The sequence below is a fragment of the Pandoraea sp. PE-S2T-3 genome (genome assembly GCF_002179965.1).
In the GTDB taxonomy this organism is placed as follows: Bacteria; Pseudomonadota; Gammaproteobacteria; order Burkholderiales; family Burkholderiaceae; genus Pandoraea.
Genome location: NZ_NGUQ01000018.1, coordinates 514,311 through 571,981, shown reverse-complemented (window position 1 = coordinate 571,981; position 57,671 = coordinate 514,311). Strand labels below are relative to the sequence as shown.

At 64.1% G+C, this 57,671-nt stretch carries 49 protein-coding genes (2 of these 49 cut by a window edge); 20 read left to right on the top strand and 29 right to left on the bottom strand.

Translation table 11 applies throughout. From position 1 onward, the window contains the following. On the bottom strand, positions 1-944 hold the 5' portion of the coding sequence (locus tag CDV46_RS17980) for a tetratricopeptide repeat protein (protein WP_087724019.1). The gene continues 1,015 nt to the left of window position 1, outside the view; only the first 944 of its 1,959 coding nucleotides appear in the window; it begins with the start codon at positions 942-944; the stop codon falls past the left edge of the window. A gap of 79 nt (positions 945-1,023) precedes the next feature. Here CDV46_RS17980 and mutM point away from each other — a divergent pair, with 79 nt between their 5' ends. Both mutM and mutY read left to right on the top strand, forming a co-directional pair. Beyond that, a complete protein-coding gene (mutM, locus tag CDV46_RS17975; RefSeq protein ID WP_087689888.1) occupies positions 1,024-1,854 on the top strand; it encodes a bifunctional DNA-formamidopyrimidine glycosylase/DNA-(apurinic or apyrimidinic site) lyase in 831 nt (276 codons plus the stop codon). Between the two features lie 26 nt (positions 1,855-1,880). Continuing rightward, the gene (mutY, locus tag CDV46_RS17970) at positions 1,881-3,008 is read left to right on the top strand and encodes an A/G-specific adenine glycosylase (protein ID WP_254916103.1); all 1,128 of its coding nucleotides are present in this window, start codon (positions 1,881-1,883) and stop codon (positions 3,006-3,008) included. Between the two features lie 21 nt (positions 3,009-3,029). Here mutY and rapZ read toward each other — a convergent pair whose 3' ends face one another. From rapZ to CDV46_RS17915, 11 genes are all read right to left on the bottom strand, one after another. After that, positions 3,030-3,902, bottom strand: a complete 873-nt coding sequence (gene rapZ, locus CDV46_RS17965) for an RNase adapter RapZ (protein ID WP_087689885.1) — start codon at positions 3,900-3,902, stop codon at positions 3,030-3,032. 181 nt (positions 3,903-4,083) lie between these two features. Then, positions 4,084-4,413 carry a PsiF family protein gene (locus tag CDV46_RS17960; protein WP_087689883.1) on the bottom strand — a complete coding sequence of 110 codons (330 nt, stop codon included), beginning with the start codon at positions 4,411-4,413 and terminating at the stop codon, positions 4,084-4,086. Positions 4,414-4,568: 155 nt separating this feature from the next. Beyond that, a complete protein-coding gene (hprK, locus tag CDV46_RS17955; protein WP_058377146.1) occupies positions 4,569-5,534 on the bottom strand; it encodes an HPr(Ser) kinase/phosphatase in 966 nt (321 codons plus the stop codon). 63 nt (positions 5,535-5,597) lie between these two features. Then, entirely contained in the window at positions 5,598-6,053 is a 456-nt protein-coding gene (gene ptsN / locus CDV46_RS17950) for a PTS IIA-like nitrogen regulatory protein PtsN (protein WP_058377147.1), read from the bottom strand. Between the two features lie 236 nt (positions 6,054-6,289). Then, entirely contained in the window at positions 6,290-6,643 is a 354-nt protein-coding gene (gene hpf / locus CDV46_RS17945) for a ribosome hibernation-promoting factor, HPF/YfiA family (RefSeq protein ID WP_087689881.1), read from the bottom strand. 140 nt (positions 6,644-6,783) lie between these two features. Next, positions 6,784-8,274: an RNA polymerase factor sigma-54 gene (locus CDV46_RS17940; RefSeq protein ID WP_058377149.1), complete on the bottom strand. Its 1,491-nt coding sequence runs from the start codon at positions 8,272-8,274 to the stop codon at positions 6,784-6,786. 94 nt (positions 8,275-8,368) lie between these two features. Next, complete coding sequence (gene lptB, locus CDV46_RS17935; protein ID WP_058380055.1) at positions 8,369-9,121, bottom strand: LPS export ABC transporter ATP-binding protein; 753 nt, start codon at positions 9,119-9,121, stop codon at positions 8,369-8,371. 43 nt (positions 9,122-9,164) lie between these two features. Then, entirely contained in the window at positions 9,165-9,881 is a 717-nt protein-coding gene (lptA, locus tag CDV46_RS17930) for a lipopolysaccharide transport periplasmic protein LptA (RefSeq protein ID WP_087689879.1), read from the bottom strand. After that, positions 9,878-10,564: an LPS export ABC transporter periplasmic protein LptC gene (gene lptC, locus CDV46_RS17925; RefSeq protein ID WP_087689877.1), complete on the bottom strand. Its 687-nt coding sequence runs from the start codon at positions 10,562-10,564 to the stop codon at positions 9,878-9,880. The genes lptA and lptC overlap by 4 nt, the downstream gene beginning before the upstream one ends. A 22-nt stretch (positions 10,565-10,586) precedes the next feature. Then, positions 10,587-11,072 (bottom strand): KdsC family phosphatase, encoded by a 486-nt coding sequence (locus tag CDV46_RS17920; protein ID WP_249277665.1) that lies wholly within the window; start codon positions 11,070-11,072, stop codon positions 10,587-10,589. Positions 11,073-11,188: 116 nt separating this feature from the next. After that, positions 11,189-12,169, bottom strand: coding sequence for a KpsF/GutQ family sugar-phosphate isomerase (locus tag CDV46_RS17915; RefSeq protein ID WP_058377151.1), 981 nt, complete (start codon positions 12,167-12,169; stop codon positions 11,189-11,191). A gap of 181 nt (positions 12,170-12,350) precedes the next feature. Between CDV46_RS17915 and CDV46_RS17910 the strand changes: the two genes are divergently transcribed. The 7 genes from CDV46_RS17910 (at position 12,351) to phnE (ending at position 19,990) form a co-directional block, all read left to right on the top strand. Beyond that, positions 12,351-14,333 (top strand): monovalent cation:proton antiporter family protein, encoded by a 1,983-nt coding sequence (locus CDV46_RS17910; RefSeq protein WP_058377152.1) that lies wholly within the window; start codon positions 12,351-12,353, stop codon positions 14,331-14,333. 160 nt (positions 14,334-14,493) lie between these two features. Further along, complete coding sequence (locus CDV46_RS17905; protein WP_087689873.1) at positions 14,494-15,045, top strand: adenine phosphoribosyltransferase; 552 nt, start codon at positions 14,494-14,496, stop codon at positions 15,043-15,045. A gap of 61 nt (positions 15,046-15,106) precedes the next feature. After that, positions 15,107-15,721, top strand: coding sequence for a LysE family translocator (locus CDV46_RS17900; protein ID WP_087689871.1), 615 nt, complete (start codon positions 15,107-15,109; stop codon positions 15,719-15,721). Positions 15,722-15,873: 152 nt separating this feature from the next. Beyond that, entirely contained in the window at positions 15,874-16,629 is a 756-nt protein-coding gene (locus CDV46_RS17895; protein ID WP_058377155.1) for a DeoR/GlpR family DNA-binding transcription regulator, read from the top strand. Positions 16,630-17,173: 544 nt separating this feature from the next. Beyond that, the gene (gene phnC / locus CDV46_RS17890; RefSeq protein WP_087724015.1) at positions 17,174-18,046 is read left to right on the top strand and encodes a phosphonate ABC transporter ATP-binding protein; all 873 of its coding nucleotides are present in this window, start codon (positions 17,174-17,176) and stop codon (positions 18,044-18,046) included. Positions 18,047-18,062: 16 nt separating this feature from the next. After that, positions 18,063-19,031: a phosphonate ABC transporter substrate-binding protein gene (gene phnD, locus CDV46_RS17885; protein ID WP_087689867.1), complete on the top strand. Its 969-nt coding sequence runs from the start codon at positions 18,063-18,065 to the stop codon at positions 19,029-19,031. Positions 19,032-19,168: 137 nt separating this feature from the next. Beyond that, the gene (phnE, locus tag CDV46_RS17880; protein ID WP_087724013.1) at positions 19,169-19,990 is read left to right on the top strand and encodes a phosphonate ABC transporter, permease protein PhnE; all 822 of its coding nucleotides are present in this window, start codon (positions 19,169-19,171) and stop codon (positions 19,988-19,990) included. A 131-nt stretch (positions 19,991-20,121) separates the two neighbouring features. Here the strand turns inward: phnE and CDV46_RS17875 are convergent, their stop codons facing one another. The 7 genes from CDV46_RS17875 to phnG all read right to left on the bottom strand — a co-directional run bounded on the left by CDV46_RS17875 (position 20,122) and on the right by phnG (position 26,197). Beyond that, a complete protein-coding gene (locus tag CDV46_RS17875; protein ID WP_087724011.1) occupies positions 20,122-21,258 on the bottom strand; it encodes an alpha-D-ribose 1-methylphosphonate 5-triphosphate diphosphatase in 1,137 nt (378 codons plus the stop codon). A 17-nt stretch (positions 21,259-21,275) separates the two neighbouring features. Continuing rightward, on the bottom strand, positions 21,276-21,989 hold the full coding sequence (phnL, locus tag CDV46_RS17870; RefSeq protein WP_254916118.1) for a phosphonate C-P lyase system protein PhnL: 714 nt from the start codon (positions 21,987-21,989) through the stop codon (positions 21,276-21,278). 95 nt (positions 21,990-22,084) lie between these two features. Further along, the gene (phnK, locus tag CDV46_RS17865; protein ID WP_087690753.1) at positions 22,085-22,870 is read right to left on the bottom strand and encodes a phosphonate C-P lyase system protein PhnK; all 786 of its coding nucleotides are present in this window, start codon (positions 22,868-22,870) and stop codon (positions 22,085-22,087) included. A gap of 26 nt (positions 22,871-22,896) precedes the next feature. Beyond that, entirely contained in the window at positions 22,897-23,853 is a 957-nt protein-coding gene (locus CDV46_RS17860) for an alpha-D-ribose 1-methylphosphonate 5-phosphate C-P-lyase PhnJ (RefSeq protein WP_087724007.1), read from the bottom strand. Then, on the bottom strand, positions 23,850-25,079 hold the full coding sequence (locus CDV46_RS17855) for a carbon-phosphorus lyase complex subunit PhnI (RefSeq protein WP_087689862.1): 1,230 nt from the start codon (positions 25,077-25,079) through the stop codon (positions 23,850-23,852). Before CDV46_RS17855 ends, CDV46_RS17860 begins: the two co-directional genes overlap by 4 nt. Next, the gene (gene phnH / locus CDV46_RS17850) at positions 25,079-25,714 is read right to left on the bottom strand and encodes a phosphonate C-P lyase system protein PhnH (RefSeq protein ID WP_249277629.1); all 636 of its coding nucleotides are present in this window, start codon (positions 25,712-25,714) and stop codon (positions 25,079-25,081) included. The genes CDV46_RS17855 and phnH overlap by 1 nt, the downstream gene beginning before the upstream one ends. Further along, positions 25,715-26,197 carry a phosphonate C-P lyase system protein PhnG gene (phnG, locus tag CDV46_RS17845; RefSeq protein WP_087724005.1) on the bottom strand — a complete coding sequence of 161 codons (483 nt, stop codon included), beginning with the start codon at positions 26,195-26,197 and terminating at the stop codon, positions 25,715-25,717. It lies immediately after the preceding gene. Between the two features lie 94 nt (positions 26,198-26,291). On the opposite strand from phnG, the gene phnF reads away from it, so the two are divergent. The 6 genes from phnF to purU all read left to right on the top strand — a co-directional run bounded on the left by phnF (position 26,292) and on the right by purU (position 33,129). Beyond that, the gene (gene phnF / locus CDV46_RS17840; RefSeq protein ID WP_087724003.1) at positions 26,292-27,053 is read left to right on the top strand and encodes a phosphonate metabolism transcriptional regulator PhnF; all 762 of its coding nucleotides are present in this window, start codon (positions 26,292-26,294) and stop codon (positions 27,051-27,053) included. Beyond that, the gene (locus CDV46_RS17835) at positions 27,050-27,928 is read left to right on the top strand and encodes a DUF1045 domain-containing protein (RefSeq protein WP_087724001.1); all 879 of its coding nucleotides are present in this window, start codon (positions 27,050-27,052) and stop codon (positions 27,926-27,928) included. The genes phnF and CDV46_RS17835 overlap by 4 nt, the downstream gene beginning before the upstream one ends. Beyond that, on the top strand, positions 27,925-28,512 hold the full coding sequence (phnN, locus tag CDV46_RS17830) for a phosphonate metabolism protein/1,5-bisphosphokinase (PRPP-forming) PhnN (protein WP_087723999.1): 588 nt from the start codon (positions 27,925-27,927) through the stop codon (positions 28,510-28,512). The genes CDV46_RS17835 and phnN overlap by 4 nt, the downstream gene beginning before the upstream one ends. A 184-nt stretch (positions 28,513-28,696) precedes the next feature. Next, complete coding sequence (locus CDV46_RS17825; protein WP_087723997.1) at positions 28,697-31,177, top strand: GcvT family protein; 2,481 nt, start codon at positions 28,697-28,699, stop codon at positions 31,175-31,177. Between the two features lie 156 nt (positions 31,178-31,333). After that, on the top strand, positions 31,334-32,185 hold the full coding sequence (locus tag CDV46_RS17820; RefSeq protein ID WP_087689850.1) for an NUDIX hydrolase: 852 nt from the start codon (positions 31,334-31,336) through the stop codon (positions 32,183-32,185). A gap of 71 nt (positions 32,186-32,256) precedes the next feature. Then, positions 32,257-33,129, top strand: coding sequence for a formyltetrahydrofolate deformylase (purU, locus tag CDV46_RS17815; protein WP_087689848.1), 873 nt, complete (start codon positions 32,257-32,259; stop codon positions 33,127-33,129). Here purU and CDV46_RS17810 read toward each other — a convergent pair. The 9 genes from CDV46_RS17810 to CDV46_RS17770 all read right to left on the bottom strand — a co-directional run bounded on the left by CDV46_RS17810 (position 33,126) and on the right by CDV46_RS17770 (position 50,873). Next, complete coding sequence (locus tag CDV46_RS17810) at positions 33,126-33,773, bottom strand: hypothetical protein (protein WP_087723995.1); 648 nt, start codon at positions 33,771-33,773, stop codon at positions 33,126-33,128. The genes purU and CDV46_RS17810 overlap by 4 nt on opposite strands. Positions 33,774-34,064: 291 nt before the next feature. Then, entirely contained in the window at positions 34,065-35,435 is a 1,371-nt protein-coding gene (locus tag CDV46_RS17805) for an MFS transporter (protein ID WP_087689844.1), read from the bottom strand. Positions 35,436-35,666: 231 nt separating this feature from the next. Continuing rightward, positions 35,667-36,122: a DUF488 domain-containing protein gene (locus tag CDV46_RS17800; RefSeq protein ID WP_087723993.1), complete on the bottom strand. Its 456-nt coding sequence runs from the start codon at positions 36,120-36,122 to the stop codon at positions 35,667-35,669. Between the two features lie 140 nt (positions 36,123-36,262). Next, entirely contained in the window at positions 36,263-38,230 is a 1,968-nt protein-coding gene (locus CDV46_RS17795; RefSeq protein ID WP_087723991.1) for an autotransporter outer membrane beta-barrel domain-containing protein, read from the bottom strand. Beyond that, a complete protein-coding gene (locus CDV46_RS17790; protein ID WP_087723989.1) occupies positions 38,227-45,024 on the bottom strand; it encodes an autotransporter-associated beta strand repeat-containing protein in 6,798 nt (2,265 codons plus the stop codon). Before CDV46_RS17790 ends, CDV46_RS17795 begins: the two co-directional genes overlap by 4 nt. Positions 45,025-45,478: 454 nt before the next feature. Continuing rightward, the gene (locus CDV46_RS17785; protein WP_087689836.1) at positions 45,479-46,612 is read right to left on the bottom strand and encodes a 2-aminoethylphosphonate--pyruvate transaminase; all 1,134 of its coding nucleotides are present in this window, start codon (positions 46,610-46,612) and stop codon (positions 45,479-45,481) included. A 123-nt stretch (positions 46,613-46,735) separates the two neighbouring features. Continuing rightward, on the bottom strand, positions 46,736-48,565 hold the full coding sequence (locus CDV46_RS17780) for a putative 2-aminoethylphosphonate ABC transporter permease subunit (RefSeq protein WP_087723987.1): 1,830 nt from the start codon (positions 48,563-48,565) through the stop codon (positions 46,736-46,738). Positions 48,566-48,572: 7 nt separating this feature from the next. Continuing rightward, positions 48,573-49,655 carry a putative 2-aminoethylphosphonate ABC transporter ATP-binding protein gene (locus CDV46_RS17775; protein ID WP_058377174.1) on the bottom strand — a complete coding sequence of 361 codons (1,083 nt, stop codon included), beginning with the start codon at positions 49,653-49,655 and terminating at the stop codon, positions 48,573-48,575. Positions 49,656-49,832: 177 nt separating this feature from the next. Beyond that, positions 49,833-50,873 carry a putative 2-aminoethylphosphonate ABC transporter substrate-binding protein gene (locus CDV46_RS17770; RefSeq protein WP_087689831.1) on the bottom strand — a complete coding sequence of 347 codons (1,041 nt, stop codon included), beginning with the start codon at positions 50,871-50,873 and terminating at the stop codon, positions 49,833-49,835. Between the two features lie 344 nt (positions 50,874-51,217). On the opposite strand from CDV46_RS17770, the gene CDV46_RS17765 reads away from it, so the two are divergent. The 5 genes from CDV46_RS17765 to CDV46_RS17745 all read left to right on the top strand — a co-directional run bounded on the left by CDV46_RS17765 (position 51,218) and on the right by CDV46_RS17745 (position 57,397). Beyond that, a complete protein-coding gene (locus CDV46_RS17765; RefSeq protein WP_087689829.1) occupies positions 51,218-51,937 on the top strand; it encodes a phosphonate utilization associated transcriptional regulator in 720 nt (239 codons plus the stop codon). Between the two features lie 45 nt (positions 51,938-51,982). Next, positions 51,983-53,236, top strand: coding sequence for a phosphonoacetate hydrolase (gene phnA / locus CDV46_RS17760; RefSeq protein ID WP_087689827.1), 1,254 nt, complete (start codon positions 51,983-51,985; stop codon positions 53,234-53,236). 69 nt (positions 53,237-53,305) lie between these two features. Continuing rightward, positions 53,306-54,760: a phosphonoacetaldehyde dehydrogenase gene (gene phnY / locus CDV46_RS17755; RefSeq protein ID WP_087689825.1), complete on the top strand. Its 1,455-nt coding sequence runs from the start codon at positions 53,306-53,308 to the stop codon at positions 54,758-54,760. Between the two features lie 326 nt (positions 54,761-55,086). After that, complete coding sequence (locus CDV46_RS17750; protein ID WP_084656001.1) at positions 55,087-56,889, top strand: Na/Pi cotransporter family protein; 1,803 nt, start codon at positions 55,087-55,089, stop codon at positions 56,887-56,889. Further along, positions 56,849-57,397 carry a phosphonate degradation HD-domain oxygenase gene (locus tag CDV46_RS17745; RefSeq protein ID WP_087689823.1) on the top strand — a complete coding sequence of 183 codons (549 nt, stop codon included), beginning with the start codon at positions 56,849-56,851 and terminating at the stop codon, positions 57,395-57,397. The genes CDV46_RS17750 and CDV46_RS17745 overlap by 41 nt, the downstream gene beginning before the upstream one ends. Positions 57,398-57,478: 81 nt before the next feature. On the opposite strand, the gene CDV46_RS17740 is transcribed toward CDV46_RS17745, so the two are convergent. Beyond that, positions 57,479-57,671, bottom strand: partial view of a hypothetical protein gene (locus CDV46_RS17740; RefSeq protein WP_140413409.1) — the final stretch only. 803 nt of this gene lie beyond the right edge of the window; 193 of the gene's 996 nt are visible here — the last part of the coding sequence; the start codon falls outside the window, past its right edge; it ends in the stop codon at positions 57,479-57,481.

Below are 57,671 nucleotides of genomic sequence, written 5' to 3'. Positions count from 1 at the left end.
GCAATGGCACTCGCGCGCTCCTCAGGGCCCATCTGGCCATAAAGCAGCGCGGCCGCTTCGTAATCCGGCTTCAACTTGAGTGCCGTTTCGAGCGAGGTGCGCGCGCCGGCGGTGTCGCCTGCGTCGAGTTGCGAGCGGGCCAGTGCCAGTTGTGCTTCGGGGCGTTGCAGATCGTTCGCCAGCAGGCGCTTGAGCGACTCGATGCCGGTGGCACGTTCCGGGCTGCGCGCAATCATCTGCTGCAACTCGAGAATGGCTTGTCCGCGGCGCGCTTCCGGCACCTTGTTCAACTCGTCGGTGAGCAACGGCTCGGCTTCCGCGAGATGGCCGGTGCCGACTTCGAGGCTGGCCAGCAATTGCGTCGCCGGACGCCACGTCGGGTCCAACTGATGCCACAAACGGGCCGCGACGAGGGCGTCGCCGAGCTGGCGTGCACCGAGTGCGATCTCGACGGCGCGGCGCGCCATGCGCGGATCCTTCGTGCGATTGGCGAGCGAGACATACGTGTTGAAGGCGGGCGCGAGGTTGCCTTGTTGCAGGCTTAGTTCGGCGGCCGTCACTTCAAACACGATTTCGCTCGTGAGCGCGACGTTCGGCAGCTTTTCTTTCGGAACGTCGGCGTTGGGCGGAACATCTTCGCTGTCCGCATCGGCGTCGGCGTTCGCGCCTGCCTTGCTCGCTGCGCCCGGCTTCGCCGCCTTCGACGGCGCAGCGGCGGGTGCGGCCGGTGTGGTCGGTTGTGCGGGCTGGGCGATGCCGGGTTGACCGGTCTGGGCGAACGCGTTCGAAGATGGCAGAAATGCCATGATCGCGCTGGCGCAGGTCACGCCGAGCGCTGTTGCACCGGCCAAAGCACCGCGCGCCAAGGCGCCGCGCAGACGGGAAGGCACGGCCACCGGGGGCTTCGAAGCGGTGAGAATGGACGGGAGACGAGTGTTCGGCATAGGGATCCACGGCAGGTTTCGAGCGATTGTAGCGCGCCCGATACAATAGAGTCTAAATCCTCAGCAAACGTTCGCAGGCATGCCTGAACTCCCCGAAGTCGAAGTCACCCGCCGCGGCATTGCGCCGCATGTGGCGGGCACGCGCGTCGCTCGCATCGACGTTCGCAATGCATCGTTGCGCTGGCCGGTGCCCGCTGGGCTCGACGCCTTGTTGCGTGGCGAGACGCTCATCGACGTGACCCGTCGCGGCAAATACCTGCTGCTCGAATATGCGCCGGGCTGGTTGCTGGTGCATCTGGGCATGACCGGGACGTTGCGCGTCTTGCCCGAGCCGGAAGCGTTGCCGGTCGCCGGCATTCACGATCACATCGATCTCGTGTTCGAGCGCTGCGCGTTGCGCTATCGCGATCCGCGCCGCTTCGGCGCCGTGCTGTTTCATCCGCGTTCGGCCGGCGATGTGCTCGGTCATGCGTTGCTCGCCAATCTCGGTGTCGAACCGTTTTCCGATGCGTTCGACGGCAACCTGCTTTACGCGGGCACACGCGGGCGCTCCGTGGCCATCAAGCAAGCGTTGCTGGCAGGCTCGATCGTCGTTGGCGTGGGCAATATCTACGCGTCGGAAAGCCTCTTTCGTGCGGGCATCAATCCGCGGCTCGCTGCCGGAAAGCTCTCGCGTCCGCGTTGCGAAAAGCTTGCCGTTGCGGTGCGAGAAACGCTCGCCGCAGCGATCGAGAAAGGCGGCAGCACGTTGCGCGATTTTGTCGGCAGCGATGGCAAAAGCGGCTATTTCCAACTCGAATACTTCGTCTACGACCGGACAGGGCAGCCGTGCAGAGTGTGCGGCACACCGATCCGTCAGATCGTGCAGCAGCAGCGCTCCACGTTCTTCTGCCCGCACTGCCAGAAATGAACGCGTCTGACCCCACAAGAATATCCATGCCCCAAACGTTGACCGATACCTTCGCCGAACGCCTGATCGCGTGGCAAGCCGAACACGGCCGCCACGATCTGCCGTGGCAAAACACACGAGACGCCTACCGCATCTGGCTCTCGGAAATCATGTTGCAGCAGACGCAGGTGGCGACGGTCATTCCGTATTACGCCCGCTTTCTCGAACGATTCCCCGATGTGGCGGCGCTCGCTGCCGCGCCGCAGGACGATGTCATGGCGCTCTGGGCCGGACTCGGCTACTACTCCCGCGCCCGCAATCTACATCGCTGCGCGCAGGTCGTGATGGCCGAGCACGGCGGACGCTTCCCGTCCGACCCCGAGACGCTCGCTACGCTGCCGGGTATTGGCCGCTCGACGGCGGCGGCCATTGCCGCCTTCGCCTACGACGCCCACGCGGCGATTCTCGATGGCAACGTCAAGCGGGTGTTGGCGCGCGTCTTCGGCATCGAAGGCTTTCCGGGAACGCCGAAGATCGAGCGCGAGATGTGGGCATTGGCGGAATCGCTGCTGCCCGAGCGCGATTTGCCGGCGTACACGCAGGGCATGATGGATTTGGGCGCGACGTTGTGCGGACGCGGCAAGCCGCGTTGCGAGGAATGTCCGTTCGACAGCGACTGTGCCGCACATGCGACGGGGCGCGAGCGCACGCTGCCGACGTCGAAACCCAAAAAGGCCCAGCCGGAGCGTTACGTGGACGTGCTGGTGATTCGCGCCGGTGAGCGGGTGCTGTTCGAACGGCGCCCTGATAGCGGCATCTGGGGCGGGCTATGGAGCCTGCCGGAACTCACGCCGCCGCTCGATGCTCGCGAGGACGACGACGCCGCACTGCGTGACCGCATCGGCGCGCGCGCGTCGACGTTGGGCGCCGCGCATGGCGTGGTGCGATCGATGGTGCCGCTGCTCGGGCTCACGCATGTATTTACGCACTTCAAACTGCATCTCCGCCCGTGGCTGGTGACGATGGCCCATTCGGCCGAATCGAGCGCGGCAACGGGCTCGCAGCAGGCGTGGATGAGTGCAGGGGAGGTGGCGGGAGCCGGTCTGCCCTCGCCGATCCGCAAGATTGCCGAAGCCCTTGCGCCCGGCGACGGGCAATTGTCACTGCCGGCCTGATTCAACCGGATTGGGTGTGGATCAGGCGCCTTCGCCGTCCGCAAGTTCGCGGTGGCGTACCAGAACGCTCGACTCGGCGCGAAAGCGCTCGCCGAGCGTTTCGGCGATGAACACCGAGCGGTGCTGTCCGCCGGTGCAGCCGATGGCCACGGTCAGGTAGCTGCGGTTATCGCGCATGAAGCTCGGCAACCACTTTTGCAGATACGCGCCGATGTCATTGATCATCTCGTCGACTTCCGGAATCGCAGAAAGGAAGTCGATGACGGGCTGGTCGCGGCCAGTGAGTGGCCGTAGTTGTGTGTCGTAGTACGGATTGGGCAGCGAGCGCACGTCGAAGACGAGATCGGCATCGAGCGGCACGCCGTGCTTGAACCCGAACGATTCGAACATCAGCGTCAGGCCCGTGTGATCGTGCTGCACGAATTCGCGAATCCAGCGCCGCAATGCACTTGCGCGCAGATTGCTCGTGTCGATCTGATGACCCAGCTCGGTCACGCTGTTGAGCATCTCGCGCTCTTTCTCGATGGCCTCCACGAGCGACCCGCTGGCATTCACGGGATCGGTCGAGGCGGCGGAGAGCGGATGGCGGCGGCGCGTTTCCGAAAAGCGTTGCACCAGCGTTTGCGTGGTGGCATTCAGGAACAGCACGCGCACATCGTGGCCGAAACGGCGCAAGCCGCCGACGATCGGCGGCAGATCGGCGAGCGAGCCGCCGCTGCGCGCATCGATGGCGACGGCCAGACGTGTGTAGTTCTGCGTTTCGAGGTATTCGGCGAGCTCAGGCAGAAAGCGCGACGGCAGATTGTCGACGCAGTAGTAGCCCGCATCCTCGAGGACGTTCAGGGCGAGCGATTTGCCCGAACCCGAAACGCCGGTAATCAATACGATCTTCATGGCATTTCCCGGATACAACCATGATGGTAAGCGATTGTGTCGTTCGGGTGTCGGGCTTGAAATTGCGTGAATGGTTCCACGCGGCTTTCAGGCTTTCGCTCATTTGGGGCGCGATCGGGGCATCAATGAAAACGGCGCCCGTGGGGGCGCCGTTCGCGAACACCGTTGGCAAGCCCGGGTATCAGGCCGCCGGTTGACTCGACAGGCACTGTTTCATGAACGCCTTGCGGTCGTCGCCCTTCTTGCCGGTGGCGGCCGTGTTGCAGGACTTCATCTTGTCTTGCTGGGTTTGCTTGGCGGCAGGTGCCGGGGTGCCGGCGGCCGACAGACATTGCTTCATGAACGCCTTGCGATCGTCGCCGGTTTTGCCGGTGGCCTGTTGATTGCAGGCGGTCATCTTGTTGTTTTGCGAGTTCGCCTTGGGTGCCGCCGGTGCCGAGGCCGTTTGGGCGAAAACGGGCGATGCGAGCAGCGGGGACAGCAGGAGCAGTGCAGCGAGTGCTTTCTTCATGGTCGTCTCTCCATAAGGGTCGGACACGCAAGGGGAAGGACTGCGTGGCGATTACAACATGAAAGAAAACGCGCCGCAATCGCGCGGCGTTGACAGAAAAAAGCAGAAATTGCGGTAAACCCGGGGGATTGGGCTGGCCGAGAGGGTGCTGAGGCTCAGAGCAGCTTGCCCTGCATGCCGTCCGGGTCCTGCATGGCCTGGCGCTGGCGCTCCATGAAGTCCTTGAGCGTATCGATACCGCGCAGTTGCAGTATCGTGTTGCGCACGGCGGCTTCGACCAGCACGGCGAGGTTTCGCCCGGCCGCCACTTGCAGGATCACCTTGTTGATGGGCAGTCCGAGCACGTCGACCGTTTGTGCTTCGAGCGGCAGGCGCTGGAATTCGCCATCGGGGCGGCGCACCAGTTGCACGATCAGCTTGAGCTTCATTTTCCGGCGCACGGCCGTCTCACCGAAGATCGTCTTGATGTCGAGCAGGCCGAGGCCGCGCACTTCCAGCAGGTTCTGCAACAGCGGCGGACAGCGGCCTTCGACGAAATCGGGTCCAAGACGCACGAAATCGACGGCGTCGTCGGCGACCAGTCCGTGTCCACGGCTGATCAGTTCCAGACCGAGCTCGCTCTTGCCAAGACCCGAATCGCCCGTCAGCAGCACGCCCATGCCCAGAATGTCGATAAAAACGCCGTGCATCGTGCAACGCGGTGCGAACACACGCGAAATGTACAGGCGCAGGCTATCGATGACCGAAGCGGTCGAGAGCGGGGTGGTGAACAGCGGGGTGGACGAGCGTGTGCAGCGCAATACGAGGTCGGGCGGGGCTTCGAGGCCGTCGGCGACCACGAGGAACGGCGGCTCCAGCGCAATCACCTCGCCCATATGACGCTTGCGGTTTTCTTCCGTCAGGCGCTGGTAGTAGCGCAGTTCGGCTTCGCCGAGCACCTGAATACGGTTCGGGTGGATGAGGTTCAAGTGACCGACAAGGTCGGCGCTCGATGTGGCGGTGGCCACGCTCTCCGGCGTGAAGCCGCGCTCCCACCCCTCATGGCCGGTCAGCCACGACAGCCGCAGCGTGGCGGCGTTGTCGTCGAAAATGCTTTGCGCGTTGATGCCGGTCAGTTCCACCGCGTCGCCTCGTTCGGTTGGGGGTGTGGGGTCTACGCTACGGGGCTTGTCTGGCGTGTGGGCTCAGGGCTGCCAGTTCGCGAGTGCCGTATGAATGTCTTCGGCGCTTGGTGCATTCGACAACGTCTCGCGCATCGATCGGTCCGAAAGCAATTGTGCGATTTCGGACAGGATTTCGAGATGTTGCTGGGTGGCTTGTTCGGGCACCAGAAGGAAAAACAGCAGGGACACCGGCTGGCCGTCAGGGGCTTCGAAGGGGATCGGCGCTTCCAGGCGCACGAACGCCGCCATTGGATGCTTCAGGCCCTTGATTCGACCATGCGGAATCGCCACGCCTTCACCGAGTCCGGTCGAGCCGAGTCGCTCGCGCGCGAAAAGATTGTCGGTGATGACAGCGCGAGTGAGCCCGGCATTGCTCTCGAATAGGAGCCCGGCTTGCTCGAAGACGCGCTTCTTGCTGGTGACGGAGAGTCCAAGCAGGATGTTGGACGCAGGTAAGAGTTTGACTAAACGGTTCATCTTGTAATGCGGGCGAACGCGTAGTCGCCCTCCAACCCCCGATTGACCTCGCATTATAGACCACCTGCCGCTGACCCCCGCGCCATTCCCCAGAAATGCGCCAAGCCATATAAAAGGGGCCGTTCAACGGCCCCGCGGTGGGTGATGCCAGACTATGACAGACGCAATTGCAGGCGCGAGGTTCCGCGCGGGCTTTCGTCAGTGTCAGTCGACGCGACTACCACGCCAGTCAGCACTCATTGCAGCGGTTCCTGCTCGGGCGGCTGCTGATGCTTGATGGCCTCGCGACCGTGGTCCTGAACCTTGTCCTTGAACTGGATTACCTTGCGGTCGAGCATATCGATCAGCTTGTCGATGGCGGCGTACATATCTTCGTCACACTTCTCGACGAAAATCTCCTTACCCTTGAGAAACACCGTAATGCTGGCTACCTGGCGTCCGGTTTTCTCCTTGGTCTTGTCGACAGAGAGGATCACCTCGGCGCCCATCACTTGATCGAAATGGCGCAACACGCGGTCAAGCTTGTTAGTCACAAATTCGCGCAGCGAAGGCGTGAGTTCGAGATGGTGTCCACTGATCTTCAGATTCATAGCTGCTCTCCTTGCTGAAATGCCGAAGTGCGGGCCACGTCACAAATGACGGGCTAGCGGGAGTGCGAGCCATTCATGTGACGCAATGTCGCACTGCGGCGTTATGCCCCAGCAGGCCAACACGGCTCACCAGGACTGTCCTACAAAGATTTGCGCAAGTTGACTGCGGGAATTCGCATGGCTTCGCGGTATTTCGCGACAGTGCGTCGCGCCACCACGAAACCCTGCTCTGCCAGCAGTTCCGCGATACGGCTGTCGGAAAGGGGGCTCTGCGGGTCTTCGGCTCCTATCAGTTGCTTGATGAGGGCACGGATGGCCGTGGATGACGCGGCCCCTCCGGCTTCCGTCGCGACGTGCGAACCAAAGAAGTACTTGAGCTCGAAAGTTCCGAATGGAGTGAGCATGTACTTACTGGTTGTCACCCGCGAAATCGTGGATTCGTGTAAACCCAGCGTATCAGCAATCTCGCGCAAAACCAAGGGGCGCATACCGATTTCGCCGTGGGAAAAGAAGTTCTTTTGACGCTCGACAATGGCCTGCGCCACTCGCAGGATCGTGTCGAAACGCTGCTGAATGTTCTTGATCAGCCAGCGCGCTTCCTGCAATTGCTGTTGGAGGTTCCCGGTGCCCGGATCGTTGCGATTATTTCGCAGAATTCGCGCATACATTTCGTTGATGCGCAGACGCGGCATCACTTCGGGATTGAGCTCCGCCGTCCAGCCGCTGCCCTGCCGGCGCACGAGGACGTCGGGAATGACGTAGTCGGCCTGCGGCGTGCCGTACGCGGCCCCCGGAAACGGGTCGAGCGAGCGAATGAGTTGATGCGCGGCGCGCAGGCTGTCTTCGCCCACGCCAAGCACGCGACGCAGCCGCGTGTAGTCACGTGCGGCGAGCAGTTCCAGGTGATCGGAGACGATACGCAGCGAAATCGTGCGCACCGGGCTCGCAGGCAGCCGCTGCAATTGCAGCCGCAGGCACTCGGACGGGGTGCGTGCACCGACGCCGGCCGGGTCGAAGCTTTGCAGCAGTGCCAGCGCGGCATTGATCTCTTCGGCCTCGAGCGACAGTTCTTCGGCCACTTCCGCCTGAATTTCATCGAGCGTGGTGCCCAGATAACCGTCTTCGTCGAGCGACTCGATTAAAAACTCCACCAGCGCGCGATCGCGCGGCGCGGCCTTGGTCACGCGCAACTGGGCCAGCAGGTGTTCACGCAGATTCGGATGATCGACGTGCAGTTGCGGGCGCGAGTTGTTGTCGTCGTCGTCGGTGGCATTGCCCGTGCGGGCGAAGTCGTTCAGGCTCCAGTCACTGCCGCTGTCCTGGCCGTTATCGTCGAAACGCGCTTCGCCATCGAGCTCGCGTGCCTCGTCGTGACCGTTACCCTCGGACGGCGCGTCGTTCGTGCTGCTGACCGATGTCGTGCGTTCATTGCGAAGCGAGCCGTCGGTGCCGACGCGCACGGACCCGGCGAGCCAATCGTCTTCGCGCTCGAGCATCGGGTTCTGGGTGAGGGCATGCTCGACTTCTTGTTGAAGTTCGAGCGTCGACAGTTGCAGCAACCGGATCGATTGTTGCAACTGGGGGGTGAGGGTCAGGTGCTGCGAGGTGCGGAGTTGGAGGGTCGGTTTCATAACGTTTCTCGCCTTCATTGTAGAGGCTTTGTCACGTCAGCGAAACCGGCCTGCCTCGCTATCGGAGGCAGGGTTTACATGCGAAAAATTAGCTTTACATCCGGAAATTTTCGCCCAGATAAACGCGCCGGACGCTTTCGTCGGCAACGATCTGGTCAGGCGTGCCGGCGGCGAGCACCGAGCCTTCGCTGATGATGTACGCGTGATCGCAGATACCGAGCGTTTCGCGCACGTTGTGGTCGGTAATCAGGACACCGATACCTCGGTCTTTCAGGAAGCGCACGATGCGCTGAATTTCCAGCACCGCAATCGGATCCACACCCGCGAACGGTTCATCAAGCAGGATGAAGCGCGGCTGGGTGGCCAGTGCGCGGGCAATTTCCACGCGACGGCGCTCGCCGCCCGAGAGCGACATGGCCGGGTTCTCGCGCAGATGCGCCACTTGCAACTCGTCGAGCAACGACTCGATGCGGCGCTCGATTTCATCGCGCTTGAGCGGTTTGCCCTGCGCATCGACCTGCAATTCGAGCACGGCGCGAATATTGTCTTCGACCGTGAGCTTGCGGAACACCGACGCTTCCTGCGGCAGATACGAAACACCCATGCGCGCGCGTTCGTGAATCGGCAGTTCGCTGATCAGGTTGCCATCCAGCTGAATCTCGCCGTCGTCGGCCGGCACCAGCCCCACGATCATGTAGAACGACGTGGTCTTGCCGGCGCCATTGGGCCCGAGCAGCCCCACGACTTCGCCGCTTTTCACGTCGAGCGAGACGTCCTTGACGACGGTGCGGGCACCGTATTGTTTCTTGAGCGAGCGCACGACGAGCGCGCTGGGCTTGCCGACCATGCCGGCGCCCTGATTGATGCTGGAAGCGTTGCTTTGGTCGGGATTACTCACGCGGATTCTCTAGGCGTTTGGAAGGAGCCAGTGCCGGCAGATCGCCCTTGGGCGCTGCGGCGGCGGGCTTGCTCGCGCCGCCGGGCTGCGCTTGGTTAGCGCCCGTGGCATTGCGAGGCGCGAGCGTCGCACGCACGCGGCCATTCGGATTGTTCGAATTGACCTGATCGGCGCCGCTATTGGCGGTGTACACCTCGTTGTACGTATCGTACGTGATCACGCTGCCGTGAATCTCGTCGAGCACCTTCGTACCGCCGGCCAGACGCTTGAGCGTGGCCTGCGTGGTCAACGTGGCGACTTCGGTCTTGCCGTTGTAGTAGATCGTCTGGCCCCAGCCGTCGATGTACTCGTCCAGACCGTCGCGTTTCTGACGCATGTAGGCGAGCGGGCCGCCCGGCTTGTAATAGGCGGTGGCGTACTGATAGCCCTCCGGATCCTGAGTCACTTCGACGCGATCGGCCTTGAGGAGAATGGTCCCCTTGGTCATCGTCACGTTGCCGGTGAAGATGTTGACCTGCTTGAGGTCGTCATAGCTCATGTGATCCGCTTCGATGTTGAGCGGCTTGTCGCGGTCGGCATGCTCGGCATGGGCGAGCGGCGACGCCAGCGCGCCGAGCACCGCGAAGGCGGCGGCCAGAGCGCGCAACGAGCGGCGGATGCCGTCAAGCGGTTGGTACGAAGCGGGTCGCAGGTAAGGGCGATCGGTCATGGGGTCTTGGGGCCCTGTGTTGTCTTGGGTGGCGCGCTCGGGGCAGTGGCTGCCGGAGCGCCCGTTGTTGCGGCGGGCTGGGCCGGCGGCTTGTTGCCGAGCTCGGCCGGCTGGATTGTGCCATGCACATTGCCGAGCAATTGTACGGCCCGCGAGATGTTATTGAAAATCATGCCGTCGCCGTACATCACGGACTGGCCGCGATACAACACCACCGGCAGTTCCGTGCGCACGATGTCTTCGTTCACGAGCACCTGAAAGTGCTCGGACAGCGCGCGCATTTCAGGGTCGCGCGGCCCCGCCTGGCGGACCACGACGGCATCGTCGTACAGATCCACCACCGACATATCGGCGTTGAGCGTGCCGCGCTTGCTGGTGGCCGTCACTTCCGGCGAATCGGGCGTGAAGGCGCGCACGGCCGGGAGCGTCATGGCGGTCGTGGCGTCGTCCTCGTAGTGCGTCATGTGCACGGCGTTGACGCGATACTGCGTGAGGCCGGTCGGCGACAGCATGGAGATCACCATGTTGTCGGCGTAGTAATCGGGGATGTGCTTCTTGACGTACGGCGAGCGATCGGCGTCGGACGGCAACGTGCGCTGCACGAGCCAATAGGTTCCCGCGGCGAGACCGGCGAGCACCGTGATGGCGATCAGTGAAGCGGGCGAGACGCGTTGTGCGGCCATGAATTCTTCGGCTCCGGGCGCGTCAGGCGAGGGCTGCGGCGAGCAGGGCGTCGTAACGTCCCTGCGCGTGCAGAATGAAGTCGCACAGCTCGCGTGCTGCGCCGTTGCCGCCGCGCGCACTGGCAATCCAGTGGCAGCGGGATTGCACTTCGGCGTGCGCGTTGGCCGGACACGCGGCAAAGCCCACGCGGGTAAGCACCGGCAGATCGGGCCAATCGTCACCGATATGGCCGCAGGCTTGCGCACTCACCGACAGTTTGTTGCAGAGATCTTCGAATGCCACGCGCTTGTCGTGCACGCCCTGATACACATGGGCCACGCCGAGATCGGCGGCACGTTTCGCCACGATGTCGGACTTGCGGCCGGTAATGATCGCGGTGACGATACCTGCCTCGGCCAGCAGCTTCAGACCGTGACCGTCGAGCGAGTCGAACGTCTTGAAGGTTTCACCCGCCGGTCCGTAACGCAGGCCACCGTCGGTGAGCACGCCGTCGACGTCGAAGACCATCACGCGCAGTTTGGCCGCGCGCGCCGTGGCGTCTTCCCGATCGAAATGAGGCACTGACGTGGCGGCAGTCGAGGTGGTGGGGGCGGTAGTACGAGGTTGATTCATGGGGCGCAGACTCACACGACCTTGGCGGCGAACAGGTCGTGGACGTTCAGCGCGCCTACCAGGCGGTCGTTCTCGGTCACGAGCAATTGCATGATGCCGAAACGCTCCATCAGTTCGGCGGCTTCGGCGGCGAGTTGATCCGGGCCGATAGTGCGCGGGCCGGCGGTCATCACGTCGGCCAGCGTCAGCGCGCTGAAGTCGAGCGTACGTTTGAACAAGCGGCGCAGGTCACCGTCAGTGAAGATGCCGACCACGTGGTCGTTGGCGTCGACAATGGCGGTCATGCCGAGGCCCTTGGCGGTCATTTCGAGCAGCGCGTCCGACAAGCTGGCGTCGGTACGCACACGGGGAATCCGTTCGCCGCTGCGCATCACATCGCGCACGAAGGTCAGCAGGCGACGGCCAAGTGCGCCGCCGGGATGCGAGCGGGCGAAGTCTTCCGCGCCGAAGCCACGCGCGTCGAGCAGTGCGACGGCAAGCGCGTCGCCGAGGGCGAGTGCAGCAGTCGTGCTGGCCGTGGGGGCGAGGTTAAGCGGGCAGGCTTCCTTTTCGACGTGGGCATCGAGATGCACGTCCGACAGGCGGCCAAGGCTTGAATTCGGGTTGCCGGTCATGGCGATGAGCTTCGCGCCGAGGCGCTTGACCATCGGCAGCACGCTGACCAGTTCACCGGTCTCGCCTGAATTGGAGAGGGCGACGACGACGTCGTCTGCGGTGATCATGCCCAAGTCACCGTGGCTGGCTTCCGCCGGGTGAACAAAGAACGCGGGCGTGCCGGTGCTGGCGAAAGTGGCCGCCAACTTGCGGCCGATATGCCCTGACTTGCCCATGCCGGTCACGACCACCCGGCCGCGGCAGGCGAGCAGCAGCGAGACCGCTTCAAAGAAGCTGTCGTCGAGGTGTGCGGCGACGCGTTCGATGGCGTCCGCTTCGGTGCGCAACACCTCCCGGGCGACCTCGAGTGCCCGGCCTGGATTGATTTTCGCTATCATGCGCGGAGTATATCAAAATGGTCGCGGCGCCGAAGGACAGCCGCGCCAGGCTTAGGCGCACGACGCCCGGGGGCATGCCCCATCTTGCCGCCGACGTGATCCGATTCCGTCATCGGGACTCAATCTGGCATGACACTTGCGTGACAAGTGTTGCGCCCAATCAGGAAACCCACCTCCGCTGATGGCTTCGCCGCTCGAACTCACTCTCGTTCTGTTGTTTGCCGCCTGCGTCGGGGTGGTGCTGTTCCGCATGCTGCACCTCCCGCCGATGCTCGGCTACCTGAGCGTGGGCATCGTCATTGGCCCGCACGCGCTTGGGCTGGCGTCCGATTCGCAGCGGGTGCAGTACCTCGCCGAGTTCGGCGTGGTTTTCCTGATGTTCTCCATCGGCATCGAATTCTCACTCCCCAAGCTAAAAAGCATGCGGCGGGTGGTGCTGGGGCTGGGGGTTTCTCAAGTATTGGGAACGTTGCTCGTCTCGGTGGGCATCGGCGCGCTCGTCAACCTGTTCTGGTCGTTCTCGTGGCAGGCGTCGGTGGCGCTGGGCGGCGCGCTGGCCATGTCGTCGACGGCCATCGTCACCAAGATGCTCGCCGAACGGCTCGAACTCGAGACCGAGCACGGGCGCAACATCATGGGCGTGCTGCTGTTTCAGGATCTGGCCGTCGTCCCGCTGCTCATCGTGATTTCGGCATTGGGCGGCAACTCGAAAGCGCTGGTGCTGGCCCTGTCACTGGCGGCGCTCAAGATCACGGGCGCGCTCGCGCTGCTGCTTTGGGTCGGACAGAAGCTGGTGGGCCGCTGGTTCCATATCGTTGCCGCGCGCCGCTCGCAAGAGCTGTTCATGCTCAACCTGCTGCTGCTCACGCTCGGCCTCGCGTACATCACCGAGCATCTCGGCCTGTCGATGGCGCTGGGCGCGTTCATCGCCGGCATGCTGATCGCCGAGACGCCGTTCCGGCATCAGGTGGAAGACGACATCAAGCCGTTCCGCGACGTGCTGCTGGGGTTGTTCTTCATCACCACAGGCATGCTGCTCGATCCGGTCATCGTCGTGAAGCAGCCGCTGCTGGTGCTGCTCTTCTTCGTCGGCCCGCTGCTCGTCAAATTCACGCTGATTGCCGGCCTCGCCCGTATTTTCGGCAGTACGCCGGGCACCGCCATTCGTACCGGCCTCGGCCTCGCGCAGGCGGGCGAATTCGGTTTTGTGTTGCTCAATCTCGTGATCGACCGGAATCTGCTCGACCCGTCGCTCTCGCAGGCGGTGCTCGCGGGCATGCTGCTGTCGATGCTGTGCGCGCCATTCCTGATCATCAATGCCGACCGCATCGCCCTGCGCTTCGTCGCCAACGAATGGATGATGCAGTCGCTGCAAATGACGCGCATCGCGACGCAGAGTATCAAGACGTCGGGCCACGTGATCATCTGCGGCTATGGCCGTTGCGGCCAGAATCTGGCCCGCATGCTCGAACAGGAAGGCATCGGCTACGTCGCGCTCGACCTTGATCCCGACCGGGTCATGGAGGCGGCCAGTTCAGGCGAAACCGTCGTCTTCGGCGATGCCGCGCGCCGTGAGGCGCTCGTCGCGGCGGGTATTCATCGCGCGGCGGGGATTGTGGTGACGTACGACAGCACGCCGGCGGCGCTCAAAGTGCTGGCACAGGTGCAGGCGCTCGAACCGACCCTGCCGGTGGTCGTGCGTACCGTCGACGACACCCATATCGATGACCTGATTGCGGCCGGGGCGACCGAAGTGGTGCCCGAGATCGTCGAAGGCAGCCTGATGCTGGCCTCACACGCGCTCGTACTGATGGGCGTGCCGATGCGCCGCGTGCTGCGCCGTGTGGCACAGGCCCGTAACGAGCGCTACAGCTTGCTGCGCGGCTATTTCCACGGGCTGGACGATGACGACGAAGGTGGCGAGCGCGAACAGGTGCGATTGCAATCGGTGCCGCTCACGCTCAACGCCGACGCGGTGGGGCGCACGCTGGGCGAGTTGCGCCTCGACAAACTGGGCGTGACGGTCACGGCCATCCGCCGACACGGCATCCGGGGCGTGGAGCCCGTGGCCGAAACACGGCTGATGGCCGAAGACATCGTCGTGCTGCGTGGCCTGCCCGAGAAACTGGCCGCCGCCGAGGCGCGGCTGGTGGGACGAGGCTAAGCACAAGCTACCAGAGGGGTAAAACGCAGCGGCGCACACTGGACGGCTGCGCAACACCCGGACACGTCATCAAGCGAGACCCGTCGTTTTGGCATAATGTGGACTTTCGGGCGTCCGCCCGAGTGAATTTCCATCAGTATCCAGAAAGAGAAGGATCCCCGTGCAGATCGACGAGTCCCCTGCCGCCTACATCAAGAGCCAGATTCGCACCGTACCGGACTGGCCCGCGCCTGGTGTGCAGTTCCGCGACATCACGCCGCTGCTCAAGAACCCGCGCACACTGCGGGTGTTGATCGACGTGTTCGTGCATCGCTACATGGACCACCGTCCCGACTACATCGCCGGTCTCGACGCACGCGGCTTCATCCTCGGCTCGATCCTCGCGTACGAGCTGAACATCGGTTTCATCCCCATCCGCAAGAAGGGCAAGCTGCCTTACCAGACCGTGGCTGAAGAGTACGAACTGGAATACGGCAGTGCGACCGTCGAAATCCACGCCGACGCGTGCGGCCCCGGCGATCGCGTGTTGCTCATCGACGATCTGGTCGCTACCGGCGGCACCATGCTCGCGGGCAAGAAGCTGCTCGAGCGTCTGGGTGCCACCGTCATCGAAGGCGCGGCCATTGTCGATCTGCCCGAGCTCGGCGGCTCACGCATGATCCGGGATGCCGGACTGCCCCTGTTCCTGCTGTGCTCGTTCGAGGGCCACTGACCTAACCGTCAACCTCGCCTTCGCTCCTACTCGCCATTCGCCACCCGAACCGGACGCTGCGATGCCCAACCTCTGGCTGTTTTTGCTGACCTCGGTGGCGATTACGCTCGCACCGGGCCCTGACAACATGCAGGTCATCGCGCGCGGCATTGCGCAGGGGCGTCGCGCGGGGCTCGCGGCGGCGGCCGGCTTCACGTCCGGGTGTCTGTTTCACACGACCATTGCGGCAGTCGGTCTCGCGACCGTGTTGCGCTCGTCGCCGTTTGCCTTCGAAGCGATCAAGCTGGTAGGCGCGGCGTATCTCGTGTGGATCGGCATCAAGGCGCTGCGTGCACGCGGCGGCCTGACGATGGCGGGCAGCGCGGCGCCGCAGCCCTTGTGGGCCGTGTTCCGTCAGAGCGTGTTCGCCAACATGCTGAACCCGAAGGTCACGCTGTTCTTCCTCGTGTTTTTGCCGCAGTTCGCCACAGCGGACGCCGTCCATCCGGGCGGTCAGATGTTCCTGCTGGGGCTGGTCTTCATGGCGCAGACCATCGTCGTGTTCAGCGTCTACGGCTGGTTTGCGGGCGTGCTGGGCACGTGGCTCAAGCGCCGGCCGGGGGCAGGGCGCTGGCTCGATCGCGTGGCCGGCATGATCTTCATCGGACTGGGCGTGCGCGTCGCGTTGCAGGGATGAAGGGGCAAGGCGAAGTAAGAGGAAGCAAGAAGAAGTAAGACGAGGTGGGGCGGGACAATCGCGGACCAGCGCGATGCCGCCCAAGCTGTTCCATGGCCCACGCGGGCCAAAGCTCGCCAAAGATTTCGTAGTCCAACCGTCATTGTCCGATCATGCTCGCCGAACAACGCCAACAGTACGTGCTCGAACAACTCACCAAGACCGGTGCGCTTGCCATCAGTGATCTGGTGCGTGAGCTGGGGGTCTCGCGCGAGACCGTGCGCCGCGATCTCAACACGCTCGCTGCGCGCGGACTGCTGCTGATGACACACGGCGGTGCACTCGCCGCCGATCGCAGCGAACCTGACTGGACGCTGCGTGAGAACGTCAACGCGGTCGGCAAGCGGGCCATCGGCGTGCGTGCTGCCGAACTCGTGCCCGACGGCGCGTCAGTCATCATCGACTACGGCACTACCACACGCGCCGTGGCGCAGGCCTTGCTCTCCAAGCATCGGCTGCGCATTTACACGAACGATTGGCAGATTGCGCGCCTGCTAGGCCGTCATCACGACAATCGCGTCACGCTGCTCGGTGGCGAATTGCAGGACAACGAAGATGCCGTGCAGGGCTGGGACGCCATCAACCAGATCTCGCAATATCACGCCGACTTCGCGTTTATCGGCGTGGGTGGCGTGACGGAAGACGGCGGCATCACCGACTTCAACCGCGCGGCGGCGGAATTGCGCGCTCGCATGCTGCTGTGCGCCAATGTGTCGGCGGTCGTGGCCGATCACACCAAGTTCGGCCGCGTGACGCCGGTGCGCATTCGCCACTTCGAGGCAGCGCGCTATCTGATCAGCGACGCTGCGCCGCACAAATCGATGCTCGCGCAACTGCGCGCACGTGGCCCTGAGTTGCTGATCGCCTGAACCAAGGCTTCATCGCCTCATAGCTTCACCGGTGTCTGACTGCGCGCGTCGCTCAAGCGATGCCCGCAGCCGGCAACGGCACAACATTCCCTCAAATCGCCACACGTCGCCAAACGACGGCGCGGGCGACACCTCACCTCCAAGCTTCCCCCCACCCAAGACCCGTGCACCACGGCCCTGACGCGCCATTTCGGGGCATTTCCGCCCGCGCTGCCGGTGCCAAAAGATGTAGACAAAATCGACGCGGCGCCATGCCGCGGTCTTTCCCCGGTCTCGCCTGATGTGACCGTGTCGGCCATGTGACAGCCCCTGGTTCGTTACCGGAAACACTTCCAAACCGTTGAACCGATAAGGGTTTTCAGCACCGGCCAAAAAGCTGATCGATTGTCACTGTCTTGTCATCCGCGCTTTTTAGACTGCGTTCACTTTTGGCACAAATTGCCACAAAACAGCTAGTCGAGAGATGCAGGCGCCGCCTCCCGTCCGGGAGTGACGAAACGCGAACAGGCATCGGTCCCGACCGGCGTCGACTGACAGGTGAACCGTGGACGAAGCGATTCGAATCGAGCGACTGACCAAGACCTTTGGCAGCCGACGCGCCCTCGACGAAGTGGCGCTCAAGATCATGCCGGGCGAGATGGTGGCCCTTATCGGTGCGTCGGGTTCCGGCAAGTCGACGTTGATGCGTCACATCGCGGGCTTTGTGCCTGCCGATGCCCAGCCGGGCAGCATCGAAATTCTGGGCCGTCCGATCCAGCGTGACGGCCGCATCGTGCGCGAAGTGCGTCAGATCCGCCGCGATATCGGCTTCGTGTTCCAGCAGTTCAATCTGGTGGGCCGTCTGCCGGTGATCACCAACGTGCTCACGGGGCTGCTGGCGCGAGTGCCGCTGTGGCGCAGCCTGATGTTCCGCTTTACGCCGGCCGAGCGCCGTGAGGCGATTGCAGCACTGGCAGAAGTCGGCATCGCCGATCTGGCCTTCCAGCGCGCAAGCACGCTCTCGGGCGGTCAGCAGCAGCGCGCCGCACTTGCCCGCACGTTGGTGCAGGGCGCGAAGATCATTTTGGCCGACGAACCGATTGCCTCGCTCGACCCCGAGTCCGCACGCAAGGTGATGGACATGCTGGCGCGCATGAACCGCGATCACAAGCTCACGGTCGTGGTCTCGCTGCACCAGGTCGATGTGGCCATGCGTTACTGCGTGCGCACCGTGGCGCTGCATCAGGGCCGCGTGGTGTACGACGGCCCGTCGGCCGCGCTCACGCCGGATCTGCTGCGCCGCTTGTATGGGGTGCAGGCCAGCGAACTGCTGAACGAAAGCACTGAAGATTCCGAAGTTTCGGAAGACGGCACGGCGCAAAAGCCGGCCGAATCCGAAGCCCCTTTTCTTACCTCGATGTCCCTCAGCTTGACCTGACCAGGAGCTTGCTCTCATGAAACTGTGGAAAACCCTGCTGGCCGGCGCGGCCATGATCGCCTCGGTGGCGGTTGCGCACGCGCAGGAAATCAATTTCGGCATTATTTCGACCGACTCCAGCGCAGCGCTGCGCCAACGTTGGCAACCGCTGATCGACGACATGGAGAAGCAAACGGGCCTGAAGGTGACCCCGTTCTTCGCCACCGACTACGCCGGCGTGATCGAAGGCATGCGCTTCAACAAGGTGCAGCTCGCGTGGATGGGTAACAAGGGCGCGATGGAAGCCGTGGATCGCTCGCAAGGCGAAATCTTCGCGAAGATCATCTACGCCGACGGTTCGGAAGGTTATTACTCGCTGCTGATCGCCAACAAGTCGAGCCCGTACAAGACGCTCGACGACGTGCTCAAGAACGGCAAGAAGATCAACTTCGGTCTGGGCGATCCGACCTCGACGTCGGGCACGCTGGTGCCGGGTTACTACGTGTTCGCGAAGAACAACATCGATCCGCGCACGTACTTCAAGACGGCTCGCAGCTCGAACCACGGCGCGAACCTGATGGCTGTGCTGAACAACCAGATCGACGTCGCCACCAACAACACCGAAGAGCTCGACAAGCTCGAAGCCACGCAGCCGGAGAAGGCCAAGCAGGTTCAGGTGCTTTGGAAGTCGCCGCTGATCCCGTCGGACCCGATGCTGTGGCGCAAGGACTTGCCGGACGCTACCAAGAAGAAGATTCGCGACTTCTTCCTGGCCTACGGCAAGGATGCGCACGAGAAGGAAGTGCTGAAGAACATCTACAACTACGGTGGCTTCCGCGCTTCGAGCAATGCCCAACTGCTGCCGATCCGCCAGCTCGAACTGTTCAAGCAGAAGCAACAGCTCGAAGCCGACGCGAACATCGATGCTGCCAAGAAGCAGTCGCAACTGGCTGACATCGACAGCAAGCTGGCCGCGCTCGATCAGGAATTGAGCAAGACGAAGTAAGGCGGTATCGACGCCGTCGCAAGTCGTATCAAACAGTAGCAAGTGGTCTGCGGGACGGCACGTGTGTGCTGTCCCGCGACGCAGAAGTCCGATTCATCCACCGGTGAGTCTTGCCGGTATTTCACGTGGTACACGACATGAACACCAGCGTAACCTCCACTGCAACCCCTGTTGGCGCGACGGGCCGCCTGCCCGGCGAGCCGCCGAAGCGGTCGTGGCTGTCTCTGATCAGCTGGGGGGCGTTCTTCCTGATTCTGGTGTGGTCGTGGGGCGGTGCCGACATGCGCCCGCTCGATCTGATTCGCGACTCGGGCAACATGAGCCAGTTCGCGCACGATTTCTTTCCGCCCGATTTTCACGACTGGCGCGTGTATGTGAACGAGATGCTCGTGACCATTCACATCGCCGTGTGGGGCACGGTGCTGGCGGTGGTGTGTTCGATCCCGATGGGTTTGCTCTCGGCCTCGAACATGGTGCCGGCGTGGGTGTACCAGCCGGTGCGCCGCGTGCTTGACGCCTGCCGCGCGATCAACGAAATGGTTTTCGCGATGCTGTTCATCGTGGCCGTGGGGCTGGGCCCGTTCGCCGGTGTGCTGGCGTTGTGGGTGCACACGACGGGCACGCTCTCGAAGCTGTTCGCCGAAGCGGTCGAAGCGATCGACCCGCGTCCGGTTGAAGGCGTGCGTGCCACGGGGGCGCGTTCCATCGACGAAATTCTGTACGGCGTGCTGCCGCAAGTCATGCCGCTGTGGATCTCGTACACGCTGTATCGCTTCGAGTCGAACGTGCGCTCGGCGTCGGTGGTGGGGATGGTCGGTGCTGGCGGTATCGGTGTGGTGCTGTATGAAGTGATTCGCAGCTTCCAGTACGCACAAACGTGCGCCGTGATGCTGATCATGATCGTCGTCGTTACCTGCATCGACGTGTTCTCGGCACGCGTGCGCAAGATGGTGATCTGACGACGCATCACCACAGGGCGTCAGCAGAAAAAAGGGCACCGGATGGTGCCCTTTTTCATTCTCGCCAGCCCGGTGCGGGCGTTTGATATCGCGAGGGAAGGGCGACACGATGTCGCTCAACCTCACCCCACTCAGGCGATCCGCTGCCCTTCCAGATACGTCGCACGCGGCACCGGCGGCATGCCGGGGCGTACGGCCACGCGCACCAGATCCGCGCGCAGGCCCGGGCGAATGCCGCCGCGATCCGTGAGACCCACCGATTGCGCCGGGGCCCACGACACCGTATTCACCGCCCTCGACAGCGGCCAGCCGATCTCCTTGTGCAACTGGAACACCGCTTGCAGCAGGCTCGACGGCACGTAGTCCGACGACAGAATGTCGAGCGCGTCTTCACGCGCCAGATCGGCCGCCGCCACGTTGCCCGAATGCGAGCCGCCGCGCACGATGTTCGGCGCCCCCATGATCACGGCAATCGACTTCTCGCGCGCCGCCCGCGCTGCGGCCAGCGTCGTCGGAAACTCCGAGAGCGAGACGCCATCGCGTACCGCCTCTTCCACGTGGTCGAGCGAGGTGTCGTCGTGGCTCGCGAGCGGCAGACCGCGCGCACGGCTCATCGCCACAATCTCGCGGCGATGCGGGTGCGCGTAGGCGTCCTGTTGCGCCTTCATCTCGGCCAGCGTTTCCAGCCACTTGTCTTCGCTCAGCTTGCCGTTGCGTTCGTGATAGCGGCGGAACTGCACCGGGTCGTGCCACTGGCGCTGCCCCGGCGTGTGATCCATCACCGACACCAGTCGCAGCAACGGGTGGTCGCTCATTTCGGCAAAGGCGTCCACGGCGTCATGCGTGGCGACTTCGCAGCGCAGATGCAGAAAGTGATCCGAGCGCAACAAGCCAGACGCGGCCGTATCGAGCAACGTCTGCGCACACTCGCTTTGCACCTTGCGGCTGCGCAGGCCTACAGAATCGCGCTCGCCGATGGCCAGCGCGTCGAACACCGTCGTAATACCGGCAGCCGCCACCTGTGCGTCGTGAATGACGAAGGCCGCCTGCGTATTCCACAACACGCCGGGGCGGGGCGCGAGGTGTTTCTCCAAATTGTCCGTGTGCAGTTCGACGAGACCGGGCAGCAGATGATCGCCCTCCCAATCGATAGCCTCAGGGGCTTGCGTGGTGCCTTCTTCCACAGAATGAATGCGGCCCTCGCGCACTTCCACCACCCCGGTAAAGGTGGTCTCGGGCGTGACGATGCGGGCGTTCTTGATAAGCATGGACGAAAACTCCGAAATCAATGAGCGGGGCGTAGGACGGGGCGCATCGCGAGCGTGCGCGTGGCGACCTCGTCGCGAGTCGCCTCGTCGTGAAAGATGCCGACGATGGCGCTGCCGGCGGCACGCGCCTCGGCGATCAGTTGCGCGACCACGGCACGGTTCTGGGCATCGAGCGACGCCGTGGGCTCGTCGAGCAGCAACACGGGCGCCGCCGCGATCAGCCCGCGCGCGATGTTGATGCGCTGTTGCTCGCCGCCGGAGAACGTGGCCGGTGCCAGCGTCCACAGTCGTTCGGGAATGTTCAGACGATCCAGCAAGGCACGGGCCTTTTCAGTGGCATCTTGCGCATCGACTCCCAGACGGCGCAGCGGCTCGGCCACGATGTCGAGCGTGCTCACGCGCGGAATCACGCGCAGAAACTGGCTGACGTAACCGAGCGTGGTGCGGCGTACCGAGAGCACTTCGCGGGCCGTGGCGGTCGTGAGATCGACCCAGTGTTCGCCATGGCCGTCGTCGTGACGAATCTCGATGCGCCCGGCGTTCGCCAGATAGTTGCCGTACAAGCAGCGCAGCAGCGTGCTCTTGCCCGCGCCGGACGGCCCGACCAGTGCCACGCACTCGCCGCGTCGCACGGTCAGATCGACGCTGTCGAGCGCGGGAATCTGCGCGTCGACAGCCCCCGCGTGTGCATGCAGGTGAAAGGTCTTGTGCAGCCCTTGCGCGCGCAGCATCACATCGTGTTCGCGCGTAGCGAGCGTGAGCGATTCGTGGCGAAGGGCACCAGCGGCGGCGTTCTGAAGCATGTTGTGAGGTGTCGTTCCGGAAGTCATACGGGCAGCACCGAAGAGACGAGCAATTGCGTGTAGGGGTGTTGCGGATCGTCGAGCACCTGATCGGTCAGCCCGGCTTCCACGACGCGCCCGCCTTGCATCACGATCAACCGGTGAGCAATGAGCCGCGCGACACCGATATCGTGCGTGACGATGATGGCCGCCAGATGAAGGCGCTCCACGAGCGAGCGCAACAGATCGAGCAGACGTGCCTGCACCGAGACGTCGAGACCCGCCGTGGGTTCGTCCATGAAGACCAGGCGCGGCTCGGTGACGAGATTGCGGGCGATCTGCAAACGCTGTTGCATCCCGCCGGAGAACGCGCCGGGCATCTCGTCGACACGCTGCGGATCGAGCTCGACCTGCGCCATCCAGTGACGCGCCTTGCCGCGGATATCGCCGAAGTGACGTGCACCGACGGCCATCAACCGGTCGCCGATGTTGCCGCCGGCCGAGACGTTCATGCGCAGGCCGTCGCGCGGGTTCTGTTCCACGAAGCCCCATTCGGTGCGCAGCAGGCGGCGCTTGTGCGCCTCGTCGAGGGCGCGCAAGTCGTGCAGCACGCCGTCGGTGCCGCGATAGTGCAACGTGCCGGCGTCGATCTCGTGACGCAGGGCCAGCGCGTTGAGCAACGTCGACTTGCCCGAACCCGATTCGCCGACGACGCAGATCACTTCACCGGGCCACAGGTCGAAACTCACGCCCTCGCAACCGATCCGGTCGCCATAGCGCTTGGCGAGACCGTCGACGCGAAGCAGCGGCAGGTCGGCGACGGGCGGCATCCCGACGGACGCATTCGTCACGGCGTTCATGCAACCTCCTTCGCGGTGTCGTCAGCCGTCGACGCGAGCGCCGTGCGGCTGCCGCAGTAATCGCTGTCCGAGCACACATACATGCGCGTGCCCGCGTCGTCCGTGATCACTTCATCGAGGAAGCTCTCGGTCGCACCGCACAGTGCGCAATGCGCGTCCCACTTCTGAATCTCGAACGGGTGGTCGTCGAAGTCGAGGCTTTCGACCGGGGTGTAGGGCGGAATGGCATAGAGACGCCGCTCGCGGCCCGCCCCGAAGAGTTGCAGCGCCGGGTTCATATGGAGCTTGGGGTTATCGAACTTCGGAATCGGTGACGGCGACGAGAGATAGCGCCCGCCCACGATCACCGGGTAGTCGTACGTCGTGGCGATGGCGCCGTGCCGCACGATGTCCTCATAGAGACGCACGCGCATGAGCCCGTATTCGCCCAACGCGTGCAACTTGCGCGACTCGGCGATGCGCGGCTCCAGCCGGAACAGCGGCTCGGGCATCGGCACCTGATAGACCATGATCTGGCCTTCGCGCAGCGGCGTTTCGGGAATGCGGTGACGCGTCTGGATGACCGTGGCGTCGGCGGTCTTCGTCGTGGTGGCCACACCGGCCGTGCGCGCGAAGAACCGGCGGATGTTGACCGCGTTGGTCGTATCGTCCGCGCCCTGATCGATCACCTTGAGCGTGTCGTCCGCGCCGATCACGGCGGCGCTGACCTGAATGCCACCCGTGCCCCAGCCGTACGGCAACGGCATCTCGCGGCTGCCGAACGGCACCTGATAGCCGGGAATGGCCACGGCCTTGAGCAGGCTTCGGCGAATCATGCGCTTGGTCTGCTCGTCGAGAAACGCGAAGTTGTAGCCTTCTGCGAGTTGCGCGGGTTCAGGTGTGGCAGGTGTGGCAGGTGTGGCAGGTGTGGCGTGTGGGGTCGTTGTCGAATCGAATGTGGCGGCGTCGCTCATGCGGCCTCCTGCTTGTCTTGGGTGGCCGTGGACGCATCCTCGCCGGCGCGGTCAGCGTCAGCCGTCTGGGCGCCGTATTTGGCCGCGTGCTCGGCGCGCAACCGGCGCACGAGTTCCAGTTCGGCTTGAAAGTCGACGTAGTGGGGCAGCTTCAGGTGCTGCACGAAGCCCGAGGCCTCGACGTTGTCGCTGTGATAGAGCACGAACTCCTGCTGCTGCGCGGGCGACGTAATCGCGTCGCCGAGTTCCTGCGTGCGCAGTGCACGGTCGACCAGCGACATTGCCAGCGCCTTGCGTTCGTTGTGTCCGAACGCGAGTCCGTAACCTTGGGTGAACTGCGGCGGCACGTCCTGATTGCCACCGAACTGCGTGACCATCTGGCATTCGGTCACGGCAATTTCGCCGATGTCGATCGGGAAACCGAGTTCTTCCGGTTCGATCTCGATGGCGACGTGCCCGATGCGAATCTCGCCCGCAAACGGGTGATCGTTGCCATAGCCGCGCTGCGTCGAATAGCCGAGCGCGAGCAGAAAGCCTTCATCGCCACGCGCGAGGTTTTGCAATCGCGCCGTGCGTGACGCGGGCGTGAAGAGCGGGGTGTGAACCAGATCGTGCGGCTCGGGATCGAGATCGTTGGCGCGCAGCGATTCGAGCAGACCGTCGCGCCCGAGAATGTCGGTCACGCGCGGGGTCGTGTCGATGGGCGGCAGCGGCGGGATACCCGTAGCATCACCGGCATCGGGGGCATCACCCGCATCGGAGGCATCGTCATTGTGCTCACGCACTTCACCCGCCAGCGGCGCCGTCGCCGCTTCGCCTTCCGCGAGCAGCGCGAAGTCGAGCAGACGCTGGGTGTAGTCGTAGGTCGCGCCGAGGAGCTGCCCGCCCGGCACGTCCTTGAACGTGGCAGAAATACGGCGCGACAGACGCATCGCAGCGGTATTGATCGGCGTGGTGGTGCCCAGACGTGGCAGCGTAGTGCGATAGGCGCGCAGCAAGAAGATCGCTTCAACCAGATCGCCCGCGGCCTGTTTGATCGCGAGCGCCGCGAGCGTCTCGTCGTAAAGCGCCCCTTCGCTCATCACGCGCGCTACGGCCAGACGCATCTGCTCGCGAATCTGCGTGACGGTGAGGGCGGGGATCGACGTGTCGCCGCGCCGCGCTTTGGCGAGCAGGTCCCAGGATTGTTCGATGGCGCGTTCGCCACCTTTGACGGCCACGTACATCAGCACACCTCCACATGCGTGGTGCGCGGCAGGCCGAGCACCGTATCGCCTGCCGCGATCAACAGATCGAGCCCGGCAGGAAAACGTGGCGCCAGCGCCGCACGCGCCTGCCAGAAAGCGGTGTCGAGACCGCCGACGCTCACATCGGTATGCGTTGCGATGCCCGGCCCGCGCAAACGCAGGTGCAGCCCGCCGTCATTCGCATGACCGGCCGCCAGCGTGGGCACATCGACGATCAGCGTGGCCGAGTGTTCGGGCGATTCGGACGTGCCGAACGCAAAGTGATCCAGCGCCGGACAGCGCGCGGGGTCGGTCAGCAACGCGAACTGTGCCGTCGCCAGCGCGGCGTCACCGCCGAGCAGTGGCGCGCCGGTATGAAAGCGCAGCGCGCTGCTCACTTCCGGCAACACGGCTTGCAACCAGACGGGCGTGGTCGAGTCGGCCAACGCCAGCAACGTGGCGCGGGCGGCGACACTGGCCTCGTCGCTGGGCGCGAGGCGGCTGCCGACACTGCGCAGTTGGCCGGGGCGCGCCAACGCGTCGAGCACCGCGCGAAACACGCCTTGTGCGTCATGCACCGGATCGGCGAAGCCGGGTTGCAGTTGTGACCAGTCGGGCATCGATGCCATCAACATTCAAGCCTCCCGAACCATCGTGAAGAATTCGACACGGCTGGCAGCCGTGGCCGTCTTGGCCTGTTCCACCGCGTCGGCAACGCGTTGTGCAATGGCCGCAAGCGGTCCCGCAGCAAGCGTGGCGTGGTGTTGGGGCATCTGCATGAGCGCATCGAGTCGTGCGACGCGCACCGCGCGCTCGGCATCGCGGCCGAGCACATAGCCGGTGCCGACCACGCCATCGCGCTGACGCAGCGTGCAGCGCGTGAGCGTGGTCTCGCCGAGGTTGAAGCGATCTCCGCTGCCGCCGACCCGGCCCTGCACGAGCACGAGGCCGGTCTGCGGTGCGCGCAGCCAGACGAATTCAGGCGCGCCGGGGCAGCGCGCCAGCGCGTCGTCAAGCTCGTCGCGCGTGGCGCGGGCGAGCAACGCCAGCCAGCGCTGCCGCGCCTGCGGGGCGGGGGAGCCCGCGTCGTGCGCGGTATCGAAAGTTGTGTTTGGCATGATTGTCTAGTCGTATAGACGTGTGTATGATCGCTTTGGCACTGAAGGTGGTAAGTCTCGCGAACTCATTACAACTTTGCCGGGTGTCAATTTCATGACAGCACAACTCGAACGCGGTGGCGGCGTCGCCGTTTGGCGACAGATTGCGCAGATTCTCGCCACCGAAATCGGCCAGCGTCGCTATGGCGAAGGGCTGCCTGACGACCGTCTGCCGAGCGAAACCGATCTGGCCCACCGTTTCGGCGTGAACCGCCATACGGTGCGGCGCGCCATTCTCGGTCTGGCCGAGCAGGGGCTCGTGAATGTCGAACATGGCCGTGGCACTTTCGTGCAGGCCGGTGCCATCGACTACGTGATCGGCCGCCGCACGCGCTTCTCCGAAAATCTTTCGCAGCACAACCTCAAGGTCGCGCAGCAGATTCTGTCGGCCCGCAAGGTGAGCGCCGAAGCGAACGTGGCGCAAGCGTTGGAAGTGCGCGCGGGCACGTCGGTGTATCGCGTGGAACTGGCGCGTCGCAGCCTTGACGATCAGGGCATCGAGTTGCCGCTCGCCTATAGCGAGAACTGGTTCCCGGCGGCGCGCTTCCCCGACTTTCCCGAAGTCTTTGCGCAGTCCACGACGATCAGCGCGACCCTCGCCACCTACGGCGTGACCGATTACACGCGGCGCGAAAGCCGCATCGGCGCGCGCCTGCCCGACGCGGAAATCGCACGGCATCTCGGCATCAACCGGCAGCAACCCGTGTTGAGCGTCGAGAGCACCGACGTGGATGAAAAGGGCAAGCCGATCAAATACGGCATCGCCTATTTCCCCGCCGACCGTATGCAACTTGTGGTGCAGGGAGACGCGGCATGAGCGACGTCTTCGCATCTGTCGGCAACCCGTTACCCGATGCGCCCCAACGTCGCGAAGCACTGGCGTCGCTCGACTTGGCTGTGGCTCGATTTGCCGTGTACTACGTCCCGCCTGCGGGCGCTTGCTGGTGGAACGAGGGCAGCCGTTGGCTGGGGCGTGACGCCATCACGGGCCGGCAACTCAATGCGCCCCAAGTGCCGGGGTTGTCGCGTGCGCTGGCAGACCTCACCGTCGACGCACGCCGCTACGGACTGCACGGCACCCTCAAAGCGCCGATGCGTCTTGCCCCGGGTGTTAAGCCCGACGACCTTTACACCATCGCGCGACAAGTGGCAGCAAGACATACGCCATTCGACCTGCCGCTGACCATCGACGTGGTGGACACCGACAACGGCAAGCGGCCCGGTTTTGTCGCGCTGCGTCCGAAAGCGAACGTCGCGGGCGTGCCCGGTGTCGTCAGTGCCGCAGGCGCGGCCGCTGCGAAGCAGATCGATGCGGTTGCTTTCGACTGCGTGGAAGCGTTTGATGGCTTGCGCGCGCTGCCCAGCGAGGCCGAACTGACGCGTCGTCTGGCGCAGCCGCTGACGACGCGTCAGCGCGAATTGCTCGCGCGTTGGGGCTATCCGTACGTGTTCGATGAATTTCGTTTTCACGTCACGCTCACGGATCGTGTCAGCGCTGCCGACGCGACGGCGATGACCGACTGGTGGCACCCGCGTGTGCAGGCGTTGGGACCGATGCGTGTCGACGGTCTTGCGCTGTTCGTGCAGCCCACACCCGATGCGCCGTTCGTGATCGCAGAGCGCTTCGCGTTCGGTCAGAACCCAACGGCCAATGCGGCCAATGCGGCTGATCAAGCCGGAGATGCCGAATGAACCGCGCACGTTTGTTCTATGTGATGGGCGCCTCAGGCGCGGGCAAGGACTCCTTGCTGGCCTACGCGCGCGAGCGTATTGACGGGCAATCCGCCGCAGCCGCGCCCGTCATGTTCGCCCATCGCTACATCACACGGCCGCCGACGGCCGATGGTGAAAACCACATCGCCCTGTCGTCGGCTGAATTCACCCAGCGGCACGCATTGGGGTGCTTCGCACTCGACTGGGAAAGTCATGGTTGCCGCTACGGCATCGGCGTGGAAATCGACACGTGGCTGGCGGCCGGTGCGAGCGTGGTGATGAACGGCTCGCGCGCGTTTCTCGAGCGCGCGGTGCAACGGTATGGCGAGCGGTTGTCGTTGGTTGAAGTTCAGGTCGACGCGCAGGTGCGCGCGCAACGTCTCGCCAGTCGCGGCCGGGAGTCGGGTGAGGCGCTCGATCAACGCGTTGCCCACCGCGTGCAGTGGACGCCGCCGGACGGCATTCCGCTGGCCGTCATCGCCAACAATGGCACGCTGGCGGAGGCGGGCGACGCACTGGTAGCGGTGCTGACGCAGGGGGACGGTGCAGAGGGACGGCGCTGAGGGATGACCCAGTGACCCATTGAGATGACGGGCGGATGTCAGGCTGACAATCCGGGTTGATGTGGCGTTGTGTGTCGTTATTTTGCAAATTATTGCAAAGTGAGCAAGCTTTGCGTAATCTCACGACATCCACCACGACACCGCCCGTGCCGTTGCAGGCGCGGGCCGCTTTCCGGAGCCCCTCATGGCCACAGTCTTGCCCACTCATGCCCGCGTCGTCATCGTCGGCGGCGGCATCGTCGGATGTTCCGTCGCCTATCACCTCGCGAAACTCGGCTGGACCGACGTCGTGCTGCTCGAACAGGGGCAGTTATCGTGCGGCACGACTTGGCACGCTGCGGGGCTTGTCGGGCAGTTGCGCTCGCAGGAGAGCATGACGAAGCTCATCCGCTATTCGACCAAGCTGTACAGCGAGCTGGAAGCGGAGACGGGGCTGGGCACGGGCTGGAAGCAATGCGGGTCGTTGTCGGTGGCGCGCACGCCCGAGCGCATGACGCAACTCAAGCGCACGGCCGCCGTGGCGCGGGCGTACGGCGTGCAATGCGACGTGATCTCGCCGCGCGATGCCGGTGAGTTGTGGCCGGTCATGCGCACCGATGACCTCGTGGGCGCCGTATGGCTGCCGGGCGATGGCAAGGCGAACCCGACCGATCTCACGCAGGCGCTCGCACGCGGTGCGCGCAGCCGGGGCGTGCGCATCGCCGAGAACACCCGCATCACCGAAATTCACACGGCGACGCCCAATGGTGTGCGCACAGCCACCGGCGTGTCGTGGCAAAACAAAGACGGCGAGAGCGGTCGCATCGACGCCGAGATCGTCGTCAACTGCGCGGGCCAATGGGCCAAGGCCGTGGGCCGGATGTGCGGCGTCACGGTGCCGTTGCACTCGGCCGAGCACTACTACATCGTGACCGAGCGCATCGCGGGCGTGCATCCCGATCTGCCGGTGATGCGTGACCCCGACGGGTACATCTACTTCAAGGAAGAAGTCGGCGGGCTGGTGATGGGCGGCTTCGAGCCGAACGCCAAGCCGTGGGGCATGAACGGCATTCCCGAGAACTTCGAGTTTCAACTGTTGCCCGACGACTGGGACCAGTTCGAGATCCTCATGGAGAACGCACTGATCCGCGTGCCGGCGCTGGAGACGGCGCAGATTCGCCAGTTCTACAACGGCCCCGAGTCGTTCACGCCGGACAACAACTTCATACTTGGCGAAGCCCCCGAGTTGCGGAATTTCTACGTCGGCGCGGGCTTCAACTCCATGGGTATCGCGTCGGCGGGCGGGGCGGGCATGGCCCTCGCCGAGTGGATTGTCGCGGGCGAGCCGACGATGGATCTGTGGCCGGTGGATATCCGCCGCTTCGCCGGTTTCAACGGCAACGACACGTGGCTGCACGACCGTGTGAAAGAGACGCTCGGCCTGCATTACGCGATGCCGTGGCCGAATCGCGAACTCGACACGGCGCGCCCGTTCCGCCGCTCGCCGCTGTATGGCACGTTGCTCGCCAAGGGCGCGTGCTTCGGCAGCAAGATGGGCTGGGAGCGGCCCAACTTCTTCGCGCCTTCGCCCGAGGAAGCGCGCATCGAATACAGCTTCGGCCAGCAGAACTGGCATGCGTGGAGCGCGGCCGAGCATCGCGCGTGCCGTGAGGCCGTAGCGCTGTTCGACATGAGCTCGTTCTCGAAGCTGCTTATCAAGGGGCGGGATGCCGAGCGCGTGCTGCAATCGCTGTGCAGCAACGACGTGTCGGTGGCGCCGGGCCGTACGGTCTACACGGGCATGCTCAACGAGCGCGGCGGCTACGAGTCGGACTTCACGCTCACGCGTCTCGCGCCCGATCAGTACCTGATGGTGACCGGCTCGGCACAGACCACCCGCGACATGGATTACGTGGAGCGCCGCATTCCGGCCGACGCGCACTGCACCGTGGTGGACGTGACGGGACAATATTCGGTGCTGGCAGTCATGGGGCCGAATTCGCGCGCCTTGCTCCAGCAAGTGTCCAAGGCCGATTTCTCCAATGAGGCATTTCCGTTCGGCACGAGCCGTGAGATCGATCTCGGCTACGCCACCGTGCGTGCAACGCGCCTGACCTACGTCGGCGAACTCGGCTGGGAGCTTTACGTGCCGGTCGAATTCGCCGTGGGGGTCTACGAGGCGCTGCACGCGGCGGGCAAGGCGTTCGGGTTGCGCGATGCGGGCTATTACGCCATCGACTCGCTGCGCATCGAGAAGGGCTATCGGGCGTGGGGCCGCGAACTGACGCCCGATACCAACCCGGTCGAGGCCGGCCTGACGTTCGCTTGCAAGCTGGCGGGCGACATCGCGTTCACCGGGCGCACGGCGGTCGAACAGGCCCGTGCGCAAGGGGTGCGCCGCAAGCTGGTGAGCGTGGCCCTCGACGGGGCGACCGATCGCATGCTGTGGGGTGGCGAGGCGGTCTTGCGTGACGGCCAGCCTGTGGGCTTCATTTCGTCGGCGGCGTATGGGCATACCATCGATGCGCCGGTGGGGCTCGCGTTCCTCATCAACCCCGACGGTCCGGTGGATGCCGAGTTCGTCGAGGCAGGGCGATATCAAGTGGATCTGGCGGGTGAATTGCTCGACGCGCGAGTGCAACTGCGGGCCCTGTACGACCCGAAGGGCGAGCGCGTGAAAGCATGACCCGGGCCTGATTCCGGCCCGATGTCAGTCGGAATCCCCACACGGCACCGGACGTGAATCTCGACTGACACGGGCGGACTCGCTGCCGCTTCTGTAAAATGCCGCTTTTGCCTAGTTTTCGCACCTGTCCGGTGAGGGTGCGTCCGGTCTTCCCGTATGTCTTTTGCATGTATAGCAGCGGCGCGCCGCTTCGACGACGCGGCACACCTGCCGCTCGTGATCGGTTCGCAGCGTTACGGCTGGATTCGTCGTCGCGACGTCGAGTCGCTGTGCCGGTGGCCCGAGGTCTTTGAAATCAGCTCGCTCGCGGTGCGCATCCATCCACGTCACGACACGTGTGAAGCCCGCACGGCGGCGCTCGCGCCGGTGATCGAGACGCTGGCGGCCGAGGGCATCATCACCGGCTGGCGCAACGAACGCTACGCCATCCGGCAGCGGCTCTACGACGCGCCGCTCGCGTGGATCGAGCGTGCGGCGTCGCGGTTCTTCGGTACACGTACTTTTGCCGTGCACGTGAACGCGTATGTCCCCGCGCGCTTCGCGGGCGAAGCCCCGAAGATGTGGATCGCCCGTCGCAGCGTGCTCAAGGCGACCGACCCCGGCTGTCTGGACAATGCGGCAGCGGGCGGTATCGGCAACGGTATCGGCGTGGGTGACACGCTCGTCAAAGAGTGCTGGGAAGAAGCAGGCATTCCGGCGTATCTGGTGAACGAAGCCCGGCCGGGCCGCACGCTGCATATCCTCGCGGAGATTCCGGAGGGCGTGCAGTCGGAGCAGATTTTCGTCTACGACCTTGCGTTGCCACGAGGCTTCGTGCCGGAGAATCAGGACGGCGAGGCGAGCGCGCATTGGCTGTGTTCTGCCGGTCAGGTGCGCGACGTGATTGCGCGCGGCAAGATGACCGTCGACGCAAGTCTTGCGAGTCTCGACTTTCTGCTGCGTGAAGGTGCGGTGCGCGCGAAGGACTGCGCCGGTATCGACGCCTTGTTCAAACCGGCCGACGAATAATCCGCGGCCCGCTGGCCCAATCAGAATTTCAACACTGCAACGTCATTGCAAGCATTTGCCCAGGAGCAATCATGGCACCGATCGAAAATAGCTACATTCTGAAGTTGTCCTGCCCGGACCGTCCCGGCATCGTCCACGCGGTGGCCGGTTTCCTGGTCGAGCGCGGCGGCAACATTCTCGACTCGGCGCAGTTCAACGATCGCTTCACGGGCGGCTTTTTCATGCGCGTGCACTTCCAGCAACTGCCGGGCGAAACCGATCTGGCTGCGCTGCAACGCGACTTCGCACCGCTCGCCACGCAATACGAAATGCAGTGGGAACTGGTCGACGCAGCGATCAAGCCGCGCGTCATGCTCATGGTCTCGAAGATCGGCCATTGCCTGAACGATCTGCTGTTCCGCTACAAGACCGGTCAGCTCAACATCGAAATCCCGGTGATCGTCTCGAACCACAAGGATTTCTACCAACTGGCCGCCAGCTACAACATTCCGTTCCATCACCTGCCGCTCATGAATTCCACGCCGGAATCGAAGGCCGCGCAGGAAGCGAAGGTGCTTGAACTGGTCAACGACAACAACATCGATCTGGTGGTGCTGGCGCGTTACATGCAGGTGCTCTCCGCCAACCTGTGCAAGCAGCTGGCGGGCCGCGCGATCAACATTCACCACTCGTTCCTGCCGAGCTTCAAGGGCGCGAAGCCGTACTACCAGGCGTTCGACCGTGGCGTGAAGCTGATCGGGGCGACGGCACATTACGTGACGTCCGACCTCGACGAAGGCCCGATCATCGAGCAGGAAGTCGAGCGCGTGGATCACACGATGGACCCGGAGCAACTGACCGCTATCGGGCGCGACGTGGAGTGCGTGGCGCTCGCGCGTGCCGTGCGCTATCACGCCGAACACCGCATTCTGCTCAACGGGCACAAGACGGTGATCTTCCGCTAATCGTAAGTTGTGATGACATCCTCGACTGGGTGCACTTGATAAGTGATCAGAAGCGGATAGCCCTCTGCGGTGAGCATGACGACAAAGAACGGCGTGTCCAGCGTGACGCGATGGTCGGGCGGGTGCCATTCGGCGACCGGTAGGTTCTTTTCCCCGGGGGCCGCGCGCACGCCTTCCTCGTTATGCACCAGGAAAAAATCGTGGCTGGGGCGGTCCGTCTGAATGAGCTGCGCAAAACGCGGCACAGAGAAGTCGACCGTCGCGGTGCGCAAGCCCAGTAATTCACCCAGCGGTGCCGATGCGGCCAACGCATCGAGCAGCCAGTCCAGCAGGCCGGCATCCGTCAGTGCCTCGCAGGCATGGGGGTCGCGTTGCGCGTAGAGCACGCGTAGACCGCTGGTCGATTCGGCCCCCATCCCCGTCCCTATCCCCATCCCCGAAATCGTGCTGTGCGGATGCAATCGTTTGACGACGAAACGCGGGTCGCCGGCCAAGAGGCCGCTGACCTCCATCCGCTCACCGTCGATCTTCATCATGTCGACGTCGATACGCTCGCCGACGTCCAGCGTGAATGCGAGTCTGCGGGTGTCGAGCGGGTCGAAGGGCGCATCCCACGACGCGGTACCTCGAAGGAAATTGCCCAACTTGTCGACGGAGAGATCGGGGACTGGGCTAAAGGCCCAATTCGTACCCGGTGCGACGGACGATACGTACTGCCGGATGGCGTCGCACGCTTGCGATTTTCCGCCTCCGGAGGCGGGGGCGGGCGCTGCCGCCTTGCCGCCACCTCCCGACGGGGCGGCTTTGGGAGCGGATGACGGCGGGGGAGAAGGGATACGCATCGTCTCGATTCTCAAGAAGGAGAATCGCCATTCTGCGAAAACGCCGGGCACTGTGCTTTTGGAACAAGTGCCCAGCCTATCAGTTTCAGTCCGTCAACTGCGTTGTGCCAATTCGCTACCGGCGTCGCGGGCGAGGCGGGCGATCGATATCGTCGAACTCACTGCAATCAGACCCACCGTCAGGAATGCCCACGGGAAGTCCGCCGAGACGACGTGATCGCGCCCATGCAGATACGACGACGTTTGCAGCACGGCCGCCCCGATGGTGATGCCGAGCGTGAGCGAGACCTGCTGCGCCACGCTTGCCAGACTCGTCGCCTGACTCATGCGGTGTGCGGGCACGTCGGCGTAGGAGATCGCATTCAGGCTGGTGAATTGCAGGGAGCGGAAGCACCCGCCGAACAGCAGCGTGCAGAGAATGACCAGATGCGCGGTTTGATCGGTGAACAGCCCATAGCCGCCGATGGTGGCCGACGCGATGATTGCGTTGGTCATCAGCACACGGCGAAAGCCCCAGCGTTGCAGAATGCGCAGCGAGAGCGTCTTCATGAACATCGCACCCGCGGCCGAGATGAACGTGAGCGCCCCCGACTCCATCGGCGTCATGCCGAAGCCGAGTTGCAGCATCAGCGGCAACAGAAACGGCGTCGCGCCCACGCCGATGCGGAACAGCGTGCCGCCTGCCACACCCGCGCGGAACGTCGGGATGCGGAACAGATCGAGCCGCAGCAGCGGGTGCTCGAGGCCACGCGCGTGGCGTAGATACGACCACAGCAGCATGCCGCCGAAGGCGACGAGCCCGAGCGCGAGCGGCGTCGGAATCAAATGACGGCCAATGGTCGAGAGGCCGAGCATCAGAATCGACAGTCCGAGTCCCGACAGGATGAAGCCCTTCACATCGAGCGGCGGCACGTCCTCTTCGAACAGATCGGGGATGTACTTCGTCGCGAGCACGAAGCCGAGAATGCCGATCGGAATGTTGATGAAGAAGATCCAGCGCCAGTGCCAGTACGTGGTGATGAAACCCCCGAGCGGCGGGCCGAGTACCGGGCCGACTAGCGCGGGAATCGTCAGGTAATTGAGCGCGCGCACCATGTCGCGCTTTTCCACGGATTTGAGCAACGCGAGACGGCCGACCGGCACCATCATGGCGCCGCCCATGCCTTGCACGAAACGTGCAATCACCAGTTCCGGAAGATTGGTCGAAATGCCGCAGCAGATCGAGCCGAATACAAACACCCCGATGGCGAATCGGAACACGTTGCGCGTGCCGAAGCGGTCGGCAATCCAGCCGCTGATCGGAATGAAGACAGCGAGACTGATGAGGTAGGTCGTGAGCGCGAGCTTGAGCGTAATCGGACTCTCGCCGAGATCCTTGGCGATCAGCGGCAACGAGGTGGACAACACGGTCGAATCCATGTTCTCCATGAACAGCGCGCAGGCAACAATCAGTGGAACTAGCATGAGGCAGCGGGCTGCCGAAGCGGCAACCGGGTAAGCGTGTGAGGTGCGACGGGTGAGCGCGTGGCGAGGGGCAGACGTAGAGCGCTGGCAAACGTTATAGCAAACTTTGCCGGGGGGTGCGCCGCTTTCGCCGGACGCCAGAAAGCACGCGGGTTTTCAGGTGGTGCGGGTCGATTGAGGCCGTTTTGAAGGGCGGAATGCCGTCTTGAGGCGTGATACGCGGTCATGCGGTCACGACGCCAGAAAATCGCGCAGTACGTGAAGGTGCGTCTGGGCGTCACCGTCTTCGAGTTTGTGCGCCGCCGTAAGCAGCGTCACGCGGCCTTGGGTCAACCGCGTGCGCAGTTCGGCAAGCATCGCGTTGTGATCGGCGTCGAGCGTGCTCAGCTCCTCTAGAAAACGCGTACGGAAATCGTTGAACTGCTCGGGATGCTCGTGAAACCACTTGCGCAGGTCTGTACTCGGTGTGACGTCCTTGGCCCAGAAGTCGATCTTGGCTTTCTCTTTGGACAGCCCGCGCGGCCACAGACGATCGGCCAGCACGCGTTGCCCGTCATCAGGCGACGGCGCGTCGTAGACACGTTTGAAATGGAGGTCGGTGTGCTGATCGCCAGACTTGGCGGCGCGATGGGGTGCGTGTTCCGCAGCGGCCTTCGGAGCGGATTTCGTAGCTTTCGGTGACGGCATGGGGGACAGCCTCCGCGAGGGGCACGCGTACGAGCGCAATAGCCGCCAGCTTACCGGAGGATGCCGGACGAGGCGAGCGGCGCGCCCGTACTGCATCGCGCCGCCCTTCCGTTCGGCTGTCCGCCCATCTACCTTGTTGTTCAGAAACGCCAGTTGAGATTGCCGAACACGGCGTTGTCGGTGACCTGACTGCCGAACTGCCCGGTGTAGCTCACACCTAGCGTGACCGCTTGCCCGACGAAGGCGTCGATGCCGGCCTCGACAATGGCCGCGTCCCGGGCGATGGGCACGCCACCGACCGTGAAGCCGGCGGCGCTATCGACGAAGGCGAGTTGCGCGTCCGGGGTATCCGCGCCAAACGCATGCCGCCATCCGGCCGACAGCCGTAAGCGTCCCAGTGCAGCGGTGCCCGCGCCGGTGCCGAACGGCAAGTCACCCCGTACCCCCAACGTCGAGAACGTGATGCCACGCGTCTGTTCATCGGCATGAAGGTCGGCGGCGCTGCCCGATTCGTTGAAGGCATCGGTACGCACCCACGCATGCGCCATGGCCGCAAAGGGCTCGATGCCGACGCGGCCCAAATCGAATCGCCATGCGGCTTCGCCGAAGACCTGCCACGTCGCGGCGTCATAGCTGGCACGCGCGGTCTGTGCAATGGGGCCGATGGCGACCGCACGCCGTGAACTGATCTGCTGCAACGCATACGAGCCGCCGAGCATGGCGCCAAGGTGCCCGAAGCGCCGGCTGACATACGCGCCCATCTGCGCATCGTTGCTGTTTCCCGACGCCGTGGTTCCCGTGTTGAACGTGTCGTGTCCCAACCCGCCGAGGACCCCCGCGCGCCAGGTATCGGCAACGGGGGTATCGACACCGACCAGCACGCCCATGCCGCGACGGTACAGCGTCGATGCCCCGGCGCCACCGCTCGCCACCGATGCCGCGCGCAATTGACCATCGCTGCCGTAGACCGATGCCCACGCTTGGGTTGCCCGGCGTTGCCCACGGCAATCGAAGTTGTTGAGGGGCGTCGTCAACTCGCTCGTGCCGACACCGCTGCCGGTATCGCAATCGTCCGCGAACAAGAGGCTGTCGCGCAGACGTTGCGAGGCAGCGTCGCGTGTCACCTGACTCTGACTGAGCAGCATCGACGCGATGGACGCATGCAGACTGCCGTCCAGACTCGCAAACGCTGCGGGCGCAGTATCTGCCGTCAGTCCCGATGCCGCCTGATACAGCGGGCTGCCGGTGCCGAGTACCGACACCGCCGACGCGACGGCCTTTTGATTCGGCGTGACACCTCCTGCGGAAAGCGGCGTGCCGTTCGGTGAGAACGAGAGCAATACCGTATTCGGCGTGTAGCTCACTTGTGGCGAGAGGTAGAGCAGGTTGGTCGACGTCGACGCGAACTGTCCGCTCACGCCATTGGCCGCCGAGACGATCACGGCACCCGACGCGTCGGCAGACTGGGTGCCCGGGGCAGCGTTCACAACAAGATTGCTGCCGCCGACGGACGCGCTACCCGCCGCATTCACCTGACTGGGTGCAGTACCGGGGGCGACGTTCACCTGAAGCGTCGAGCCCGGCCGAAGCGTCAGATTGCCGCCGACACCGAGCGTTGTCCCCGGTGAACTCACCACAATCTGGCTGCCGCTCGCGCCAGTCAGCGGCCCGGTCTGCGCACCCGTGCCGCTGCCGCCCGCCGAGGTGGGCGCGGGTGTCGTCAGCGTGCCACCGGCCCGCACGGTCACCGGCGAATGGCCGAGATTGCCGATGCCGAGCGTGCCACCGGCGACCGTTGTCGGGCCGGTGAGGGGATTGTTGCCACTGAGCGTGAGCGTTCCGCTGCCCGTTTTGGTGAGCCCGCCGCTGCCCGACACGCTGCCGCCGAAGTTGCCCGACGACACGGTGACGGACCCGTCATTGATCGTGAGCGCACCCTGCGTCGTCCCGGTCAGCGAGGGCAACGTGACGTCGACGCCTTGCGTGGTGACCGTGCCTTGGGTGAGCGTCAGCCCGCCGGTGCCGAGGCCTGTTGGCGAAGTGACGGCGACGGTGCCGCCATTCACCGTGGTGCCACCGCTGTAGCTGCTGTTACCACCGAGCGTCACGCTGGCATTGCCTTGCTTGGTGATGCCCCGGTGCCTTGAATCACGCCATCGAACGTGCTGTTGGCACCTCCGCCGAGTGTGAGCGATTGCGCGCCGAGCGATACCGTCGATCCGGCGGCACCGTCGAGACCGGCAATCGTGACGGTCGTCGGTGTGCCGACCTGACTGACGTCGAGCGTCGTGCCGCCCGCCAACGTGACGTTGTTGCTACCGGAGAGCGCACCGCCCGCGCCGAGCGCAAGGGTGCCGTTAGTGATGTCGATGTCGCCCGAGAACGTGTTTTGTCCTGCGAGCGTCTGCGTGCCCGCGCCGGCTTTCACGATGCCGCCCGTGCCGTTGATGGCGCTGGTGAGTGTCTGGTGCGTACCGTCACCGAACGTCAGCGTGCTGCCCCCCAGATTCACGTTGCCGCCGCTGCCGGACAACGTGCCGACCGTCTGGTTACCCGCAGCACTGATGTCGAACGCGGCGTTGCTGCCTGCCACCACGACATTGGCACCCGCTGCGAGCTTGCCGGTGGCACCGAGTGCGAGCGTGCCGTCGTCGATGGTGGTGGTGCCGGTGAACTGCTGCTGACCGGTCAGGGTCTGCGTTCCGCTGCCTTGCTTGACGATGCCGCCCGTGCCCGAAATCGTGCCGCTCACGGTGTGGCTGGATGCGTCGCCGAAGGTCAGCATGTTGTTGCCGAGGGTGACGTTCGTGTCCGCTTGAGCGGTGAGCGCGCCGATGGTGCGGCCGCCGTTCGCCGCCGAAATGTCGAGCGTGGCGCCAGCGTTCCGGAGCGTCACGGCGCCCGTTGCGGCCAGCGTGCCGGCACCCGCGAGCGAAAGGGTGCCGTTCTGTACGACCGTGCCACCCGTGAAGGTGCTCGTGCCGGTCATGGTTTCGACACCTGTCCCCATCTTCACGAGGCTGCCGCTACCCGCGACGCCACCGCTGAAGGTTTCGTTGGCGCCGCTGCTGCCGACTTCGAGCACATTGCCGCCCATGTTGATCGCGCCGCCGCCCGTGAGCGCGCCAAATGTCTGCGTGCCGTTACCGGCCGACAGGTCGAAAGTGGCACCCGTCTGCACATCGACAACACCGCCCGCATCGAGGCTGGCACCAGCGCCCAACGCGAGAGTGCCTGCACTGACGTTGGTTACGCCGATGTAAGTGTTCTCCCCGTTGAGCGTAAGCGTGGCGCTGCCATTTTTGGTGATGCCGCCCCCACCGAAGACGGCGCCGTTGAGCGTGAGATCGTGCGTGCCGAGCACGTCGAGATTGCCGTTGAGCATGATCCGGTTGCCGAGCGTGGTGGCCTGCGTGGCATCGAGCGATGTTGCATCGGCAAAGGTGACGGTGCCGGTGCCCAGCGCGGTATTGCTGCCGACGAGGATGCCGCCCGCCTGCACGTTCATGCCACCACCGAAGTCGCTGTTGCCGGAAAGCGTTTGCACGCCGTTGCCGACTTTGACGAGCTGTCCGCCAGCGCCGTGGATGTCCGAGGCGAGTGTGTTGTCACCGGCAGTGCCGAAACTCAATGTCGCGTGGTCAATCCCTATGACACTGCCGGCCACACCGGTAAGTGTGCTGACGACCTGCGTCGGTCCGGCCACAACATCAAGAACGCTTGTCGAGCCGTTGAGACTGACGGCGGCGGAATCGAGCTGCGTTCCGCCGCGCAACGCGAGCCTGCCCGCGTTGATTTGCACCGTGCCCGGCAGCACCAAACCGCCCGAGAGTGTTTGCGTACCGCTGCCTTGTTTGACGATGCCGCCTGCGCCGCTCAACGCGCCGCCGAAATCGCCGTTGTTGCTGCTGTCGAGCGTGATTGTCCGATTGCCGATGCGAAGCGTGCTGCCCGCTACCCCGTTGAGTGCGCCAACCGTAGGCGCCGTGGCGGCGCTCACATCGAGCGATGTGCCGGCATTGAGCGTGACATCGGTCGTGTTCAGCAGCGAGCCGCCTGCGCCGAGCACCACCGCCCCGTCGGCGACCGTGAGCATGCCGGCCAGCAGGTTCTCACCCGTGAGCGTTTGCGTGCCCGCGCCTTGTTTGACGACGTTGCCGAACCCCTGAATCGCGGCTGCCAGCGTCTCGTCGCTCGCATCACCGAACGTCAACGTGTTGTGACTGAGTGCCACGACACCGCTCGTACCGGACAGGCTGCCAATGGTTTGATCACCCGCATCGCTCAGATCAAGCGACGCGTTCACACCATCGACCACGACATGTGCCCCTGCCGCAAGACTCCCTGTACGTCCGATGACGAGCGCACCATCGGTAACGGTCGTGGTACCGGTGTACAACTGCACGCCGTCAAGTTTTGCGGATCCAGCGCCTTGTTTGACGATGCCCCCCGCGCCTGAGATTACGCCGTCGAAGTTCTGCCCGGTGGCGTCGCCGAACGTCAGCGTATTCGCGCCCAGATCGATCTGTGAGTTGGCGACGCCCGAAAGCGCGCCGATGGTGCGCGGTCCATTCGCACTGGAAATATCGAACGTCGCGTTGGTACCGCTCAGCGTGAGTGCGCCGTTCGACGCCAGCGCGCCTGCACCGCTTAGCGCGAGCGTCCCCGCTTGTACCGTTGTGCCGCCGGTGTACGTGTTCTGACCCGTGAGCGTTTGCATGCCCATACCGACTTTGACCAGCGATCCCGTGCCCGCGATGTTGCCGCTGAATGTGTCGCTTCCCGCATCGCCGAGTGTCGTCACGACACTGCCGAGATTGACGGTACCCGTCCCGTCGAGGGCGCCGATCGTTTGCGTGCCGTTGCCTGCGGAAAGATCGAGCGTCGCACCGCTCGCAACGTTGATCGAGCCTGCCGCGTTCAACGAGGCGCCTGCGCCCAGCGCGAGGGTCCCGGCGTTGATGGTAGTGGGGCCGGTATAGGTATTGGAACCGCCTAGTGTGAGCGTCGCGCTGCCCGCTTTGATGAGTCCGCCGAGCCCGGCGAGCACGCCGTTCAGCGTCACGTCGTTGTTCCCGAGGACAGTCAGCGTGCCGGTCAGATTGATGTTGTTGCCGAGCGTCACCGCTTGCGTACTGTCGAGCGTCGCATTGTTGGCGATGTTCAGCGCGCCCGTGCCGAGTGCGAGATTGTTGCCGACAATCAACCCGCCCGCATTGACCGTCGTGCCACCGGTGAAGTCGCTCGCACCGGTCAGCGTCTGCACGCCTGAGCTGGCCTTCACAATGCCGCCAGTGCCGTGAAAGACACCGTCGAACGTCCCATCCGTCGCGTCGCCGAACGTGAGCGTCCGTGTGCCCAGTGCGATGGCGCTACCCGCAACGCCGGTGAGTGCGCCGACGGTGGTCGGTCCCGCAGCACTGATATCGAACACGGTATTCGTGCCCGATAAGGTTAGCGAGTTGGCAGGTTGCAGCGAGCCGCCCGTGTCGAGCGCCAGCGTGCCGCCCGCAATGTCGACGCCGCCGGTGAACGTTTGCGCAGCCGTGAGGGTTTGCGTGCCCGTGCCTTGCTTGACGATGCCGCCGGTACCGGTAAGCGCCGCGCCCAATGTCTGATCGGTAGCATCGCCGAACGTCAGCGTATTGGCACCGAGCGCAATCGACCCTCCACTGCCGGAGAGCGCTCCAACGGTACGATTGCCCGCCGCACTGATGTCGAACACGGCGGTGTTGCTGCCCAGCACGACGTCCCCTTGTGACGCGAGCGACCCGCCAGCCCCTAATGCCAGCGTACCGTCGTTGATGGTCGTCCCGCCTGTCCACGTCCCCGCACCGTCAATGACCAGTTGCGCACTGCCGGTCTTTTGCAGCGCCCCGACACCTGAAACGTCACCGGTCAGCGTCAGATCCTGACTGCCGAGAACCGCCGACGTGCCATTCAGTGTGATGTTGTTCGCGATCGTCGCCGCTTGTGTGGTGTCGAGCGTCGTCTGATCGGCCATCGTCAACGTGCCGCTCCCGAGCGCAGCCGCATTGCCCAGTGCCAGACCACCGGCGTTCACCGTCAGGCCGCCGGCGAAGTCACTCGCCCCCGCCAGCGTCTGCACGCCTGCGCCTTGCTTGATGAGCGCGCCCGCGCCGTGAATGCTGCCGTTGAACGTTTGCCCGGTGTTGTCGCCGAAGGTCAACGTGTTCGCGCCGAGTTGCACCTGCGCGGCGCCCCCGCTCAGGGATCCAATGGTTTGCACACCGGCACCACTGATATCGAGCGACGTCGTCTTGTCGCCAAGAATGACCGCACTCTGCGCCGACAGGCTGCCACCCTCGGCAACAATCAGCGCGCCGCCTCCGACCACGACGCTGCCGGTAAATGTCTGCTGTCCGGTGAGCGTTTGCGTGCCGGTGCCGAATTTGACGATGCCGCCGCCGTTACCGTTGATCGTGCCGTCGAAAATCCGATTCGTGCCATCGCCAAACGACAACGTGTTGTCGCCAAGATTGACGGCACTGCCCGTGGCCCCGAATAACGCGCCGATGGTCTGATTCTCACCATGGCTGATATCGAACGCGGCGCCACCGGCAATTTTCACCGAGTTGCCAGACAACGTGCCGGTCCCGCCGACGGACAACGTGCCCGCATAGATGCTGATGGGGCCGTCGAACGTATTCGGGCCGGAAAGCGTCTGCGTCCCCGTGCCTTCTTTGACGATGCCACCGTTGCCGGTGATGCTGCCGTCGAAGCTTACGTTGTTCCCATCGCCGAACGTCAACCAGGCTTCCCCGAGCGAGACGGTGGAATCCGCCACTCCGGAGAGTGCACCGATGGTCGACGCGCCTAACCGACTGATATCGAACGCCGTCCCCGAGCCGAGCAGCGACACCGCGCCCGTGCTGGCCAGCGAGCCTCCTGCCGCGAGCGCGATACCTCCCGCGTTGATCGTGGTGCCACCGGTGTATGTGTTGCTGCCCGTGAGCGTTTGCGTGTCGCCGTTAGCCTTGATGATGCCGCCCGTGCCGCTGATCACCCCGGCGAAGGTGCCGCTGGAACTGTTGCCGAGCGTGAGGTTGTTGGCCCCGAGCAGGATCCGTGTGTTCGCCACGCCGGACAGACCGGCGATTGTGCGATCGCCGTTCGCATTCGAGATGTCGAACGTTGAGCCCGGCCCCGCGAGCGCGAGCGGCGTTCCCGCCACCTGAAGTGTGCCCGCGCCGGACAAGGTCAACGTGCCCGCGAGGATACTCATGGATCCGCTGAAGGTGTTGACCCCTGTGAGCGTGACTGACTGTGGCCCTTGCTTGATGACGTTGCCACTTCCCGTGATTTGCCCGGTGAGGGTGAGCGGTGCGCTGCCGCCAAACGTGAGCAGTGTGCTGCCACCGCCGACTGAAATCTGATTGGCCAGCGTTAGCGGGGCACTGGCGTCGAGAACCGCGCTCGAGCCCGACGCATGCACGACCCCGCTGCCAAGTGCGGCACTGCTACCCGCGATCAACGTGCCGCTGCTCAGCGATGTGCCGCCGGTGTACGTGTTCGCGCCCGACAGCGTGAGGCTGCCGGTCCCTGTGAGCGACACGCCACCAGCGCCACTGAGAACACCGCTCACAACGAGTGGGTTGCTGCCGGAAACAGTGAGGCCGTTCGCGCCGAGCGTGACGGGCAGCGTCAGGGAGAGACCCGCGTTCGCCGCCTGCATGCCGCCGCCGTTCACGACCAGCGTGCCGGTGCCGAAACTGCCCGGGTCATTGAAGACGGCAAGACCGCCGTTAAGCGTGGTGGATGTGACGGCGAGCGGCCCGTTCAGGGTCCACGTACCGCCGTTGACGGTAGCCTGCGAGAAATTCACGTAACTCGCGCCGTTGAGCGTGCCGGTGCCGATGGCCGTGTTGTTGTTCGCCGAGTTGCTCAGTACCAGCGCGTTGTTGCCGCCTGCACCGCCGTCGACCGTGCCGGTGGCGGCAAATCCGAGATTGAATCCGGTCACGGGGAGGGCCGCGAGACCGACGCTGCCCCCGTCGTTCAACGTCGATCCGGTGACGGCGGTGAACGTATTCGTACTGCCGCCACCGAGCGAGATGCTGCCGCTGATCGTGCCGTCGTTCGTGAACGAATTGCCGGCGCCCGGTGTGCTGTTGGCCTGAAACGCGATGCGCCCGAGCACCGTCCCCGAGTTGGTGAAGTTGACGGCACCACCGCCATACGCGGCCACGACCGGTGCACTGCCCGTACCTGTGAGCGATACGCCGAGAATGGGCGACGCACCGAGCGTGCCGCTGTTGTTGATAACCGTGTTGCCACCGGCAGCGTTCTGCACCGCGAGCGCTAGTCCGGTCAGTCCCGGCAGATTGACCCCGAGCAAGCCGACGGTGCCGCGCATGATCGCGTTGTTCGTCACGGTCTGGGTGCTGCCGCCGACATTGCCGTTGCCGATGACCGTCCCGCTGGCGAGCAGGCCGATGCTGCCGAGTACGGAGGGATCGATCGTGCCGCCGTTGACGAGCGTGACGTTGTTGCCCGTGAGCGTCATCGCCGTGCCGCCGATGCCCAGCAGCACACCGACACCGGCTCCGCTGTTCACGTTCACTTGGAGATTGTTGGCGGCGTTCGAAAACGATGGCGCGAGCGGGTTAGCGGCACCGCTGCATGTGACGACGCTGCCGGCAACGGCGCAGGTGGCCCACGCAGGTGCCGCGACGGTTGCACTCATCAGGGCGACGCAGGCGAGACACAAGCGGGTAAGCGCAGAGGCTGGCGCGCCGGAGGTTGCTGCCGCGCTACGTCGTCCGCCCCCTCTGGCACGCGATGCCGGTGCCGCCCCGGTGCGTTGGCAGGCCGTCTCCGGTGCGGGGACGACATCGACGCGGCAATGCCGCCAGACCAAACGATAGAGGTGCTTGTTCATCGCGTTCCGATTCCAAAAGGCGTGCGGTGTGGGGACGGGCGGTATGCGCGCGGAAAGCCGGAAAGCGCGACACCCATGGCAGGCGACATTCGGGGGGAGCCACGATGGCGATGCGCGCCTGAGAGAAGGCGCAAACACCAGCCGGACGCAGCACTAATGCGCGGTTTGTGTGCGGGGCATTCTAGAAAGCGGCAGGGGATAGCGCGCGGCCGTGCCGACGTGACAAGTCGCGGCACAGCATGGCGGCGGTGCCGGGAAACGCTGACGAATCAATACGGTGCGGCGAAGGAGACGACGCCGTTCGGGCGTCGGAAGCGGGGGCTAGATTCGGAGGTTTCCCGCTGTGCGAGGCACATGCGTAGGCCCGCAGATGGGACTGACGAACGCCGCACGGGGTGTGGCGGCGCTCGTCAGTGTCACGCGTGAAGCGTAGGTGATGTGAGCCGGGGCGCGACTACGCGGCCTTCGTCAGCGGTGCGACTTGGCGGATATCGAGCGATGTCAGCGTTTGCGCAATCGCCGTGACGACGTTGCGCATCTCGTTGTCGTCGATCGCGCCAATACAGCCCACACGGAACGTCTCCAGTTGGGTGAGCTTGCCCGGATACAGGACGTAACCGCGCTCGCGCACTGCTGCATAAAACGCCTTGAAGTCGTACTTGCTGTCGGTCGGCGCGTGGAACGTGACGATCACGGGTGCCTGCACGTCCGCCGACAGGAACGGCCGGAAGCCGAGCGACGCCATGCCGTCGACGAGTGCGCGGCAGTTGCGGCGATACCGCTCGCCGCGCACCGGCTGCCCGCCTTCCGCGAGAAACTGATCGACGGCGGCACGCAAGGCCGCGACAACGTGCGTCGGCGGCGTGAAGCGCCATTGCGTGGTTTTCTGCATGTACGCGTACTGGTCGTGCAGATCCATCGCCAGCGAGTGGCTGTTGCCTGCGGACGCCTCCAGCACGGTCTTCTTCACGATCACGAAGCCCATGCCCGGCACGCCTTCGAGGCACTTGCCGCTGGCGGCGATCAGCGCGTCGAACGGCATCGTGCGTACGTCGATCTCCACGGCGCCGAACGAACTCATCGCGTCGACGATGAGCCCCTTGCCGTGCTTCTGGCACACGCGGGCGATATCGGCGAGCGGGTTGAGCACACCGGCACCGGTCTCCAGATGCACCTGCGCCACGTGTGTGATCGACGGATCGCGCGTGAGCGCTTCGTCAATGGCGGCGGCGCTCGCGGCCTGATCTTCGGCAATGGGCAGCGCCACGGCATCGCGGCCGAGATAGCGGCAGATCTTCAGAATGCGCTGGCAATAGGCACCGTTATCGGGCACCAGAATCCGCGCGTTGCGCGGCGTGAGCGTGCCGATGGCCGCTTCGACCGAGAACGTGCCCGAGCCTTGCAGCGGCACGCACGCGTAGTCGTTGCCGCCATGCACGATGTCGACGAGATCGCGGCACAGCGAAGCGGTGATCTGGTTGAACTGGGTGTCCCACGAGCCCCAGTCGCGCAGCATGGCCTGTCGGGTCGCCGGCGACGTGGTGAGCGGGCCGGGGGTAAGCAGAATCGGTTCCTGACCGAGAATCATGACCGCCTCCTATTGAGCGGGGGAATCAAACGAGAATCAAACAAGAGAGAAGCAACTTGGGAAGCACCGGCGCACGCCAGCCTGCGGACACAGGACATGGGTACGCCGCCTTTCAATCACCTTTCAATGACTTTTGCGAGAAAGCGCCGTCGGACGCCGCCACGCCTGCGTGTAACGCTCCACCACGAGTTGAATGCCGTGATAGAGCAGGCACGCGAGCATCGACGTGAGCACCACCAGCGTGGCCATGGCCGCGGCGGGCCCGATCGAGCCGGTTTCGTCCATGTTGACGATGGCGACCGACGCGAGCGAGGTGTCGGCCGAATACAGGAAGACCACGGCAGACACGGTGGTCATCGCGTTGACGAACAGATAGCGGCTGATGTCGATGATCGACGGCAGGCAGATCGGCGCCGACACGCGCCAGAACGTGCGATAGAAGGGCACCTTCAACGAGGCCGACACGTACTCGAATTCCGGATCGATCTGCTTGAGCGCGGTCACTGCCGTGAGATGACTCGACGAGTAGTAGTGCACGACGTTGACGATCACGAGAATCGCCAGCGAACCGTACAAGCCGTGCAACGGGTTGCCTTCCGGCACGAAGAAGAAGATGTAGCCCAGACCCAGCACCAGACCGGGCACGCCCATCGGCAGCACGGCCATCATGCGGATGAAACCGCGCACCCATGTAAGGCCCTTGGTCTTCTCCAGCAGATAGGCAATGACGAAGATCACCGCCGTGCCCCAGATCGCGCACCAGAACGCCATCTGCACGCTGTTGATGTAGGCATCGACGGCACCGCTCTCCACCAGCCCGAAACGATAGTGACCGAGCGAGAGACTGAAGTTGTACGGCCAGAATTTCACGAACGAGGCGTAGACCGCCATACCGAGAATCGCGAGCATGATGGCCGCCATGCCCCAGCAAAGCACCGCCATCGTCCAGTCGAAACCGCGTGAGGGCTTGGGCACGTAAGGCACCGCACGCGCCGAGAGCAGCGCCTGCTGCTTGCGCTGCACGACCGAGTCGACCAGATAGGTGATGCCCACGGGTACGAGCAGCACGAGCCCGACGACGGCACCCTTCGAGAAGTCCTGCTGTCCGATCACGAGTTTGTAGATATCGGTGGCGAGCACGTTGAAGTCGCCGCCGATCACCTTGGGAATCCCGAAGTCCGAAATCGCGTAAGTGAAGACGATCATTGCGGCGCTGATCACGCCGTATTTCGCCCCAGGCAGCGTGATCGTGAAGAACCGTCGCAGCACCGGCGTGCCGAGCGCGTCGGCCGCTTCGTAGAGCCGCGCGTCAGTGAGCGAGAGCGCCGTGATCATGATCATCAGCGCGTGCGGGAACGTGGCGTTCACGAGCGACATCACGATGCCGAGCGGCCCGTAGATATCGATGTCTCCCATGAAGGGCCGCAACACGCCCTGATTGCCGAACCAGAAGATGAACGAAATGGCGGGCAGCAGCGTAGGCCCGAGAATCGGGATGAGTGCGATATTGCGCAGCAGCGTCTTGCCGCGAATACAACTGCGCGTGAGCGCGTAGGCAAAGATGAACGCCAGCGGCACCGTGATGCCGGTGGTCACGATCGAAATCCACACGCTGTTCCAGATCGAGCCGAACAGCGCGGGCGAGTGGAAGTACTCGCGGAAGTGCCGCAAGCCGACGAAGTGGCCGTCGTTGTCCTGCACGCTCTTGATGAGAATGGCGGCCATCGGCGCGAGCAGAAAGAGCACGCCTGCGGCGGCGGCCACCAGCAACAGGGCCTGCGCGAGCCGGTCCGTCCAGTGCGATGCGAGACGCGCGGGGCGCAACGTCGAGGGCGGCGCGCTGCCCGCCGGTCCGGCATGTGGGGCGGGTGCCGCATGGGAAGTCTGGGCGGAGAGCGGCGTGGCCGCTTGCCCCGGCGAAGTCGCAGTCAGTGTCGACGGTAAGGAGCTCATCGTGGCATCACCCCTGACGGAAGACGCGCACGGCGGCGCGCGGCACGGCAAAGCGCAGGGCGCTGCCGGCGGCCGGTTGCAGGGCCTGCATGTCGGCAGGCGAGAGGTCGGCATAGAGCGCGTGCTCGCATGCCTGCATGCGCAGGGTCACCCGCGAGAAGGCACCGAGAAACTCGATCTTCTCCACCGCACCGTCGAAGACGTTCGCTTCGTCGTCGAGGTCGTCGAGATCGCGCACGCGCACGTCTTCGGGGCGGAAGAACACGCGAATGTCTTCACCGGTACGGCAGCCGTTGAGCGTGCCGCAGGTCAGTTCGTAACGGCCGACCTGCACGCGTCCGGCGTCACCGAGGCGGGCGGGCAGGATGTTGGTTTTGCCGACGAAATCGGCGACGAACGGCGTGGCCGGATGCTGATAGATCTCACCGGGCGTGCCGACCTGCTCGATCACGCCATGGTTCATCACCACGATGCGGTCGGCCATCGACAAAGCCTCTTCCTGATCGTGCGTGACGAGAATCGTCGTGATGCCCAGCCGCTGTTGCAGCGCACGGATCTCGCTGCGCAAGCGCACCCGCACGCGAGCGTCGAGTGCCGAGAGCGGTTCGTCCAGCAGCAACAGGCCCGGTGATGTCGCCAACGCACGGGCGATGGCGATGCGTTGTTGTTGCCCGCCGGAGAGTTGTCCGGGGAATTTTTTACCCGCGTCGGGCAAGCCGACCATCTCGAGCAACTCGGCGACGCGCTGGTCGCGCTCGGCGCGCGGCACACGGCGGTTGGTCAGGCCGTAGGCGACGTTTTGCGCCACGCTCAGATTCGGAAACAGCGCGTACGACTGGAACACGATGCCGTAGTCGCGCTGCATGGGCGGCAAGGTGGAAATGTCGCGGCCGTTCTGCGAGACCTTGCCATGGGTTTGCGCTTCGAGCCCGGCGATGATGCGCAGCAAGGTTGTCTTGCCACAGCCTGACGGGCCGAGAAAACAGAGCATCTCGCCGCGCCGCACGGTGAGATTGATGTCACCCAGCACTACGGTGTTGTCGAACCGTTTGTGGATGCCGGCGAGGCTCAGATACGTGTCGTCGCTCATTCGGGGGACCTCCTGCGATGTCCATTACGCCCATTACGTCCATTGCTGCTTGTGTTGCGAGGCGGCGCGCGGTGCGCTTGGCGGTGGCAGTGCCGGGTGAAACACGTTGCCCCCGGCACTTGCCATCTGCCGCAAACGCAGCGCTACCTCAGCACTGCGCGGTCGATGCCGCGCTCGTCACTTCTTCTCCGACTTCGCGCCGTATCGTTTCTGCCACTCGGAGAGCACCGATTCGCGGCTCTTGGCAATTTCCGTGAAATCGTTCTTCACGAGCATGTCGGGGTAGTTGGCGGGAATCGTGTCGAACTTCTTCGCCACGCCCGGATACGCCACGATGGCCCAGTCCTTCGCGTACATCTCGTTGGCTTCCTTGCTGGCGAGCCAGTCCATGTAGCGCTTTGCAGCGTCCATCTTCTTGGTGGTCTTTACGATGCCCGCGGCTTCGATGTCGTAGCCCAGCCCTTCCTTCGGGAACACCAGATCGATCGGCGCGCCGGCGGCCTTGGTGCGATGGGCGTTGAATTCGAACGAGATGCCGATCGGATACTCGCCAGCGCCCGCGTCACGACAGGGCTTCGAGCCCGAGTGCGTGTACTTGACGATGTTCTTGTCGAGCGCGTCCATGTACTTCCAGCCGCCCTCTTTGCCGAACATCTGGAGCCACGCCGTCACATCGAGAAAGCCGGTGCCCGAGGTGGCCGGGTTCGGCATCACGATCATGCCCTTGTAGATGGGCTTGGCCAGGTCTTCCCACGACGTGGGCTTCGGCAGGTTGCGCTTGGCCGCTTCCACCGTGTTGAAGCACACCGTCGCGCCCCACACGTCGAGCCCGATCCACGACGGCGGCGTGGCCTTGTCGCTATAGGCCCGCGTGAGCTGGTCGAAGCCCTTGGGCGAATACGGCGTGAGCAGGCCTTCCTGCTTGATCAGTTCCAGACTCGATGCGGCGAGCCCCGCGATCACGTCCGCCTGCGGGTTGGCTTTCTCGGCGAGCACCTTGGCGGTGACCACACCGGTGGAATCGCGCACGTACTTGATGTCGATATCGGGGTTCGCTTTCTGGAAGGCCTCGGCGTACGGCCGCATGACTTCGACCTCCCACGCCGTGTAGACAGTCAACGTGGTCTTGGCGAGGGCGTGGCCGGCCTGAGCGGCACAGACAAGGCCGGTGGCTAAGGCGGCGGCAGCACGCAGGGCGCGGCGCATCGGTTGGTTCATGAATGGCTCCTGTGGGTCGGGCAAAAGCGCCTTCTATGAGGCGATGTGTTGCATATTATTGGCAAATTATGTCTTTTTCTTGAAACTCTTTGCATTTGTCATCTGCTCGTCAAATACCTCCAATAGTATGGAAATCATTGATTCAGATAGAGTTTTGTCGCTGCCTTCACCAACTCACACCGACGCTGTTGCCAAATTTGCCTGCAATGTCGGATGTGTTTTGTTGACAATCTACAAAGTGCTGTGCTTGAATGTCAAGCAACAAAAATAATCACGCAATGCCACAAATTGCCTCGCGTGATTGCTGAATGTTCGCATCAGAGTTCAGAGATAAGGAAGACGGTATGACCCCTAAGCCCACTTCGGCCACGGCCATCGAGCTGCTGCAAAGCCAGTCGCTCACCACGCTCGTGCAGCACGAAATCGAGCGCCAGATCATGGCCGGCACGCTCACGCCCGGGACCAAGCTCAACGAGATTGAAGTGGCGGGACGTCTTGGCGTGTCACGTGGCCCGGTGCGCGAGGCGTTTCGCGCGCTCGAAGAAGCGGGTCTGCTGCGCACCGAAAAGAATCGCGGCGTGTTCGTGCGGGTGATCTCGCTCGAAGAGGCCGAAGAGATCTACACCCTGCGTGGCGTGCTCGACGAGTACGTGGGCCGCACGCTGGCCGAAGTCATCACGTCGGAGCAGCTCACGCGTCTGCGCGAGTCGGTCGAAGCGATGCATCAGGCGGTGGAAGCGGGGGACAGCGAGGCGTACTACCAGTTGAACCTCGCGTTTCACGACACGCTCGTCGAGATGGTCGGCAATCGCAAGTTGCTTGAGACCTACCGCCGGCTGGTGAAGGAATTGAGTCTGTTCCGCCATGAAGCGCTGACGGCCGATACCTCGGCACCGCCGAAGTCGGAACGTGAGCACCGCGACATCGTGAGCGCTATCGCCTCGCGCGATCCGGCGCGCGCCGCTCAGGTCATTCGCGAGCACTTGTCGCGCGGCCAGGCGCGCATTCGCGAAGCGCTGGCGCGTGCGCCCGGCGCGGCGCCGGCGCAGGCGAAGGCCGGCTAATTAAACATTGATGTGATCGAACGAATTGCCCTTGAGGAGACCGACGTGAACCAGCCCGTGCAGATCCAAGTGAATGGCCGCCAGTACCGGCTGCCGCAACAGCCCACCGTCATCGTGTGTGTCGACGGTTGCCAGTTCGAATATCTCGAAGCGGCCGCCAACGCCGGCGTCGCGCCGTACCTCAAACACCTGCTCGCCGATGGCGCGGTGTTTCAGGGCGACTGCGTGGTGCCGTCGTTCACCAACCCGAACAATCTGTCCATCGTGACCGGCGCCCCCCCGGCCGTGCATGGCATCTGCGGCAACTACTTCTACGACCCGGCCGCCGACGGTGGCAAGGGCGCCGAAGTCATGATGAACGACCCCGCCTACCTGCGCGCCGGGACGGTGCTGGCAGCTGCGGCGGACGCCGGTGCCAAGGTGGCCGTCGTCACCGCCAAAGACAAGCTGCGCAAGCTGCTCGGCCACCGCATGACGGGCATCTGCTTCTCGTCTGAGAAGGCCGATCAGGTCACGCTCGCCGAGAATGGCATCGAAGACGTGCTGGGTCTCGTCGGCATGCCGGTGCCTGACGTCTACAGTGCAGAACTCTCTGAGTTTGTGTTCGCAGCCGGTGTGCGCTTGCTGGAAACGCGCCACGTCGACCTGATGTACCTGTCGACCACCGACTACGTGCAGCACAAGTGGGCCCCGGGCACCGAAGGCGCCAACGCCTTCTACGCGATGATGGACAAGTACCTGCGCCGCATGGACGAACTCGGTGCGGTCATCGGCCTGACCGCCGATCACGGCATGAACGCCAAGCACGATCCGAAGACCGGCCAGCCTAACGTGATCTATTTGCAGGACTTGCTCGACGACTGGCTCGGCAAGGGCGTGGCCGAAGGCGGGGCACGCGTGATTCTGCCGATCACCGATCCGTACGTTGTCCACCACGGCGCGCTCGGTTCGTTCGCCACCATCTACCTGCCGCGTGATATCGACCGCGATGCCATGCGCAAGCGCATCGCCGCGTTGCCGGGTCTCGAAGTGGTGCTGACCAACGCCGAAGCCTGTGCGCGCTTCGAACTGCCGCCCGATCGTGTCGGCGACCTCGTGGTCGTGAGCGATCAGTCGGTGGTGCTCGGCACGAGCGCCAGCCGTCACGATCTGACCGGGCTGACGGTGCCGCTGCGCTCGCATGGCGGTATCTCCGAACAGACCGTGCCGCTGCTCTTCAATCGCAAGACCGAAGGCATTCCGGGCAAGGCGCGACTGCGCAACTTCGACATTCTCGACGTCGCGCTGAATCACGTCTGAAATCACATCTGACCCGAAGCTGAACTACGCCGGCACCCCGACCAGTTTGAATAAGCTGTGGAGAACCCCATGAACGCGCCGCACAAGCTGCATCCCGAGTTTCGCGCCGAAGCCCTGCGCATCGGCGGAGAGAAAGTGACCCGTGAACGGATCATCGAAGTCTTTAACCCGTACTCGGGCGATCTGGTCGGCACGGTGCCCAAGGCATCGCTCGACGACGTGCGCCGCGCGTTCTCGATTGCCAAGCAATACCGCTCGAAGCTCACCCGCTTCGAGCGCGCCAACATTCTCGACAAGGCCGCCGCGCTGCTGCGCGAGCGCACGGCCGAAGCCGCCGCCATCATCACGATGGAGTCGGGGCTCTGCAAGAAAGACGCGGTGTATGAAATCGGCCGCGTGGCCGACGTACTAGGCTTTGCGGCGGGCGAAGCGCTGAAAGACGACGGTCAGGCCTTCTCGTGCGATCTCACGCCGCACGGCAAGAAGCGCCGTGTGGTGACGCAGCGCGAGCCGTTGCTCGGGGCGATTTCGGCCATCACGCCGTTTAATCATCCGATGAATCAGGTCGCGCACAAGGTCGCGCCGTCGGTGGCCACCAACAACCGCATGGTGCTCAAGCCGTCGGAGAAGGTGCCGCTCTCGGCCTTCTACCTCGCCGATACGCTGTATGAAGCGGGCCTGCCGCCGGAAATGCTGCAAGTGATCACGGGCGATCCGATGGAGATTGCCGACGAGATGCTGACCAACGAGAACATCGACATGATCACCTTCACCGGTGGTGTGTCGATCGGCAAGTACATTGCCTCGAAGGCCGGTTATCGCCGCATCGTGCTGGAGCTGGGCGGCAACGACCCGTTGATCGTGATGGAAGATGCCGACCTCGATCGCGCGTCCGATCTCGCTGTGCAAGGCTCGTACAAGAATTCGGGCCAGCGCTGCACGGCGGTGAAACGCATGCTCGTGCATCGCGACATCGCAGCGCAGTTCACCGAAATGGTCGTGGAGAAGACGCGCGCATGGAAGTACGGTGACCCGAGCGACGGCAATAACGACATGGGTACCGTCATCGACGAGGGTGCCGCGCGCCTGTTCGAAGCGCGTGTGAACGAAGCGGTGGCGCAGGGTGCCCGGTTGCTCGTAGGCAACAAGCGCGAGGGCGCGCTGTACTCGCCGACGGTGATCGACCGCGTCGACCCGAAGATGACGGTGGTGCGCGAAGAAACCTTCGGGCCGGTGTCGCCCATCATTACGTTCGGCAGCATCGACGAGGCGATTGCGATTTCCAACGGCACGGCCTTCGGTCTGTCGTCGGGCGTCTGTACCAACCGCCTCGACTACGTCACGCGCTTCACCGACGAGTTGCAGGTCGGTACGGTCAACGTCTGGGAAGTGCCGGGCTATCGCATCGAGCTGACGCCGTTCGGCGGCATCAAGGATTCCGGCCTCGGCTATAAAGAAGGGGTGCAGGAAGCGATGAAGAGCTTCACCAACACCAAAACCTTCACGCTGCCTTGGGGGGCATGAAGGTCGCGAGAGGTGAGGTACGGGGGTGTCGCGGGGCGCGTCGGCGGGGCAATCCTGCCGGTGACGTTCCCGCTGTCACCCTTACGCAACAAGGCTTAGCAGAGTCGGTGCAAAAATTGTGACAAATTCATGACACGATTGTTGCGCCCGTCATTTTGGTGTACGGTGTACCGATTGGGGATACGCATGACGCGTGAACTTCATACGCATCCCGACGCCAGTTTTGATCTGACGCGGGATGCCTGTATGGCAAACCAGTGGTCGCGTCATGCCGGCGGCGCAGGGCGCTGCCCGTCCCGTCGACAACAAGATCACGGAACACTGGCATGCTGACACTGCTCAACCTTCTCTCCGGCGTAGCGATGCTGATCTGGGGTACGCATATCGTGCGTACCGGGGTCCTGCGCGTCTACGGCGCCGATCTGCGGCGCATTCTGTCCCACAGCATTTCGAACCGCTTTCTGGCTTTCGCGGCCGGCGTGCTCGTGACCGGACTGGTGCAGAGCAGCAACGCGACCGCGCTCATCGTCTCGTCCTTCGGTGCGCAGGGGTTGATTGCACTGGCACCGGCGCTCTCGATCATGCTCGGGGCCGACGTTGGCACGGCCATCATGGCGCGGATCCTGACGTTCGATCTGCACTGGCTCTCGCCGCTGCTGATCTTCTTCGGCGTCATCTTTTTCCTTTCACGCAAACAGACGCGCGCCGGGCAACTCGGCCGTGTGGCGATTGGTCTTGGCCTGATCATTCTTGCGTTGCAACTGATCGTCGGCGCGACCACGCCCATGACGCAGGCCGCCGGTGTGAAGGTGCTGTTCGGTTCGCTGACCGGCGACGTGATGCTCGACACCCTGATCGGCGCGCTGTTCGCGATGATCTCGTATTCGAGTCTGGCCGCCGTGCTGCTGACCGCTACGCTGGCCTCGTCGGGAGTGATCTCGCTGAAGGTCGCGCTGTGTCTCGTGATCGGTGCGAATCTGGGCAGCGGCATGCTGGCCATGCTGACCTCGGCGGGCCAGAACGCGGCCGGGCGTCGCGTGGTGTTCGGCAGCCTCATCTTCAAGCTGATCGGCTGCCTGATCGTGTTGCCGTTCGTCGACTACGCACCGCTGCTGGTGAGCTGGTTGTCGGACCAGCCAGCGCAGGCAGTTGTGAACTTCCACGTCATCTACAACCTGATCCGCTGCGTGGTCTTCCTCGCGTTCACCGAGCCGATGGCGCGCCTTTGCGTGCGGCTGCTGGCCGAGAAGCCCGAAGCGGATACCAGCGCGCGGCCCCGCCATCTGGATGAGAGTGCGCTGTCGATGCCGTCGGTGGCATTGGCCAACGCCACGCGCGAGACATTGCGCATGGGCGATATCGTCGAGCAGATGCTGAACGGGCTGCTCGAAGTCATTCGCAGCAACGATGTGGTGCGGGCGCGCGAGACGCGGCGGATGGACGACGATGTCGACCATCTTTATACGGCGGTGAAGATGTATCTCACGCGGGTGTCGCGCGAGAACCTGAGCGAGCCGGACAGCCGTCGCTGGACCGACATCATTTCGCTCACGATCAATCTGGAACATGCGGGCGACATCATCGAGCGCATGGTGACCGAGGTCGAAGAGAAGAAGATTTCGCACAAGCTGTCGTTCTCCGAGGCGGGCTTGCAGGAAATCTGCGACATGCATGCGCGGCTCGTGACCAACCTGCAACTTGGCTTGTCGGTGTTCCTGAACGGCGACCTCAAGAGCGCGCAGCGCCTGATGACCGAGAAGGAAAGTTTCCGCGATCTGGAGCGGGCGTATTCGTACACTCACCTGAATCGTCTGGCGGGTCAGTCGGTGCAGAGCATCGAGACGAGTTCGCTGCATCTGGACATCATCAGCGACATGAAGCGGTTGAATTCGCTGTTCTGCTCGACGGCGTACACCGTGCTGGATGACGCCGGTGCGTTGCGCAAGAGCCGCATGCGCGACAAGCCGAAGGAAATCAAAGAAACCAAGACGCCGAAGGAAACGAAGGTGTCGAAGCTGGCGGCGTTTGCCGATGTCGCGACGGCGGCCGCCCCATCGGATTCACGCGACGACAACGAGAGTTCACACGATGGCCCTGAGCCTGCCGGACATCCGCACCCTGTTCGATAAATTTGGCTCGCTGGCCTACAGCGGCGAGCCTGTCACCCAGTTGGAGCACGCGCTGCAAAGCGGCGCGTTAGCGCAGAGCGAGGGCGCCGACGAGGCGCTCGTCGCCGCCAGCTTTCTCCACGATCTCGGCCATTTGCTCAATCTTCAGGGCGAGACGCCCACCGAGCGCGGCATCGACGACCTGCATCAGTACTACGCCCTGCCTTTCCTGCGGCCGCTATTCAGCGATGCCGTCCTCGAGCCGATCCGGTTGCACGTCGACGCCAAGCGTTGCCTGTGCGCCGTCGATCCCGAGTACTTCAGCCAACTCTCTGTCGATTCCGTGCGCAGTCTTGCGTTGCAGGGCGGCGTGTTCAATGACGACGAGGCCAAGACGTTTCTTGCACGTGACCATGCGGAAGCCGCGATGCGACTGCGCCGCTGGGACGATCGCGCGAAAATCGCCGGTATGGCGACGCCGCCGCTCGATCACTTCATGAAGGTGCTGGAGCGCGTCACGATTCAGTGACGCTTGGGCGGTAGAGACGATGCCGCGCCAGAAGATCGGGCGCGGCATAGGGTGAAGCGTGGAGGGTGAAGACGGTCGCGATCAGCGCGGCAATTTCGCCCGCCAGCCGGCAGGCACGCAACGCAAGGCCAACGCACGCGACGGCTGCCAGAACACCGACAGCAACAACAGCGCGGCACCCACCACAACGGCGACCACCGGCAAGCTACTCGCATCAGATGAGGTCACCAGCACCTTCATGATGGCGCTGATCACGTACAGCAGCGACGAGAGC

Coding starts and splice junctions, on each gene's coding strand:
- mutM (WP_087689888.1), top strand. CDS start 1,024: ATGCCTGAACTCCCCGAAGTCGAAGTCACCCGCCGCGGCATTGCGCCG.
- mutY (WP_254916103.1), top strand. CDS start 1,881: ATGCCCCAAACGTTGACCGATACCTTCGCCGAACGCCTGATCGCGTGG.
- rapZ (WP_087689885.1), bottom strand. CDS start 3,902: ATGAAGATCGTATTGATTACCGGCGTTTCGGGTTCGGGCAAATCGCTC.
- CDV46_RS17960 (WP_087689883.1), bottom strand. CDS start 4,413: ATGAAGAAAGCACTCGCTGCACTGCTCCTGCTGTCCCCGCTGCTCGCA.
- ptsN (WP_058377147.1), bottom strand. CDS start 6,053: ATGAACCGTTTAGTCAAACTCTTACCTGCGTCCAACATCCTGCTTGGA.
- hpf (WP_087689881.1), bottom strand. CDS start 6,643: ATGAATCTGAAGATCAGTGGACACCATCTCGAACTCACGCCTTCGCTG.
- CDV46_RS17940 (WP_058377149.1), bottom strand. CDS start 8,274: ATGAAACCGACCCTCCAACTCCGCACCTCGCAGCACCTGACCCTCACC.
- lptB (WP_058380055.1), bottom strand. CDS start 9,121: ATGGTCGGCAAGCCCAGCGCGCTCGTCGTGCGCTCGCTCAAGAAACAA.
- lptA (WP_087689879.1), bottom strand. CDS start 9,881: ATGACCGATCGCCCTTACCTGCGACCCGCTTCGTACCAACCGCTTGAC.
- lptC (WP_087689877.1), bottom strand. CDS start 10,564: ATGGCCGCACAACGCGTCTCGCCCGCTTCACTGATCGCCATCACGGTG.
- CDV46_RS17920 (WP_249277665.1), bottom strand. CDS start 11,072: ATGGTCTTCGACGTCGACGGCGTGCTCACCGACGGTGGCCTGCGTTAC.
- CDV46_RS17915 (WP_058377151.1), bottom strand. CDS start 12,169: ATGATAGCGAAAATCAATCCAGGCCGGGCACTCGAGGTCGCCCGGGAG.
- CDV46_RS17910 (WP_058377152.1), top strand. CDS start 12,351: ATGGCTTCGCCGCTCGAACTCACTCTCGTTCTGTTGTTTGCCGCCTGC.
- CDV46_RS17900 (WP_087689871.1), top strand. CDS start 15,107: ATGCCCAACCTCTGGCTGTTTTTGCTGACCTCGGTGGCGATTACGCTC.
- CDV46_RS17895 (WP_058377155.1), top strand. CDS start 15,874: ATGCTCGCCGAACAACGCCAACAGTACGTGCTCGAACAACTCACCAAG.
- phnD (WP_087689867.1), top strand. CDS start 18,063: ATGAAACTGTGGAAAACCCTGCTGGCCGGCGCGGCCATGATCGCCTCG.
- phnE (WP_087724013.1), top strand. CDS start 19,169: ATGAACACCAGCGTAACCTCCACTGCAACCCCTGTTGGCGCGACGGGC.
- CDV46_RS17875 (WP_087724011.1), bottom strand. CDS start 21,258: ATGCTTATCAAGAACGCCCGCATCGTCACGCCCGAGACCACCTTTACC.
- phnL (WP_254916118.1), bottom strand. CDS start 21,989: ATGCTGCGCGCGCAAGGGCTGCACAAGACCTTTCACCTGCATGCACAC.
- phnK (WP_087690753.1), bottom strand. CDS start 22,870: ATGCCGCCCGTCGCCGACCTGCCGCTGCTTCGCGTCGACGGTCTCGCC.
- CDV46_RS17860 (WP_087724007.1), bottom strand. CDS start 23,853: ATGAGCGACGCCGCCACATTCGATTCGACAACGACCCCACACGCCACA.
- CDV46_RS17855 (WP_087689862.1), bottom strand. CDS start 25,079: ATGTACGTGGCCGTCAAAGGTGGCGAACGCGCCATCGAACAATCCTGG.
- phnH (WP_249277629.1), bottom strand. CDS start 25,714: ATGTTGATGGCATCGATGCCCGACTGGTCACAACTGCAACCCGGCTTC.
- phnG (WP_087724005.1), bottom strand. CDS start 26,197: ATGCCAAACACAACTTTCGATACCGCGCACGACGCGGGCTCCCCCGCC.
- phnF (WP_087724003.1), top strand. CDS start 26,292: ATGACAGCACAACTCGAACGCGGTGGCGGCGTCGCCGTTTGGCGACAG.
- CDV46_RS17835 (WP_087724001.1), top strand. CDS start 27,050: ATGAGCGACGTCTTCGCATCTGTCGGCAACCCGTTACCCGATGCGCCC.
- phnN (WP_087723999.1), top strand. CDS start 27,925: ATGAACCGCGCACGTTTGTTCTATGTGATGGGCGCCTCAGGCGCGGGC.
- CDV46_RS17825 (WP_087723997.1), top strand. CDS start 28,697: ATGGCCACAGTCTTGCCCACTCATGCCCGCGTCGTCATCGTCGGCGGC.
- CDV46_RS17820 (WP_087689850.1), top strand. CDS start 31,334: ATGTCTTTTGCATGTATAGCAGCGGCGCGCCGCTTCGACGACGCGGCA.
- purU (WP_087689848.1), top strand. CDS start 32,257: ATGGCACCGATCGAAAATAGCTACATTCTGAAGTTGTCCTGCCCGGAC.
- CDV46_RS17805 (WP_087689844.1), bottom strand. CDS start 35,435: ATGCTAGTTCCACTGATTGTTGCCTGCGCGCTGTTCATGGAGAACATG.
- CDV46_RS17800 (WP_087723993.1), bottom strand. CDS start 36,122: ATGCCGTCACCGAAAGCTACGAAATCCGCTCCGAAGGCCGCTGCGGAA.
- CDV46_RS17790 (WP_087723989.1), bottom strand. CDS start 45,024: ATGAACAAGCACCTCTATCGTTTGGTCTGGCGGCATTGCCGCGTCGAT.
- CDV46_RS17785 (WP_087689836.1), bottom strand. CDS start 46,612: ATGATTCTCGGTCAGGAACCGATTCTGCTTACCCCCGGCCCGCTCACC.
- CDV46_RS17780 (WP_087723987.1), bottom strand. CDS start 48,565: ATGAGCTCCTTACCGTCGACACTGACTGCGACTTCGCCGGGGCAAGCG.
- CDV46_RS17775 (WP_058377174.1), bottom strand. CDS start 49,655: ATGAGCGACGACACGTATCTGAGCCTCGCCGGCATCCACAAACGGTTC.
- CDV46_RS17770 (WP_087689831.1), bottom strand. CDS start 50,873: ATGAACCAACCGATGCGCCGCGCCCTGCGTGCTGCCGCCGCCTTAGCC.
- CDV46_RS17765 (WP_087689829.1), top strand. CDS start 51,218: ATGACCCCTAAGCCCACTTCGGCCACGGCCATCGAGCTGCTGCAAAGC.
- phnY (WP_087689825.1), top strand. CDS start 53,306: ATGAACGCGCCGCACAAGCTGCATCCCGAGTTTCGCGCCGAAGCCCTG.
- CDV46_RS17750 (WP_084656001.1), top strand. CDS start 55,087: ATGCTGACACTGCTCAACCTTCTCTCCGGCGTAGCGATGCTGATCTGG.
- CDV46_RS17745 (WP_087689823.1), top strand. CDS start 56,849: ATGGCCCTGAGCCTGCCGGACATCCGCACCCTGTTCGATAAATTTGGC.